Genomic DNA, 57,671 nt, shown 5'->3' on the forward strand with positions numbered 1-57,671 from the left:
CCGGCCTGCACCTGCAGGCCAGCGTCGCCGGCATCCGCGCGCGCGCCGAGGACACCGGCACGCCGGGCGACGAAGGCCACCAGGCGTTGAACGTGCCGCGCTTGCGCGCCAGCGCGCAGGCCACCTGGGATGTGCCCGGCATCAACGGCCTGGCGCTGCTGGGCGGCGCGCAGTACAGCGGCGCCAAGTACGCCGACCGCAGCGGCCAGGTCGCCGTCGGCGGCTACAGCGTCTACACCCTGGGCGCCCGCTACGCGACGCGGCTGGGCGCTGTGCCGACCACGCTGCGGCTGAGCGTGGACAACCTCACCGACAAGCGTTACTGGCGCGACGTCGGCGCCTACGAAGGCGACGACTACCTGTTCCTCGGTGCGCCGCGGACGGCGCGGTTGGCGGTGCAGTTCGATTTTTGAGGAGCTGGGAATGGGGAATCGGGGATTCGGGATTGGTAAAAGCCAAGAGCGGAACATGGCGCGTCACCTTTGTAGGAGCGGCTTCAGCCGCGACGCGCTATTGCTAACGGGTTGCGGCTGATCCCCACAGTGGGGCAAGCGCTGCTCCTTCAACGAACACTGTCTTCTTCGCTCGCAAAAACGCCTGACCCTGTTCTCCGGATCCACCATGACTTCATCCATTCGTGTCCCCTCTCGAACACAAGCCACGCGGATGACCAATGTGGGAGTCAACTGGCATGCAGCCGCGACGCGCGAAGTGGCATGCGTTCCGGTGGCGCAATGCGTCGGGACTGAAGTCCCTCCCACAGTGCACCCGGCGGGCTTGCCGCAAGCCCGTGTGGGAGCGGCTTCAGCCGCGACGGGCGTTCCTGGTAACGCTTGTCGCGGCTGAAGCCGCTCCTACAAACGCGCGCAATGCAACGCGCTCGCGCACCACACCCCATCCAGAATCCCCACTCCCCAATCCCGGCCACCCCACCATGTCTCCCCTCGAACTGCTCGCCGTGCTGGTCAACGTCGTGGGTGTGTGGCTGACCGCGCGGCGGGTGCGCTGGTGCTGGCCGGTCAACGTGGTGGCGGTCCTGCTGTACGCGTGGCTGTTCTATCAGTGGAAGCTGTACTCGGACATGCTGCTGCAGGGCCTCTACGTGGTGCTGCAGGTCTACGGCTGGTGGCGCTGGAGCAAAGGACTCGGCGACGACGGCAAGGTCCAGGTCGGACCGCTGCCGTGGGCCGAAGGGCTGCGCTCGGTGCTGGCCGGCGCCGCCGGCGCGGTGCTGCTGGGCTGGTGGATGCACCGGCACACCGATGCGGCGCTGCCGTGGCTGGATGCCGCGCTGTCGGCGTTCAGCGTGGTCGCCAGCGTCTGGGCCGCGCGCAAGCGCATCGCCAACTGGGTCCTGTGGATCGTGCTGGACTGCGTCTACGTCGGCGTGTTCCTGTACAAGGGGCTGTACCCCACCGCGGCGCTGTACGCCGGATTCGTGGTGCTGGCGGTGTACGGCTTGCGCCTGTGGCAGGCGGATCTGCGTCGCGCGCGTGCGATCAGCTGAGTGCGCCCAGATCCTTCCGTGCTTTCAGCGACACTGCACGCGCGAAGGTCGGGCAATCGGCACACCGGAAGCCCTCAACCGTCAGGCGCCCCACATCGCCCGCATGCCTGCCGGCAGCGTAGTCTTGTCAGCCACGCTGTGCCCCGCCCTGGACTTCGCATGAGCTTCGCCACCCCCGCCGGCTTCGCCCAGCGCATCGCCGATGCGCTGCTGGCGCGCATCGCCGCCGGCGAATGGCGGGCGGACCAGCGCCTGCCGGTGGAGCGGGAACTGGCCGCGCTGTTCGGCTGCACCCGCATCACCCTGCGCGAAGCCCTGCAGCAACTCGAATCGGACGGCCACATCTACCGCGAGAACCGCCGCGGCTGGTTCGTCAGCGCGCCGCGGGTGCGCCACGACCCCAACAGCATCGCCGGCTTCATGCAGTACGTGGCGGCACAGGGCGGCGTGCCGCGCACCGAACTGCTCGCCGCGCAGCGCCAGCCGGCCGGCCCGGTGCTCGCCCGGCACCTGCAATTGCACGATCCCACGACCGAGGTGTTCGTGCTGCGCCGCCGCCGCTGGATCGGGCGCCGCGCGGTGCTGCTGGAGACCAACGCGATCCTCGCCGCGTGGGCACCGCGCCTGCTCGACCACGACCTGGCCGGCTCGCTGAGCGCGGTGCTGACCCAACGCCTGGGCTTGCGGCAGGCGCGCAGCCGGCTGTCGATGTATCCGGCCACGCTCGACGCCGAGCAGGCCGCACTGCTGCAATCCACCACCGGCACGCCCTGCTTCCGCCTGCAGCGCGTCAGCTATGATCCCGCTGGACGCGCCGTGGAGTTCGACATTGAATCCTGGCGTCACGACGTGTTGGAAGTCTCGGTGGACGTGTTCGCGCCATCGGAGTAAGCCGATCTGCGGCGATGTCAACCAGGCACGGAGGTTGTGGGAGTCAACTGTCATGCAGCCGCGACGCGCAACGCGGTGCGTACTTTCCGATGGCGCAATGCGTCGGGACTGAAGTCCCTCCCACAGTGCATCCGGCGGGCTTGCCGCAAGCCGCTGTGAGAGTCAACTGTCCTGCAACCACGACGAACGGAGTAGGTGGACGACCGGACCTCGAAAGCCGTCGGGACTGATCCTACAAAGGGGAGGAGAGTCTCTCCCACATCGCACCCGGACACCGATCATCGCATGGTCGCTTGGCTTTGGCTGTTGCTCTTGCTTTTGACTTCCCGGGTTCCCTTCCGAAGCGGCGGCCATCGCGGGGAAACACCCGAAGGGCGGCGCACAGGGATGTGCGCCGTCCGCGGCAGGGGCAGGATGCCCCTTCCGCGGATCCCCGCGATGGACGCGGACCCGGAGCGCGCAGCGCGGAGGGCGCGAGGCAGGGCGCGCTTGACCAGCCTTCGGCTGTGGTAAAGCGTTTCTTTTGGTTACTTTTCTTTGCGCGAGCAAAGAAAAGTAACTCGCCGTAAGGCGAAAGCTTTGCTCTTGCACTTGTTGTCACATGGCTGAATTGTAGGAGCGACCTCGACACGAGACGCACTAGGCATCGAACAGCGCGCGCTGCGGATCCGGCGGCGGCAACGTGTCGTACAGGCGCTGCAACTCCTCGCGGCAGGCGCGTAGCGGATCGTGCATCAGGAAGCCGGCCAGGCGCGCGTGCCAGGCAGGCCAGCGCGTGGCCAGCGCATCCATGTCACCGTCGGCGGCGCGGCCTTCGCCGCTGCACGCGACATGCGCGGTCTCGCACAGCACGTTGCGCCAGCCGAGTCCGGCCATGCGCAGCGACAGGTCGGTCAGCGCCGCATACCAGGAGCCGTAGCTGCTGGCGTCCAGGCCGCCGGCGCGCTGCCGCGCCACCCCGCGCAACACCACCGCGTGGCACACCGCCGACGGCAGTTCCGGATGCAGCGGCGGCAGGGACGCGCAGGCGCGGGCCAGGCGCTCGGGATCCTCGGGCAGCGGATTGATCTCGCCCAGCCGCGGCCACGCGCAGGCTTCGCCGGCATTGCTCCACGGCGTGGCGCTGGCGATGGCCGCATCGCGCGCCAGGCAGGCGCTCAACTGCAGCAACCAGCCCGGCCCGGGCTGCGCGTCGGCGGCCAGCACCGCCACGTCGGCATCGCCGCAGGCACGCAGCATCTCGTCCACATGCGCGACCTCGCCGAGCATGCGCGGCCGCCGCGTGTAGTCGGCCTGCAAGCGCGTGCGCGCCAGCCAGGCCTCGATCACCCGGATGCCGCGCGGGCCGGCCTGCGCATCGTCGGCCAGCCACACGCGGGTGCCGGCCGGCGTGTTCGCCTCCAGCGCGCCCAGGCAGGCGTCCAGCGCGACGTCGTCGACGCCGACCGCCAGCAGCACGATGGGCAGGCTCACCCGTTTACTTCTTGCCGCGTGCCGGCAGCGGCTCCATGGCCTTGAACTTCTGCCCGTACTCGTCGGTGAGATTGCGCGCTTCCTGCGGGTTGCGCACGATCGACGGCGTGATCAGCACGATCACTTCCTGCCGAGTCTTGTCCTGGGTCTTCTGCCCGAACAGCGCGCCGACTACCGGCAGCTTGCTCAGGTACGGCACACCATTGCTGCCGTCGGTGGTGCTGTCGCTGATCAGGCCGGCCAGCATGATGGTGTCGCCGCTCTGCACCGCCGCCTCGGTCTTGACCCGGCGGGTGTTGATCGGCACGTTGCAGGCGGTGCTGGTGCCGGCGTTGGTGCTGCAGTTGGTCGGCGCCGCGCCGGGCGAGCTGACTTCCTGCACGATGTCCAGGAACACCATGCCATCCTTGGTCACGCGCGGACGCACCTTCAGGATCACGCCGGTATCGATGTAGTTCACCGACGAATAGGTGGTGCCGGTGCCCAGGCCGGTGTCGACGCTGACCGAATTGATCGGAATGCGCGTACCCACGTTGAGCGTGGCTTCGGCGTTATTGCGCACGAACACCGACGGCGTCTGCAGCAGCTTGACGTCGGTGACCTTGTCCAGCGCAGTGATTACCGCCGCGGCGTTTTTGCCGAGGAAGGTCCAGCCCAACCCGCTACTGCCGGTGATGGCACCGGCGATATCGCCCCAGATCTTGCGACCCGCCGCGCTGGGCAGATTGGCGCCACCGCCGCTGAAGCCAATGTTGTTGGCGGTGGACGACGCATTCACCGCCTGCTCGAAGTACCAGTTGACGCCGTACTGCAAATCGCCGCTCAGATTGACCTCCGCCACCTGCGCCTCGATGTGCACCTGCATCGGCATCACATCGAGCTTCTCGACCACGTCGCGGATCGAGCGCCAGGCCTGCGGGGTCGAGCGCACCAGCAGGGTGTTGGTTTCCTCCACCGCCGACACGCCGACCTTGTCGCCCTGCACTTCCAGGGTCACGCTGCCGTTGCCGGACGTGCGCGGCGACAGCTGCAGGCTGCCATTGCCCAGGCCGCCGCCGCTGCTGCCGGAGGAACTGCTGCTGCCCAGGCTGTCGCTGCTGCTGCCCAGGCTGCCGCCCAAGCTGCCGCCGCCCAGGCTGCTGTTGTCGCTGCCGTTGAAGCCGCCCAGGCCGCCGCCGTTCAACTGGCTCATCTGCGAGCCCGGCATCAGCGAGGCGTTGGAGTCGCCACGGTTGCCGCCGCCGGCGCCGAACACCTCGGCCAGGCGGTCGGCCAGGTCCTTGGCCTTGATGTACTTGAGTTCGTAGGAGAACAGCCGCGCGCCGCCGCCGGCGCTGTCGATGCGGTCCAGCCACTCCTGGATCTGGTCCAGGTAGCGCGCCTGCGGGGTGATCACCAGCACCGCGTTGGCATTCTCCAGCGGCATGAAGCGGAACATGCCGGCGCTGGGGGTCTTGCTGTTCTCGCCGAACACCTTCTCCAGGTCGGCCGCGACCTGCTCGGCCTTGCCCGACTGGATCGGGAACACGCCCACCGACATGCCCGACAGCCAGTCGACGTCGAAGATCTGCACCGTGCGCAGGTAGTTCTCCAGTTCGGCGCGGGTACCGCCCAGGGTGATGACGTTGCGCGAGCTGTCGATGCCGACGATGGCGTTCGGCCGCGCATACGGCTCCAGCACCTTCTTCATCTCGCTGGCGGAGATGTATTTCAGCGGCACCACGCGCACCTCGAAGCCGCGCGCGTTGGCCGGCGAGGCGGTGCTCGGCGCCACCGTGCCGGCCAGGGCCTGGTCGGCGGGGACGATGTTGTAGCGGCCGCCGCTGTAGACCATCCGCGCGTTGTTCCAGCCCAGCACCATCTCCAGCAGGTTCAGCGCCTGCGCCGGCGATACCGGCTTGGGCGTGGCCAGGGTCACCGTGCCCTGCACGCCCGGCGCGATCACGTAGTTCTGCCCGAGCATGTCGCCGAGGATGGCCTTGACCACCGCCTGCAGCGATTCGCCCTCGAAGTTGAAGGTGGCGCTGCCGCTGCTGGCGTTGCCCAGCGACGGCGCCGGCGCCGCGGCGGCCGCGGAATTGATCATGGTGCCGCTGCCGCGGCGGATCACCGGGGCGGCGCGCTCGGGCAAGGCATTGGGATCGGCCGGGCCGCCCTGGCCGTCGGTCTGGGTGCTGCCGGCCGCGCCGACCTGGGGGTTGATCGCGGCGCCGCGACGGATGTCCGGCGAGGGCGTGGTGGCGCAGCCGGCCACCAGGCCGATGGCGAGGAACAGGGAAAACAGACGCGGCGTCATGCGATCACTCTTCAAGGGTTCTGACCTGAGGGGTTGTTCTGGCGCTGTTGCTGCAATTGCCGGCGGCGCGCTTCGATCCGCTCGCGGATGGCCTGCAGTTGCTCCGACGACGGAGCCGGCGACGACGGCGGGGGGGCGCTCGGGGTCGGTGCCTGGTTCGGCACCGGGTTGGGGGCGGATTGGGGCGGCGGGCGCGACGCATTCGGGTTGGACTGGCCGTTGCTCGCAGCTCCCGGCATCTGCCCCTGCGCGGCGGCCGCGCGCCCGGCCTGGCCGAGCACGGTCGGCGGTTGCCCGCCCTTGCCGTCGAACACCTTCAACTCCAGGGTCTGGGTGCCGCCGGAACCGCTGACCGTGGCCTGGCGCGGCGCCAGCGACAGCAGCCGCCAGCCCTGCACGGCGTCACCACCTTCCTGCAGGCGCAGCGATTCGCCCTGCTCGGTGGTCAGCGTGGCCATCTTGAAGCGGTCGGTGAGCAGCACGCCGGTCAGGCGCACGTTGGGGGCGGCGGCCTGGCCGTTGTCGGCGCTGAGGAAGAACGGATGCGGGCGGCGATCCTCGGCGAACACCGGGCGCGCGGCGATCTCGCCGTACTGCGAGAAATCGCCCAGGCGATGCGCAGTGGCCGCGGGCAGGCCCGGCAGCCGCTGCAGCATCGACGGATCGTCGCGCAGCGGCGCCACGCGTTCGCCGAGCCCGCCCAGGCCCAGCGCCCAGACCAGCAGCCCCCACAGCGCCAGCGTGCCCAGCCACACGGTGCGCAGGCCCATCGCTTCAATTCGCATGGCGTCCCTCCACCTGTTGCGGCAGGTCCGCCGGCGCGGCATTCGCGGCGCCAGGCGTGCCCGGCAGGTTGGTCGCGCTGGGCGCGGCCTGCGGCGCCGGCGCGGCGGCCGGCTCGCTCGGCCCGGCGCCGGCGGAACCGCCGGCATTCATCACCGGCGTGGCCGCGGCAGGTGCCGCCGCTGCCGACGGATCCGGCGTGGCGGACGCCGCCGGCGGCGCCGGCATCGCGTTCGGGCGCAGGTAGCCGGCCAGTTCGAAGGCCACGTCCAGGCCGTTGCCGCTTTCGCCCGGCGAGAGCTGGTAGCGCTGCGCCATCACGTTGAGGTTGTCGATGAACAATGCCGGCGTGCCGCTCTCCAGCGCATGCAGCACGGCCGCCAGTTCCGGCGTGCCGCAGCGCAGGCGCACCTGCACCGCGACGCGGGTGAAGCGGTCGCTGCGGTTGTCGGCGGCCAGCGGCGAGCGGTTGCTGATCGCGCAGCTGCGGTTGCCGGGGCTGGCCGTGGCCACCGCGCTTTCCAGGCGCTGCACCAGGCCGGCCGAGGCCAGTTCGGCCGAGGTCTCGCGCAGGAAGCCCGGGCGCGTGGCCAGCTCGCGCTGCGCCTGCTGCAGCCGTTGCGCCACCTGCGGCGCCTGCTGCAACTGCATGCGCACGCGCAGTTCGCGCTGCTGCAGTTCCTGGATCTGCGTATCGACCTCGCGCATCGGCACGGTCCACCACGGATGCACCAGCACCAGGTAGCCCAGCGCCAGCGCCGCCAGCAGCAGGCCCAGCGCCAGCCAGCGGTCGCGCTTATCGACCTGCACTGGCATCGGCGGCCTCCTTGCGCTTGGTCCCGGCCAGTTCGGCGGTGAGGGTGAAACGGTCGCGGTGGCTGCCCGGGTCGGCCTGCAGCACGCCGGTCAGCGACGGCGTGCGCCACAGCGGCGAGCCTTCCAGGCGCCCGACCAGCGACGAGGCTTCGCTGCTGAGGCCGATCAACTGCAGCTGGTTGCCCTCGATCGAGAACTTCTCCAGATAGGTGCCCTCCGGCAGGCGCTTGCTCAGTTCGTTCCAGACCTCCACCGAGGCCGGGCGCTCGGCGCGCAACTGATCGAAGAAAGCGGCGCCTTCGACCAGGTCGACCAGTTGCTGGCGCTGCGCGGCGACCCCGCGCGCGCGCTGCGCGCCGCTGTCCACCTGCGCGCGCAGGTGCTCCAGCGCATCGCGGCGGTTGTCCAGCAACTGCCAGCCGGCCGCGCACAGCGCCAGCAGTGCGGTGGCGGCGAGAATCGCGTTCCAGCGCCGCATCGGGTCGGCGCGGCGGTGGCGCTGTTCCTGCGGCAGCAGGTTCACCCCCAGCGGCGCGCCATCGCTGCCGGCGACGTCGATGCCGGCCAGGGTCGGGCGCAGCGCACCGGCACTGGCCTGCAGATCGTCCAGCACGCGGCGCGGGGCCACCACCAGTTCGGCATCGAGCTGGGCGTCGTCGCGGCGGCCGTCGGCGCGCACGTCGTAGATCACCTGATCGGCCTGGAACGGGGTCTGCCGGTCGATCTCGAACTTCACCACCTCGCGCAGGTGCTCGGCCGCCGCCGCCGGCAGGCGCAGCCGGCGTTGCAGCGCCGCCTCGGCCGGCAGCAGCCAGACCCGCGGCAACGCCGCCAGGCGCGGCCCCAGCAGCGCCTCCAGTTCGGCGGGCAACAGCGGCCACGGCAGCGCCAGCGGCGCGCCCAGCTCGGACTCGACCTGCCGCGCCAGCATCAGCTGCTCGCCCTCGCGCCACAGCAGCAGCCGCGCCTGCGACCAGCCCAGCTGCAGTTGCCAGCGCGGCGGCAGCCACGCCATCAGCGAGCGCTGCCACCAGGCCAGCAGCCCGCCCGCACCGGGGGCGATGCGTACGCCAAGTTTGTCCATCGTGTCGCGCCACGCCGTCATCGCACCGTCGTTCCTTCTTCCCAACGCAACACAGTGTAGGCGGAGCCCGGCAGCGCCGACGAGCCTGGGCGCACTACCGCGCGCAACACGCCCTCGCGGCCATTGCCCAACCGTGCCCGGCTTTCGATGCTGTAGGTGCCGCCCCCGCCCATGCCGACCATGCCGAGCTGGGTCTGATCGGTGCGTTCGCGCTGCGCCAGCACCTGCTGCGCGTCCAGGCCGAGCGCGGTCAGCACCGGCCCCGGCGCGAAGTCCGGCGTCGGCCGCGACACGCCGCCGTACAGGGTCAGGTTGGGCAGCAGCTTGGCGTACAGCTCCGGGTCCATGCCCAGCACCAGCTGCAGCTCGGCCAGGCTCTCGAACGGGGCGTCCTTGGCGCCGTAAGGCAGGCCAGCCGCAGCGTAGTCCGGATCCTCGGCGCCGTTGGGCTGGGTCAGGTTGTCCGGATCGCGCCAGTCCACGATCGCCGCGGCGATGCGCTCGGCGCGCTGCGGATCCTCGCCGACCGCGCGCACCAGCGCCGCCAGCAGCGTCGCATCGGCCATGTTCAGATCGACCTTGCCGCTCTCGTCGGTGACGCGCAGGTCGACGGTGGCGCCTTCGTACTGCCAGCGGTAGCGCCGGCCGTCGGCACGCCAGCCCGGCTGCGTGGGCGTGCCGGCGAGCCGGGTCAGCGCGTATTCCAGGCCGGCGCGCGCGCGCTCCTGCGCCTCGGCGCCGTCGCCCAGCACCTTGCCCTGCAGGTTCTCGGTGCGCGCGGTCAGCGCGAACGCGCCGATCAACGCGGTCAGCAGCGCGATCAGCCACAGCACCAGCACCAGCGCGGCGCCGCGGTCGCGACGCGCCGCGCTCATTGCCGCATCTCCGCGCCGCCGGCCTGGCGCAGCGCCACCACCAGCGGCGGCCACGCCGTGCCATCGCCGCCGCGCAATTCGATCGAGACCAGCAGCGGCAGCGTGTCGGTGCGTTCCCAGCGTTCCTGCCAGGGGCCGATGGTGCCGCGCTCCGGGTCCAGGCCGCGGTAGCGGAAGCGCACCTCGCGCAGGTCGCGCGCCAGCGGCTCGGGCGGGCGCGGCGGGGTCTCGGCCAGTTGCTTGCCGGCCTGCACCTGCACCAGCGCAATCGCCAGTTGCCGATGGTCGCCCTCGCCGCTGACCCGCAGGTCGTGCAGGTAGGGACCGCCACGGCCGAGGTAGTCGGGCAGATCGGCCACGAACTGCATGCGCTGCGGTTCGCCGACGAAGCGCACCGGCTGCAGGGTCTGCGTGTCGATGTCCAGCGGCAGCGACTGCGCGCCGCTCAGGCGCCGGCGCAGGAAGCCCTCGACTGCGCGCATGCGTTCGCTGCGCCCGGCGATCGCCTCGCCACGGCCGCTGATCGCCATCGCCGAGCGCAGCGTGGCGAAGGCCAGGGTCAGGCCGCCGACCAGCAACACCGTGGCCAGCAGCACTTCGATCAGGGTGAAGCCGCGCGCAGTGGCGCGGCGCGGCGCACGCCGGGTCATTGCGGCACTCCGGCGGCCTGCGGCGCGACCAGGCGCAGCGTCTTCCACTGCAGCGCCTGCGCCGGCGCATCGCCCCAGCGCACCTGCAGGGTCAGTTGCAGCAGGGTCGGCGCGCCGGGTACCACCGCGGCATCGGGCGGCCGCCGCGGGTCCGCATAGGGCGCCACGTCCAGCGTCCAGCGGTAGTGGCCCTGGTCCAGGGTGCCCTGACTGCGTCCCGGCTGCAGCGGCTGCTCCACGCCCTGCGCGGCCAGCAGCGACTGCGCATACAGGGTGGCGCGGCTCAATTGGTCGGCACGCTGCACCTGCCGCGCCGCGCCGGACAGCGAGCCGAGCAGCAGGGTCAGCGCCAGCGCCAGCAAGGCGAACGCCACGATCACCTCGATCAGGGTGTAGCCGCGCTGACGGTTCATGGCGCCGCCTGCTCCGGCGCACGCCCCACCGTGACCTCGCCGGTCAGCCAGGTCACGTCGATGCGCCAGCGCGCCTGCCGCGCCTGCAGCTCGATGCGGCCGCCGGTGGACGCGCCGTCCTCGAAGAACTGGATCGCGCCCTCGCCGTCGCGGCGCTGCGCCTGGCGTGCGCCGGTGAAGCGGATCGTCAGCGACGGGGGGATCTCGCCGTGGCGGCCGTTGGGCGCCTGCCAGCGGTGCGCCTGCGGGTCGATCAGGAAGCGCTGCGGCTGGCCGCTGGCGATCGCCTGGGTGCGGGTGTAGCGCAGTTGCGACGCGATCTCCTTGGCCGCCGAGCGCAGGCGCATGCCGTCGATGCCGCCGGTCAGCACCGAGGCCGCCAGCAGCGCGGCGATCGCGATCAGGCCCACCACCAGCAGCATCTCCAGCAGCGACACGCCGCGCATGCGCGCACGCGCCGCCGGCACGCACGCCGGCGCGCCGAAGCGCAGCGCGCCGGCAGGGGCCCGGATCACGGCGCCGGATCACTCGTACTTGATGTCGGCGTCGTAACTGCTGCCGCCGGGCTGGCCATCCTTGCCCAGGCTGATCAGGTCGAACGGACGGCCTTCGCCGGGCACCTTGTACTCGATCGGGTGGCCCCAGGGGTCGTTCAGTTCGGCAGGCTTGGCGTACGGGCCGAGCCAGCCGCTGACGCCGCCCGGCGCGGTGACCAGGTCGTCGAGCTTGGACGGCAGCTTGCCGGTATCGAGCTGGTAGTTGTCGACCTTGCCGGCCAGGGTCTGGATCTGCGACTTGGCCAGGTTGGCCTTGCCGCGGTCGGCGCCGCCGAGCACGCGGCTGCCGACCAGGGTCAGCACCGCGCCGATCAGCACGATGACGATGATGATTTCCAGCAGGCTCATGCCCGCCTGGCGTGCGGCGGACGGGGAACGGGTGAGGGAGCGGCGGAGAGTGCGCATTGCATCGGATCCTTGCGGTGGAAGACCTATGTAGCCGAACACGGTGACGATGGCAGCCGGGGCCGGCCGGCGGTACAGCGGCGCGTCACGCACGCCGTCACACCTGCCGCCGGAGGATCCGTGCCGCGCGCACGCACGGCCGCGACCGGCGCGCACGGCGCCGCTGGCAATGGGACAGGGGCAGCGGCCGAAGGTTCCCGCGCGAGAAGGCGTGGCGTCACAGTCCGCGGCAGTCGCCCGAAGCCCGGCCGAGGCCGGGCGTTCGGCGCCACATGCGCCATGGCGCACCGCGCGGGCGTGTCAGGCGAGGCCGCGGCCATCCATGGCGTCGCATTGCCGGCGCCGGATAGACCGGCCCGGCCCTTCATGGCCGGGCGTTCGGCCATGCGCGAACCTGCGGTTCGCAAGCGCATGGCCTCCTTTGATTCATTCGTCCGCTGCGCCAGATGACTGCGCAGCCGTCCATGGCGTGACATCGCGAGCGCCGGAACCACCGGCCCGGCCGTCCCTGGCCGGGCGTTCGGCGCCACATGCGCCATGGCGCACCGCGCGGGCGTGTCAGGCGAGGCCGCGGCCATCCATGGCGTCGCATTGCCGGCTCCGGATAGACCGGCCCGGCCATCCATGGCCGGGCGTTCGGCCATGCGCGAACCTGCGGTTCGCAAGCGCATGGCCTCACCCAATCGCATTGGTGAGGTCGTAGAGGGGGACGAGGACGGAGATGATCACCAGGCCGACCACCGAGGCCAGGACCAGGGTGATCGCCGGCACCATCGCCGCCAGCAGGCGGTCGATGGCCTGTGCGGTCTCCTGTTCGAAGGTGTCGGCGGTCTTCAGCAGCATGATGTCGAGCGCGCCCGATTCCTCGCCGACCTGGATCATCTGCAGCGCCAGGCGCGGGAAGCGCTTGCCCTTGGACAGCGAGGCCGACAGGCCGTGGCCGTTCTTGACGTCGTCCGCGGCGGCGCCGACGTCGGCGGTCAGCGCCAGGTTCGACAGCACGTTGCGGGAGATGCCCAGCGCCGCCAGCAGTGGCACGCCGTTGCGCAGCAGGGTGCCGAGCGTGCGGGTCAGGCGCGCGGTCTCCAGCCGCGAAATCAGCACGCCGACGAAGCGCTGGCGCAGCAGCCAGGCGTCGAAGCGAGCACGGAAGGCGGGATCGCGGCGCTTGCGATCCACCGCCAGGATGGTCACGCCCGGCACCACCAGCAGCACGATCCACCAGTCGCGCACGAACAGGCCCACGCTCAGCACCGCCTGGGTGAACCACGGCAGGGCCACGTCCAGACTCTCGTACATCTGCGCGAACTGCGGCACCACGTAGCCGAGCAGGAACAGCAGCGCGCAGCCGACCACGCTGACCAGGATCGCCGGGTAGATCAGCGCATTGATCACCCGCCCGCGCAACTCGCGGCTGCGCTCCAGGTACTCGGCCAGGCGTTGCAGGGTGTCGTGCAGGCTGCCGCCGGCCTCGCCTGCGCGCACCATGTTGATGTACAGGCGCGAGAACAGCCCGTGCTGGCGCTCCAGCGCGGTGGACAGCGGCGCGCCGCCGCGCACCGCATCGCGGATGTCGCCGACGGTGCGCTTGGAGCGTTCGTCCTCGGGCAGTTCGAGCAGGATCGACAGCGCGCGATCCAGCGGCTGACCGGCGCCGAGCAGGGTCGCCAGTTGCTGGGTGAACTGCACCAGCGCCGCCCCGTCGAACGGCTTGGGCCGGAACAGTCCGCGCAGCGAGGTGCCGCCGCCCTCGGCGGCCAGCCTGGCCTGCATCGGCATGTGCCCCTGCTCCTGCAGGCGCAGCGCCACTTCCGCCTCGCTGGCGGCTTCCATCTGCCCTTCCAGGATCTCGCCGTGCGAGTCCAGGGCCTTGTAGCGGTACAGGGGCATCAGGGCTGGAGCTGGGACTGGAGAATGGAGAATCGGGAATGGGAACGCGCGTCGTGCGCGGTCCGTGCGTTCCCGAGCGCGGACCGCCGGCGCATGGCGCAGCGACACGTCGTCACCACCGGAGCGCACGCCGCGCGCATCAGGTTTCCTCCGTCACGCGCAGCACTTCCTCGATCGTGGTCTGGCCGCTGAGTGCCTTGGCCAGACCGTCCTCGTACATGGTGCGCATGCCGGCCTCGCGCGCCAGTTGCTCGATCTCGCCCATGCCCGCGTGGCGCATCACCGCACGCCGCAGCACGTCGTTCATCACCAGGAATTCCATGATGGTGGTGCGGCCCACGTAGCCGGTCGGCGCGATCGCCGAAGGCCGCGGGCGGTACAGGAAGATCTCGCCTTCCGGCTGCAGCCGGCGCAGTTCGAACTTCTCGATCTCCTCCGGCGAGGCCGCATAGCGCTCGGCATGGGTCGGCTCCAGCCGCCGCACCAGGCGCTGGGCGAGGATGCCGTTGATGGTGGAGGTCAGCAGGTAGTCTTCCACGCCCATGTCGAGCAGGCGGGTGATGCCGCCGGCGGCGTTGTTGGTGTGCAGGGTGGACAGCACCAGGTGGCCGGTCAGCGCGGACTGGATGGCGATGCGCGCCGTCTCCAGGTCGCGCATTTCGCCGATCATGATGATGTCCGGGTCCTGGCGCACGATGCTGCGCAGCGCATGCGAGAAATCCAGGCCGATCTGCGGCTTGGCCTGGATCTGGTTGATGCCCTCGATCTGGTATTCGACCGGGTCCTCGACGGTGATGATCTTGACGTCGGCGGTGTTGAGCTGGCTCAGCGCGGTGTACAGCGTGGTGGTCTTGCCCGAGCCGGTGGGACCGGTGACCAGCAGGATGCCGTGCGGCTGCTCGAGCACCTTGCGGAACTGCGGCAGGAACGCGTCGGTGAAGCCGAGCCGGTGGAAGTCGAACACCACGGTCTCGCGGTCGAGCAGGCGCATCACCACGCTCTCGCCGTGCGCGGTGGGCACGGTGCTCACGCGCAGGTCCAGTTCCTTGCCCTGCACCCGCAGCATGATGCGGCCGTCCTGCGGCAGGCGGCGCTCGGCGATGTTGAGCTTGGCCATGATCTTGACGCGGCTGATCACCGCCGCGGTCAAATTGGCCGGCGGACTCTCGCCGTCGATCAGCACGCCGTCGACGCGGTAGCGCACCTTCAGCCGGCTCTCGAACGGCTCGATGTGGATGTCCGAGGCGCGCAGTTCCACCGCGCGCTGGATCACCAGGTTGACCAGGCGGATCACCGGCGCCTCGGAAGCCAGGTCGCGCAGGTGCTCGATGTCGTCGGCGGCGACGCTGTCGCCGTCGGCGGTTTCCACGATCGCGCCCATCGCGCTGCGGCCCTGGCCGAACCAGCGCTCGATCAGGTCGTCGATCTCCGAGCGCAGGCCGACCCGCGGCAGCACCTGCAGGCCGGTGGCCAGGCGCACCGCGTCGGCGGCATAGGCATCGTGCGGATCGGCCATCCACAGTTCCAGCACGCCATCATGTTCGCCCAGCGGGCACACATGGAATTGCTTGAGGAAGCGCAGCGACAGCGGTTGCGCCTCGGGCAGGCTCTCCGGCGCGGTGGCCGGCAACTGCTTGGCGTCGAGCAGCGGCAGACCCAGGACCTCGGCGCTGAGCTCGGCATGGTCGCGCTCGGAGACCAGGCCCAGGCGCGCCAGCAGCGCCAGCAGGCCGCCGCCGGACTCGCGCTGCAGCTGCCGCGCGCGCGCCAGGTCGCCGTCCTTGAGCCGGCCCTTGGCCAGCAATGCCGCGATGATGCGGCTTTCGGGCGTCTCCACGGCGACGGCAGTGTCCTTCACGAGCGCATTCACGCGATCCCTCCCAGATGACCGTGCGACTTTAGCAGTTCGGCATGACCCGACGCCGAATCCGGCGCGCTCCCCTGTCGCTGTCTACCGGGAGGCAGGGATGCCGGCTCCGGCAGGCCGGCGGCGGTCATCGGCCTGACATCCGCGCAGGCGATGCTGGCCGGTCGCGCCGCGCCTTGGCCAGCCGCACGGCGCTGTCCCCAGACGCAGGAAACCCGGCCGAAGCCGGGTTTCCTGGGACGACATGGCGCCTCCCTGCGCCGCGTGCGCTTACTGGCGCGCGACCAGGCTGACGCCGGTGTAGGTGCTCTCGCCGACCAGCTTGATGTAGTACGTGCCGGCCTGCGGCGCGGTGAAGCGCACCGTTTCGTTGTTGCCCGGGCGGGTCGACTTGGCGTCGGCGTTGCCGGCACTCGGCTCCTTGCCGAAGCTCACGTACAACGACACGTTGCCGCTGCCGCCGTAGGTGAGGAAGCTCAGCACCGCACCGGCCTTGGCCTCGAAGCTGTACAGCGCCTCGTTGCCGGCGGCGCCGGCCAGGCCGGCCACCGCCACCTTGTTGGTCAGCGCGGTGGCCGTCGGCGCGCACTGCTCGGTGGCCGGATCGCACGGCTCTTCCAGCGCCTTGGCCAGCGCGGCCTTGGCATCGACGATACCGGTGCCGATCGGGGTGCTGGACGGGATCGACACCGGGAACGGACGCGCGGTCTGCTTGAGCAGGGTCTCCAGCGCCGCCGGGGTCAACGGCGCCTTGTCCGCGGCGATCAGGGCGCTCTGCACCAGCGCCGCCACCGCGGCCACGTGCGGCGAGGCCATCGAGGTGCCACCCAGGCCCATATAGGTGTAGTTGCCGGAGGTCGGCGTGGTCGCACCGCTGTAGCCGTTCTGCCAGATGTAGCCGCCCGGGTTGCCGTCGACGCTGCCGCCGCCGCCGGGACCGGACAGGTCCACCTTGGCGCCATAGTTGGAGTAGTAGGTGATGCCGCCGGTGATGCGGGTGGCGCCGACCGCGATCACGTTGTCGCAGCTGGCCGGGCTGAAGTTGGCGGCGTTGGCGGTGTTGTTGCCGGCGGCCACCACCACCGTGGTGCCGCGCGACACCGCGCCGTTGATCGCGTCCTGGGTGACGCTGTCGCAGGCGCCGCCGCCGCCCAGGCTCATGTTGATGATCTCGGCCGGGTTCTGGTTGGCCGGCACGCCGGACACGGTGCCGCCCGAGGCCCAGATGATGGCGTCGGCGATGTCGGAGGTGTAGCCGCCGCACTTGCCGAGCACGCGCACCGGCAGCACGGTGGCGTTGGGCGCCACGCCGGCCATGCCGATGCCGTTGTTGGTCGCTTCGGCGACGGTGCCGGCGACGTGGCTGCCGTGCCAGGAACTGTCGTCGGCGACGGAACCGGCGTAGCACTCGTTGTCGTTCTCGACCCAGTCGCCGTAGTCCAGCGCGCCCGGCACGCGGGCGTCGGTCGGACGCCGCGAGGTCGCCGCGTCGGAAATGAAGTCGTAGCCCTGCAGCAGGTTCACCGCCACGTCCGGATGGTTCGGCAGGATGCCGGTATCGAGCACCGCCACCACCACGCCGTCGCCCTTGGACACGTCCCACGCGGCCGGCGCGTTGATGCCGCCGGTGGTGTTGCTGTAGTGCCACTGGTACTGCGCGTACAGCGGATCGTTGGGCACGAACTGCGGCTGCACCTGCGCCTTGGCGCGCAGCACCTCGACCGGCCGCAGCTTGGCGTCGACCTGCGCGTACTTCACCGCCGGGTCGGCGGCGATCTCGGCCACCACCTTGTCCAGGTCGGCCTTGCTCAGCTTGCCGGTCAGGCGGATCAGGTCCGCGCCGATGCCCAGGGTGCGCACGTACTCGGCGCGCACGCTGGCCGCGGCCGCGCGCGAGATGCCGTTGCCGCCGCCGAGGCTGGCGCGGCCCACCGCCGACTGCACCGCCGACAGCTTGGCGCTGCGGTCGCTGGCCGCGGCGGTACCGGCGTTGTAGCGCACCAGGATGCGGTTGGAGGTCACCGCATCGGCCGGCGCGGACCTGCCCGGTTCCTTGACCGGCAGCGGCGCAGAAGCGCCGGCCGCGATCGCGCTCGAGGCTCCCAGCGACATCGCCAGCATGGCGGCGGCGATGGCATTGATACGAAGGTTTTGCTTGTCGATCACGTTGACGTCCTCTTCAAAGTTTCGTGGATCAGGCGACAGTTGCGGCCGTAAAACTCCCTTTTTCGAATCCGTTGGCCGGCCCAGCCAAGGTCCTGTGGTCTGCCCCCTCAGGCCATTGCGTGGCGGACGGCGGCACGCGCCGCCGTCCGCGATGGATCACCAGCCGAAACCGGCACCGATGCCGATGGAGCTGTCGTCGCTGCTGAAGGCACCACCGATGGTCACCGTGGCGCGGTCGCTGAAGGCGCGCTGGTAGCCCACCGACAGCGCCGATTCGCCGTTCTGGAAGCCGATGCCAGCGCCGACCCGGTTCTGGGTGCGGATGCCGGCGGCGCTGGTGGCCATGTTGAGCATGGCCGCACTCATCGCGCCCTGGCGGTCGATGCGACGGTCCTGGTCGCGCAACCGCGCATCGACGTCGCCGCGCAGCACCTCGAAGCTGTCGGCCATCGTGCCGAAGCGCGCATCGGTGTACGACTTGGCCGTGGCCACGCCGTTGTCGAGCTGGCTCTTGTTGACCGCATCGGTGGCCTGGGTGCCAGCGGCAACGTTGGCGAGCTGGCGCTCGTTGCCGGCGCTGCCGATCGAGACCGTCTGCGCGCGATCGGCCACCGAACCCTGCCCCAGTGCGACCGCGCCTTGCGCCGTGGCGCTGGCGCCCTGGCCGAGGGCGGTGCCCGAGGCCGCGCTGACGCTGGCGCCCTCGCCCATCGCCACCGCGTTGGTCGCCACCGCCGCGATGTGGCTGTTGGCGCCCACCGCGGTGCTGCCGTCGGCATTGACCTTGGCGTTGCTGCCGATCGCGGTGTCGTTGGGCCCGTGCGCATAGGCGCTGCCGCCGATCGCGGTGCCGGTGACGTCGTTGGCGCGTGCGGCGGTGCCGACTGCGGTGGCGCTGGAGGCCACCGCCGTGCTTTCGCCGACCTGCGCGGTGTCGATGCTGCCGGACACCGGCGTCGTCGCCGCCGCGGTTGCAGCGGTCGCCGCTGTCTCGGTCGCAGTCGCCGGCGCCGCTTCGGTAGCCTGCGCCGCCACCGCACTGGTGCCGACCATGCGCGCGCTGCGTGCCGCGGTGGCGCTGCCGCCGCTGCGCGCATCCAGTTCGCTGACCTTGCCGTCCAGCGCCGCCAGCGCCGCGCCGACGTTGTTGTAGCTGGCACCCTGGATCACGTAGGTCGGCGCCACGAACACCCCTTGCGCACCCAGGCCGGCACCGCCGCCCAGGAACGTCGCCATGTTGCTCAGCGACTGATACAGCTGGCCGCCGTTGATCGCCTCGGTGCTGCCGGCGGCAAGGCTGCCGGCGGTCAGGTTGACGATGCGCCGGGTGGCCGGACCGCCGCGGCCGTTGCCGCTGCCCAGCGACACGGTGTCGGCCTCGTACACCCGCGAACCGGCACCGAGCGCGACCGCGTTGTCCGCGGAGACGCCGGCATTGGCGCCGAGCGCGACGCCGTTGCTGCCGCTGTTGCGGACGAAGCTGTTGTAGCCCATCGCCACGCCGTTCTCGCCGATCGCATTGGTCTGCAGGCCGATCGCGGTGCTGCGCGCACCGGTCGCCGAGCTGCCGGCACCGCTGGCGGTGGCCCCGGCGCCGGCGGCGACGGCACCCACGCCCAGCGCGGAACTGCGCAGGCCGCTGGCGGTGGCGCCGGCACCGGCCGCAGTGCTGTCCACGCCGCTGGCGCTGGCCACCGCGGTGCCGGAACTCTGGAAGCGCGCGCTGGTGTCGCCGGCGGCGGTGGCCACCGCGTCCAGCTGCGCCTTGTTCACCGCATCGGTGGCGTTGACCGCGGCCCCGACATTGGTGATGCGGCGCGTGGCCGGCGCGGTGACGCCGTTGCCGCCGCCCACCGACACCACGTTGGCTTCGCTGGTGCGCGCGCCCGAGCCCAGGGCGACGCTGCCGGCGCCGCTGGCCGAGGCGTTGATGCCCAGCGCCGTGGCATTGGTGCCGCCGTAGGCGAAGGCGTTCTGGCCGATCGCGGTGCCGCCCTGCGCGGTGGCCCAGGCGAACTGGCCGACCGAGGTGGTCTGCGCCGCGGTGGCCCAGGCCGAGGCGCCGAGCGCGGTCGCGTCCTCGCCGGTGGCGCGGGCGCTGTAGCCCAGCGCCGCGGCATACGCGCCGGACGCGGTGCTGCCCCAGCCCAGCGCCGAGGCGTAGTTGCCCGCCGCCGCCGCGCCGTAGCCGAACGCGCTGGTGCGGGTGCCGCTGGCGGTACTGAAGGCACCCACCGCGGTGCTGTAGTCGCTGCCGGCGGTGGCCTTGTAGCCGTCGGCGGTGGCCTGCAGCCCGCTGGCGATGGCGCCGGCACCGCTGGCGCTGCTGAACGTGCCGCTGGCCTGCGCACCCGCGCCCAGCGCGGTGGCGCCGGCGGCGCTGGCGGTGGTGGTGCCGTCGAGCAGCACATTGCCGTTCGCATCGGTGTAGTACAGCGAGCCGCCGATCGCGGTGCTGGATTCGCCGGTGGCGGTGGCGTTGTAGCCGGACGCGGTGGCATAGCGGGCGCCGGCCAGCGCGCCGCTGCCGAACGCCGAGGCACCGGTGCCGTAGGCGTTGCTGGCCTCGCCGGCGGCGGTGGCGTAGGTGCCTTCCACGTAGCTGCCGACATCGTCGGCCGGATCGCTGCCGCCGCTGGCCTTGAACTGCTTGCCGGTGGCATCGGCGGACTGCTTCACCGCCTCCAGCTGGGCGACGTTGACCGCGTCGGTGGCCTCGGTCCCGGCGGCGACGCTGGTGATCTGCCGCTCCTTGCCGGCGCTGCCCACCGAGACGGTGTTGTCGCGCGCCGCCTCGGAGTTGGCACCCAGGGCCACGCTGTTGACGCCGGACGCATACGCGCCGTAGCCGAACGCGCTGGCGCTGTCGGCGCTGGCATAGCTGAGGCTGCCGAGCGCGCTGCTGAAGTCGGCCGTGGCGCCGGCACCCGCACCGAACGCGGCGCTGTTGGCGCCCGAGGCCTCGGCCGGGATCAGGCCGAAGAACGAGGTGCCGCCGACCGCCACGCTTTCCTCGCCGGAGGCCACGCTGTACTCGCCCACCGCGACGCTGCCGCTGCCGGAGGCGGTGGAGGACACGCCGACCGCGGTGCCGTAGCTGCCGGAGGCCAGCGCGCCATAGCCCAGTGCCGAGGACAGGTAGCCGGTCGCCTCGCTGTAGCCGCCCAGCGCGGTGGCGCCGGTGCCCGAGGCGGCGCTGCGGAAGCCGGTGGCCGTGGCCTGGTTGTCCGAGGCCACCGCTTCGTTGCCGGTGGCGGTGGAATAGGTGCCGCTGGCCTGCGCGCCGGCACCGCTGGCGGTGGCGCCGATCTCACTGGCCTGGGCATTGCTGCCGATGGCGATGCTGTTCTCGCCCGCCGCCTGGCTGGCATTGCCCAGCGCGATCGCATCGACGCCGCTGGAGACGGCGTTGAAGCCGATCGCGGTCGCCCCGGCGGCCACCGCATTGGCGCCGCCGCCGAGTGCGGTGGCGCCGTCGGCGGTGGCGTTGGCCGCCTCGCCGGCGGCCAGCGCATTGTCGCCGTCGACCAGTGCGCCGGCATCGCTGTCGGCGCTGCCGCTGGCCTGGAAGTACTTGCTGGTGGTCGCCGCCGCCTGCTTCACCGCGTCCAGCTGGGCGACGTTGACCGCATCGGTGGCCTCGGTGCCGGCAGCGACGTTGGTGATCTGCCGCTCCTGGCCGGCACTGCCCACCGACACGCTGTAGGCGCGGTCGGCGACCGCGCCGGCGCCCAGCGCCACCGCGTTCGCGGCGGTGGCTTCGCTGCCGGCGCCGAGGCTGATCGCGCTTTCCGCGTCGGCCACGGTGTTGGTGCCGATGGCGATGGTATTGACCTGGTTGCCCAGCGCCTGGAAGCCCAGCGCCACGCTGTAGTTGCCGTAGCCGAAGGCGCCACGGCCGACCGCGGTGGCGCTCAGCCCCGGCGCCCAGCTGTTGAAGCCGATCGAGGTGGCGCCGCTGCCGCTGGCCCACGCCCCGGTGCCGAACGCCGAAGCATTGGTGCCGGTGGCCCAGGCCGAGGTGCCGAACGCCGAGGCGCCGTCCGCGGTGGCCCAGGCGTAGGCGCCGACCGCACTGGCGTCCTCGCCGCTGGCCCAGGCGTTGTCGCCCTGCGCCAGGCTGTAGTTGCCGGTGGCACGAGCCTTGTAACCGCCGGCGGTGCTGTGGTCGCCGCTAGCCTGCGCACCGTAGCCGGTGGCGGTGGCGACGCTGCCGGTGGCCTGCGCGCCCGCGCCGAGCGCGGTGGCGTTCTCGCCGGCATTGGCGCCGACCAGCACCGGCTTGCCGTCGGCATCGACGATCGGCTGGTTGTACTGGTCGTAGGCCTGGCCGCGGCCGCCGATGGCGGTGCCGCCGGTGCCGCTGGCACTGCTGCCGTTGCCCAGCGCCACCGCGTCATCGCCCATCGCCGCCGCGCCGCTGCCGAACGCCGCCGCGCCGGCGCCGTAGGCATTGGCCGCATCCCCGGCGGCCAGCGCGCCCTCGCCGTCGGCATAGGCGCCGACCGCGCCGCTGCCGCCATGGGCGAAGAACTTGGAGGTGCCTTCGGCGGTGGCGCGCACCGCATCCAACTGCGCGAGATTGACCGCATCGGTGGACTGCGTGCCCGCGGCGACGTTGACGACCTGCCGCTCGCTGCCGGCATCGCCGACCGAGACCGTGTTGGCGCGGCGCGCCACCGAGTTGGCGCCCAGCGCCACGCTGTCGGCCGCAAACGCGGTGCTGTAGTAGCCGAGCGCGGTGCTGTTGGCGCCGCTGGCCCAGGCCTGCGCGCCCACCGCGCTGGCGAAGTCGCCCGGCGCGTAGGCGAAGTAGCCCAGCGCCGTGCTCTGCAGGCCGGAGGCCTCGGTCATGCTGCCGTTGGCGGTGGACTCGTCGCCCGAAGCGATCGCGCCGGCGCCGAACGCGGCGGCATTGGCCCCGCTGGCCTGGGTCTGCACGAACAGGCCCAGGCCCGGGATCAGGTCGGCCGGACCGCCGACCGCGACGCTGCTGGTACCGGTGGCCACGCTCTGCGTGCCGACCGCGGTGGCGTAGTCGCCGGTGGCATTGGCCACCGCACCGAAGGCCGATGCCTGCGCGCCGCCGGCGTAGGCGCCCACGCCCACCGCCGAGGCAGCGAACCCGCCGGCATCGGCGCTGGCGCCCAGCGCGGTGCCGCCGACCCCGGCGCTGGTGGCGCCGGTATCCACCGCCACCCCGCTCTTGGTGATCAGCGGCTCGCCATTGGCGTCCACCGCCACGCCACCGACCGCCACCGCCGCCGGCCCGGTGGCCTGCGCGTTGGTGCCGAAGGCGGCGCTGTTCTGCCCGGCCGCGACCGCGCCGCTGCCCACCGCGGTGGCGCCGCTGTTGAGCGCGTCGGCACCCGCGCCGAGCGCGGTGCTGCCGTTGCCGATGGCATTGGCGGCCTCGCCGGCGGCCAGTGCGTCGTCGCCTTCGACGTAGGCGCCGGCATCGCTGTTGGCGCTGCCGCTGGCCTGGAAGTACTTGCCGGTGGTGGCCGCGACCTGCTTCACCTCATCCAGTTGCGTCACGTTGACCGCATCGGTGCCCTCGGTGCCGGCGGCGACGTTGGCGATCTGCCGCTCCTTGCCGGCGCTGCCCACCGAGACGGTGTCGGCGCGATCGGCGACCGATCCCTGGCCGAGCGCGACGCTGCCGCTGGCCGCGGCCTTGGCGCCATAGCCCAGCGCGGTGGAGTCGTCGGCCTGCGCCCAGGACGCGGCACCGAACGCGGCGCTGGACGCGCCGTCGGCCGAACTCAACCAGCCGACCGATGTGGAGAAGTCGCCGTTGGCCCAGGCGCCGGCGCCGAACGCGCTGCCGCCTTCGCCCTGCGCCTCGGTGGTGAACAGGCCGAGCACGCTGCCGCCGACGGCGGTGCTGGAAACGCCGCTGGCGAGGCTGGAAAAGCCCACCGCCACGGCATCGCCGCCGCTGGCGTTGGCGCCGTAGCCGAACGCGGAGGCGAAATCGCCGCCGGCCTGGCTGAAGCCGCCGGTAGCGGTCGCGGCCAGCCCGGTGGCGGCGGCGGAGAAGCCGGTGGCGGTGCTCTGCGTGCCGTCGGCGCGCGCCGCGGTACCCAGCGCGGTGGAGAACGCGCCATTGGCCTGCGCGCCGGCGCCGAACGCGCTGGCGCCCTGTTCGGCGGCGGTGGTGGTGCCTTCCAGCAGCACCTCGCCGTTCTCGTCGACGATCGACAGCGCACCGCCGACCGCGGTCGCCGAGGCGCCGACGGCCGTGGCGTTGCTGCCGACCGCGGTGGCATTGCCGCCCAGGGTGGTGGCGCCGCTGCCCAGCGCGCTGGCGCCATCGCCGATGGCGTTGGCGCCTTCGCCGGCGGCCACCGCATTGGCGCCCTCGACGTAGGCGCCGGCATCGCTGGCATCGCTGCCGCTGGACTGGAAGTACCTGGCGGTGGTATCGGCGGTCTGCCTGACCGCGTCGAGCTGCGCCACGTTGACCGCATCGGTGGCCTCGGTGCCGGCGGCCACGTTGGTGACCTGGCGTTCGCCGCCGGCCTTGCCGACCGAGACGCTGTCATCGCGGTCGGCCACCGCGTCGGCGCCCAGCGCCACGCTGTTGCGGCCCTGCGCGACCGCGCTATTGCCCAGTGCGGTGCTGTTGAAGCCGCTGGCGCTGGAGAAGCCGCCGACCGCGGTGGCGTACGCACCGGTCGCGTCGGCCGCCACGCCGACCGCGGCGCTGGCGGCGCCGGAGGCGATGCTCTCGGCGCCCAGCGCGGTCGCGCCATCGCCACTGGCGGTGCTGTAGTAGCCGAGCGCGCTGGCCTCCACGCCGCTGGCTTCGCTGAGCGTGCCGCTGGCCACGCTGCCGTCGCCGCTGGCCACGCTGCCGTCGCCGCTGGCATTGCTGGCCGCGCCGGTCGCGGTGCTCTGCGCGCCGCTGGCGTCGCTCTCCGCGCCGACCGCGGTGGCGTAGTCGCCGCTGGCGCTGGCGTTGTCGCCGATCTGCAGGGCCTGCGCCTGGGCGCTGGTGGGCAGCGCCACGGCGCCGGCGCCCAAGGCCAGGGCGATCGCGCCGGCCAGGGCCAGGCCGTGTGCGCGTGCGGCACGGCGGTCGCGGACGACGGCCCCGCGCGCATCGCCGCTGGCCAGTTCCGATGCCACCACCCACATCCCCAACGCGTTGTTCCAGACCTTGCGATAAATCCGATTCATCGACGACTGCTCCTCAATTCGGCTGGTTTCGGTCAAAAAGCCACCCTCGCCCGGCGTTCCGGCCGGCCGACCCCCTGTCGGTTTTTTGGTGCCGCACGTCCCGACCGGGACGCGAGAGGCTCACGCCTGTCGCTGCTCGGAGCTGTAGATGAACCGAGGTGGAATGCGGAACTGAGCCGAGTGTTAACTCGGCCTCTCGAATACGTCAAGTTTTTGACTTAGTGCAACACACGGCGTGACAAAGACCGCGAATTCGGCGTCTATTCGTTAAGTTTTCGATAAATACCAATGAAAACAACCGAGTTCCGCCAATTTTTCGGCACGCACCTTGCCATTCTTGACACGCCGCGCGTCGAGCGATTTCGTTTTCTGTCAAGGACTTGACGCAAACAGCTGGTAGGGACGCCAAAGCGCGCCAAGGCAGGGCGGGCGACGGCGCCAGACGGATGCGGATCGCGCCGATTGCGCGAAATGGAGCGAGCGGTCGCGTGGCGGAGCGACCCGGGTGCCGGGCGACGGATGGGTGCTGCCGGGTTGCGGCGACACAGTGCAGAGCGCCGCGAGGGGGCGCGCGCCGCGCGCCTGGGTGCGACGGCGGATCCAGCACACCGACGCAATGACGCCAGCGCGCGACGCACCGCGACGTTGCGTGGGAGCGGCTTCAGCCGCGACCGGGCGCGGTCAGATCATCCGAAGGCGGGATGCCCGAGGAAACCCACTCGAAACACAGGAAAAATCACGGCATCGGCCCGTCAGACCGTCGGCTCGGCCGGCCTGTACACGGTCCTGCGTCGGGACTGAAGTCCCTCCCACATGGGACACAGCGACGCGCGATTCGGCGCATGCCACGCCACGAATTTCGGCACTGCAGTCTGCATCCCACAGCGATGGCAGCGCGGCACAGACCCTCGATCAACGCAGCCGGCAGCGCCGGCCCCAACATCGCGGCGGGCGCTGCCGACGGCGCCCTGGCGGGCGCCATCGTCTGGTCGCGATCAGGTCGCAGAACACGTCACCGTCGGCGCCGACCGAGCAAGCGCGTCGCCATTGCGGCGAGCGCGCCAGGGGGCGGGTCAGCCCACCCACACCCGTGCGTTGCGGAACATGCGCAGCCACGGCGCCTCGTCCGGCCACTCGGCCGGATGCCAGCTGAGGTTGAGCGAACGCAGGGTGCGTTCCGGATGCGGCATCAGGATGGTCACCCGGCCGTCGTCGCTGGTCAGGCCGGTGATGCCGTCGGGCGAGCCGTTCGGGTTCAGCGGGTACTGCGTGGCGACGGCGCCATGGCCGTCGACGAAACGCAGTGCCACGCGCGCGGCGGCCTGGTCCACGGCACTGTCGAATTCGGCGCGGCCTTCGCCGTGCGCCACCGCCACCGGGATCCGCGAGCCGGCCATGCCGCGCAGGAAGATCGACGGCGATTCCACCACCTCCAGCAGGCTGGTGCGCGCCTCGAACTGCTCGCTGCGGTTGCGCAGGAAGCGCGGCCAGTGCTCGGCACCGGGAATGATGTCCTTGAGCTGGCTGAGCATCTGGCAGCCGTTGCACACGCCCAGGGCGAAGCTGTCGCTGCGCGCGAAGAACGCAGCGAAGGCATCGCGCAGCGCCGCCCGCTCCAGGATCGAGGTGGCCCAGCCGCGGCCGGCGCCGAGCACGTCGCCGTAGCTGAAGCCGCCGCAGGCGGCCAGGCCGACGAAGTCGGCCAGGTTCACACGGCCGGCGATCAGGTCGCTCATGTGCACGTCGAAGGCGCGGAAACCGGCGCGCTCGAACGCATTGGCCATCTCGATCTGGCCGTTGACGCCCTGCTCGCGCAGGATCGCCACCTTCGGCCGCTGGCCGCTGACGACGAACGGCGCAGCGATGTCCTCGGCCGGGTCGAAGGCCAGCTTCGGCTTCAGTCCGGGCGCGGCGAAGTCGCGCGCCAACGCGCGCTCCTCGGCGGCGCTGTCGGGGTTGTCGCGCAGCGTCTGCATGGCGTGGGTGACCGACCACCAGGCATCGAACAGCTCGTCCCAGCGCCATTCGGCCAGGGTCTTGCCGCCCAGGCCCACGCGCACCGCGGCGGCGGTGCTGGGGCGGGCGATGCGCTGCGCGCATTCGGTCAGCGCATGGCGCTCGATCAGGTCGGCGAACGCGGCGCGATCTTCCTTGGCGACCTGCACCACCGCGCCCAGTTCCTCGTTGAACAGGCTGCGGAACGGATCGTCGCCCCAGGCATCGAGGGTGATGTCCAGGCCCTGCCGCGAGGCGAACGCCATCTCGCACAGCGCGGCGAACGCGCCGCCGTCGCTGCGGTCGTGATAGGCCAGCAGCAAGCCGGCCTCGCGCGCATCGCGGATCAGTTCGAAGAACGCACGCAGCCGCTGCGGATCGTCCAGGTCGGGCACCGCGCCACCGAACGCCGGCAGCGCGCCATCGCCATGCACCTGCGCCAGCACCGAACCGCCCAGGCGCTGCTTGCCGCCGCCCAGCCCGATCAGCCACACCTCGCTCTCGGCCTCGCGCGCCAGCAACGGCGTCAGCTGCGCCCGCGCATCGGCGACGGGCGCGAAGGCGGAGACGATGAGGGAGACGGGCGAGACGCTTTTGTGCGTGGCGCCGGGACTGGAGAATGGGGAATCGGGAATCGAAGAAGCGGCGGCATCGGCGGCGGAAGCATCGCGCTTTTCCCCATTCCCGATTCCCGATTCCCGATTCACGGCCGTAACACCCCACTGCGCCTGCATCGACAGCGAGTCCTTGCCCACCGGGATGCTCAGGTCCAGCTGCGGACACAGTTCCATGCCCACCGCCTTGACCGCGGCGTACAGGCGCGCGTCCTCGCCGTCGTGGTTGGCCGCGGCCATCCAGTTCGCCGACAGCTTGACCTGGTCCAGCGCCTGCACCGGCGCCGCGCACAGGTTGGTGATCGCTTCGCCCACCGCCATCCGCGCGGCCGCGGCGGCGTCGAGAAGGGCCAGCGGGGTGCGCTCGCCGATCGCCATCGCTTCGCCGGCGTGGGTGTCGAAGCCGGCCAGGGTGATCGCGCAATCGGCCAGCGGCAGCTGCCAGGGACCGATCATCTGCTCGCGCGCGGTCAGGCCGCCGACGCTGCGATCGCCGATGGTGACCAGGAAACTCTTCGCCGCCACCGTCGGATGCGCCAACACCCGCAGCCCGGCCTCGCGCAGGTCCAGCGCATCGGTGTCCAGCTCCGGCCAACGCGGCGCGGGCGGCTGGCGGGCGTCGCGGTGCATCTTCGGCGGCTTGCCGAACAGCACGTCCATCGGCAGGTCGATCGGATGCTGGGAATGGGGAGTGGGGAATGGGGAATGGGCAACAGCGGAGTCTGCCTGCTTTTCACCATTCCCGATTCCCGATTCTCCATTCCCACCGCCGAGGACACCGTAGCCCACAACGAGCCGTTCCTCGGCGGTCGCCACGCCCACCGCGGCAAACGGACAGCGCTCGCGCTCGCACAGGGCGGCGAATTCGGCCAGGCGCGCCTGCGGCACGCCGAGCACGTAGCGTTCCTGCGATTCGTTGCACCACAGCTGCATCGGCGACAGCGACGGGTCGTCGCTGGGCACGCGGTCCAGGTCGATGATCCCGCCCACGCCGGAGTCGTGCAGCAGTTCGGGAATGGCGTTGGACAGGCCGCCGGCGCCGACGTCGTGGAACCAGCGGATCGGGTTGTCCGCGCCCAGCGCCACGCAGCGGTCGATGACCTCCTGCACGCGCCGCTCCATCTCCGGGTTGTCGCGCTGCACGCTGGCGAAATCCAGGTCCTCGGCGCTGTCGCCGGAGGCCACCGAACTGGCCGCGCCGCCGCCCAGGCCGATCAGCATCGCCGGGCCGCCGAGCACGATCACCGCATCGCCGGGCTGCAGCGGGATCTTCTCCACCTGCACGCGGTCGATCGCACCCAGGCCGCCGGCCAGCATGATCGGCTTGTCGTAGGCGCGGGTCAGGTCCTGCGTCTCCGGCAGCTCGAAGCTGCGGAAATAGCCGAGCAGGTTGGGCCGGCCGAATTCGTTGTTGAACGCGGCGCCGCCGAGCGGGCCGTCCAGCATGATTTCCAGCGCCGGGGCCATGCGCGGGTTGAGCGGACGCGCGCCCTCCCACGGCTGCGGCAGGCTGGGAATGCGCAGGTGCGAGACGCTGAAGCCGGTCAGGCCGGCCTTGGGCTTGCCGCCGCGGCCGGTGGCGCCCTCGTCGCGGATCTCGCCGCCGGCGCCGGTGGAGGCGCCCGGGAACGGCGCGATCGCGGTCGGGTGGTTGTGGGTCTCGACCTTGATGCAGAACGCCGACGGCGTCACCGCCTCGCTGCGGTACTCGCCGCTGGCCGGATCCGGGCGGTAGCGCGCGGCCGGATGCCCTTCCACCACCGCCGCGTTGTCGCTGTACGCGCTGAGCGTGTGCTGCGGCGTCTGCTGGTGGGTGTGCTTGATCATCCGGAACAGCGAGCGGTCCTGCTCCTTGCCGTCGATGGTCCAGCTGGCGTTGAAGATCTTGTGCCGGCAGTGCTCGGAATTGGCCTGCGCGAACATCATCAGTTCCACGTCGGCCGGATCGCGGCCGAGCTCGCCGAAGCGCTGGCGCAGGTAGTCGATCTCGTCCTGGGCCAGGGCCAGGCCCAGGCGCGCATTGGCCGCGTCCAACTGGTCCAGCGGGATGCGCTCGACCTCGCCCCGCACCGGCGCCTGGAACAGCGCCTGCGCCTGCGCGGCGCTGTCCAGCAGCGATTGGGTCATCGGATCGTGCAGCAGCTTGGCCAGCGCAGCCTGATCGGCCGCCGCCGCGGGCCAACCGGCCAGGTCCAGGCGGGTGCCGCGCTCGACCCGGCGGATCGCCAACCCGGCGCCGCGCACCAGTTCGGTGGCCTTGCTCGACCACGGCGAGCGCGTGCCCAGCCGCGGCACCACGTAGCGCGAGCAGGTCCCGGCTTCAGCCGGCGCCGGTGCGTCCTGCGCCTGCAGGATGCGCCGCGCCGCGACCAGGTCGAGCGATGCGGCGTTCTCGCCGTCGATGAAGTAGACGTGCCAGGCGCCGGCGATGCGCACACCGGGAACCAGGGACTGCAGGCGGGTTTCGAGCCGAGCGCGACGGAACGGCGAAAGGGCGGAAGCGCCCTCGAGGACGATCATGTCCGGGGAACCGTGTGAGGAAACGGGCTGGCTATTGTAGCGGAGAGCTGGGAACGGGGATTCGGGAATGGGGAATCGGCACAGCCAGCCGCCGAGCGGGGTCGGCGCACGCGGACGTACTACCGGTGGTTGGACGCCCGTTGCACTGGCGCTCTGGACACAAAATGCGGTGTGACGCCCGCGATAACGCAGCGACAAAGACCGCGCCGATGCCCCCAAGGGGAGACACCGGCGTTAAACGCCGTGCCTGGGGGAAAACGAGCGCAGTCGCGCCCATTCCCGATTCCCGTTTCCCCATTCCCGGCCGCTCAGCGGCTTCCGCCAGCCTTGGTCGCTTCCGCCGCGCGCTGGTCCAGGGCTTCGCGCAGCTTGGCCGGGGGCAGGTAGCCGCCGAGCTGGGTGCCGTCCGGGGCGAAGATCGCCGGGGTGCCGTTGACGCCCAGGCGCTGGCCCAGGTTGTACTGCATGGTCACCGGGTTCTTGCAGTTGGCCGCGCTCGGCACCTTGCCGCTGGCCTTGGCGTCGGTCAGCGCCTGCTTCTTGTCCGCCGCGCACCACACCGCGACCATGTCCTTGTAGTCCTGGCTGCCCAGGCCCATGCGCGGGAACGCCAGGTATTCCACGGCGATGCCCTGCTTGTTGAGTTCGCCGATCTCGCTGTGCAGCTTGCGGCAATAGCCGCATTCGATGTCGGTGAACACGCTGATGGTGTACTTGGGATTGGCCGGGGCGAACACGATGCGGTCGGCGCGCGGCGCCGATTCCAGCAGCTTGCGGCGGTAGCTCAGCAGGCCCTCGCTGGAGGCGAACTGCTTTTCCTGGATGTCGAACGGCTGCGCCTGGAACAGGTAGCGGCCGTCGTCGGAGACGTACAGCACCTGGCCGCCGACCACCACCTCGCGGAAGCCGGGGAACGGCGCGGCGCCGATGTAGTCGGGCTTGAAGTTCGGATCCAGCTGCAGCAGCGCCGCACGCACGCGCTGCTCGCCCGGGGCGCCGCTGGCGGCGGGGCTGGCCTTGGCCGCGGCGGCGCCGGGCGCCGGGGAGGTGGACTGTGCGCAGGCGGAGAGCGAAGCTGCGCCCAGCAGCGCGCAAAGAGCAAAACGGAGCATTGGCGATCCATGAGGGCTGCGAATCGCCCGATTGTCGCATACCCCCCACCGCGGTCCATGTAGACAGGCTGAGCGGCCATCGCGCGCCGCGACCGCGCTCACCCGCGCGGATGATGCTTGCGGTGCAGGCTCTGCAGGTGCTCGCGCGCGACCAGGGTGTAGATCTGGGTGGTGGACAGCGAACTGTGGCCGAGCAGCATCTGCAGCGCGCGCAGGTCGGCGCCGCGGTTGAGCAGATGCGTGGCGAAGCTGTGACGCAGGCCGTGCGGACTGATCCGCGCCGGGTCGATCCCGGCCACCGCGGCATAACGCTTGACCAGGCCCCAGAACTGCTGGCGGGTCAGCGCGCGCCGGGCGGCATCGATGAACAGCGGCACCACGCCGTCGCTGGCCGGCACCGCCTGCCCGGCCGCCAGCGCCGGCCGTGCGCTGTCCAGGTAGCACTGCAGCCAGTGCTGCGATTCCTCGCCCAGCGGCACCAGCCGCTCCTTGCTGCCCTTGCCGGTGACCCGCAGCACGCCCTGGCGCAGGTTCACCGCATTGGCCGGCAGATTCACCAACTCACTGACGCGCAGGCCGGCGGCATACATCAACTCAAGCATGGCGCGGTCGCGCAGCCCGGCCGGCGCGGTCGCGTCCGGCGCCGCCAGCAACGCATCGATCTGGCTCTCGGCCAGCGCCTTGGGCAGCGAACGCGGCAGCCGTGGCGGTTCCAGCAGCGCGGTCGGGTCGTCGCTGCGCTCGCCGCGGCGCACGCGCAGCGCGAAGAACGCGCGCAGCGACGACAGCCAGCGCGCATTGCTGCGCGGCGAATAGCCCATTTCGGTGCGCCAGGCCAGGTAGTCGAACAGCGCCTGCCGATCGGCGCCGGCCAGGCCACCGCCCGCACCGTCGCGCCAGCGCGCGAAACCCTCAAGGTCGCGGCGGTAGCTGTCCAGGCTCTGCCGCGCCAAACCCTGCTCGGCCCAGGCCGCATCCAGGAACTGCTGGATCGCGACCGCATCGGCCTCGCGCAGCGGCGCGAGCCGTTGCGTCTGCTGGCGGCGTTCGGCGGGGGAATGCAGGGAGGGCATGCTGGGCGGGATTGGGGATTGGGGATTGGGGATTGGGGATTGGGGATTGGGGATTGGGGATTGGAAGAGCCTAGCCGCTTTGCCTGGGGGCGCAAGGTCGACGTGGCCGGGCAGCGCACCGGGATGGCATGCGTGAGCAGTTCGACAGCGGCGCATCCCGTCCACCGCAAAGCGCGCGGCTGGCTCTAAGCTGTGCCGATGAGCGCATCGCCTCCCGCTTCCGCCCCCCGTCCGCGCACGCTGCTGCTGTGGCGGCTGCTGGCGCTGTTCTACGACGCCTGGCCGGTGCTGGCGCTGTGGTTCGTGGTCTCGGCGCTGTTCACCCTCGGCTACACGCTGGAGGGCCATGCCCCGCGCGAGAACATCGCACCCTTCAGCGCCCTGCAGTGGCTGCTGTGGCTGTGCTGCTGGGTGGTGGCCGGGCTGTACGCCACGCTGAGCTGGCGCCGCGGCGGCCAGACCCTGGGCATGCGCCCGTGGCGGCTGCGCCTGCACGGAACCGACGGCCACACGCCGAGCTGGAGCGCGCTGTGGCGGCGCTATCTGGTGGGCAGCGTGTCGTTGCTGCTGGGCGGGCTGGGGTTCTGGTGGGCGCTTTTTGATCGCGAACGGTTGACCTGGCACGACAGGGCCAGCGGCACCTATCTGACACGATTGCCGAAAGCCAAGCCCTGACCGCAGGACATGGGCGCGCGGCGGCACAACCGCTCTTGCCTTATTGGATCAAGGCTGCAAACGACCTCGGGATTGCTTCGCCGCCGAGCCGCGCACGGCATGCACCAGGCGCATGATCGTGCACTGCCCCAGCGCTTGCAGCGCACATCCCATCAAGTACAGCAGCAACAGAAACGGCGGTACCAGCAACAGATAGCTGGCAACCCAGGACAGTCCGTGCAGCGCGTGGTCCACGCCCAACGCTTCCAATGCCAGCATCTGCGGTGTCAACGGCAACTGCAAAAATACGAAGCGACCCTTTTCATCGGCGCCAAGCGCCATCCACACGCATGACGCCACCAGCGCCGCGTACAGCATGCACAGACCGAAGCCGAGCAGGCCGCGCCGGCGCATGACTAACTGCTGCGTTTTCGGAACAGCAACCAGGACACGGTGAGCATCACCAGCGGCGGCAAGGCGTAGGCGATGCGGTAGTCGAACTTCAGCGCGCCGGCCATGCGTCCGAAGAACAGCTGCAGCAGCCAGAACACCAGGGCGAACAGGATGCCCAGGAACAGGCGCTTGCCCATGCCGCCGCTGCGCAGCGCGCCGAACGCGAACGGGATCGCGGCGAAGCACAGCGCCAGCACGTTCAACGGATAGAACCAGCGGCTCCAGTACTGGTCCTCGTAGTCGCGCGCGTCCAGGCCGTTGCGGCGGCGGTACTCGATGCTGGTGTGCAGGTCGCGCGCCGACAGGTTGCGCGGCTTGGCCAGGCCCGAGGCCAGCGCCGCCGCATCCAGCCGCGATTGCCACGGCAGGCTGTCGAACTTCTCGCGCTGCACCGAGCGCTCGGCGAAGGTGTCGCGGTAGGCCTGCTTGAGGGTCCAGCCGCTGTGCCGGTGCTCGGCGATGGCGGCATGGGTCAGCGAGGCCAGCCGGCCGTTCTCGTCCAGCGTGTACAGGCGCACGTCGCGCAATTCCAGCCAGGTGCCGCCGTCGTCTTCCAGGTGCTCTTCGCCGGCCTGCGCGTTGAGGAAGGTGTTGCCCTCGCGCGCCCACAGCCCGGAGTAGCGGGCCATGCTCATGTCGCCGTTGTACTTGGCGTTGGCCTTGATCGCATCGGCCTGGTTCTGCGCCCACGGCGCCAGGGTCTCGCCGTTGACCACCATGGCCACGGTCAGCACCGCCATGGTCGCCGCCGCGGCCAGGCTCAGCCGGCGCCGCGACAGGCCCAGCGCGCGCAGCGCGGTCAGCTCGGAGGTGGCGGCGAGCTGGCCCAGGCCCATCAGCACGCCGATCACCGCGCCGGTGGGGAACAGGGTGTAGGCGCGGCGCGGCACCGTGTAGGCCACGAACGCGGCCGCATGGCCCAGGCTGTAGCTGCCAGTGCCGATCGTCTTGAACTCGTTGGACAGGGCCATGATCACGTCCAGGCCCAGCAGCACCGCCCAGGTCAGCAGCACCGTGCCGAGCACGGCGCGGCCCACGTACACATCGTGCAGGTTCGGACGCAGCCTCATGCCGGCTGCCTCCGCGGCCGCGACAGCCGGCCATCGCGCAGGTACATCCACACCGACAACGCCAGCAGCGGCAGGGTCAGCCACCACAGGCCGAGCGCGCGCGGCAGCTTCTCGGTGCTCAGCCACTGCGTGCCGAGGAACATCAGGTTGGTGCCGACCAGGTAGGCCAGGAACGCCAGCATGATCCGGCCATAGCGCTGCTGCCGCGGCGAGCTGCGCGACAGCGGCAGGGTCAGCAGGGCGAAGGCCAGCGCCAGCAGCGGCGGCGCCAGGCGCGCATGCAACTGCGCGTTGGCCTGCGGCCGCGGATCGCCGATCAGCTTGGCGGTGGGCAGCAGTTCCGGATCGTCGTCCTTGCGCGCGGCGTCACGGTCCGGCAACGCCACGTCGTTGCTGACGAAGCGCATCATCCGGTAGTCCAGCCCGTCGCCGGCCAGCGGCCCCTCGACCCGGTAGCCGTCCTCCAGGCGCAGGTAGCGGTCGGCCTTGCCCTCGAAGAACATGGCGCCGCGCTGCGCGGTGACCACGTCCAGGCGGCCGTCCTTCTGCCGCTGCATGAACACCTTGCTGAGCTTGGTGCCGTCCCCGGACAGGGTGCTGATGTAGACGATGCCGCCGTCGGACAGCGGGGTGAAGCGCCCGGCCTCCAGCCCGGCCATCAGCAGGCTATGGTTGGCCTCGTCGATCAGCCGGTCGGAGGTGCGGTCGGCCCAGGGGCCCAGCCACAGCGAGCACATGCCGACCAGGGTCACCACCGGGATCACCAGCATCAGGATCGGCCGCAGCAGGCGCCGCGGGCCCACGCCGATGGCGGTGATCACCGCCATTTCCGAATCCCGGTACAGCCGCGCCAGCGCCAGCAGCAGGCCCAGCATCAGCGCCAGCGGCAGAATCAGCGGCAGGTACACCACGAACTGCAGGCCCAGCTGTGAAAACAACAACTTGGCCGGGATGCGGCCATCGGCGATGTTGCCCAGGATGTCCACCAGCACACCACCGACGCTGACCACCAGCAGCACGATCAGGGTGGCCGAGAAGCTCTGGACGAAATCGCGCAGCAGGTATCGATCGAGCTTCGGCATGGGGGTGGGTTGATTTAAACTCTCGGATTCGTTCGCGGCGGACCCAGCCTATCCGACTGGGGGTAAAGAGTCCGCGATTGTACGGATTTGCCAACGGAATCTGATCAATGGCCCTGGAATTCACCCTGAACCACGACGCCCCGGCCACCGCGGCGTTCGACTGCATCGTCGTCGGCGTGTTCGCCGACAAGCGCCTGTCCCCGGCCGCCCAGGCCCTGGACGCGGCCAGCGGCGGACGCCTGACCGCGCTGGCCGAACGCGGCGACGTCAGCGGCAAGACCGGCGCCACCGCCCTGCTCCACGACCTGCCCGGCGTGAAGGCGCCGCGCGTGCTCGCGGTGGGCCTGGGCGACGCCGCCAAGTTCGGCGTGCCGCAATACCTGAAGGCGGTCGGCGACGCCGCGCGCGCCCTCAAGAGCGGGCCGGCGACCAGCGCGCTGCTGACCCTGAGCGAGCTGGAGGTCAAAGGTCGCGACCAGGCCTGGGCGATCCGCCAGGCGGTGATCGCCAGCGACCACGCCTGCTACCGCTACACCGCCACCCTCGGCAAGAAGAAGCCCGACGACAGCGGCCTGGCGCAGTTGGCCGTGCACGGCGACGACGCCACCGCGCTGGCCCAGGGCGAGGCGATCGCCGCCGGCGTGAAATTCGCCCGCGAACTGGGCAACCTGCCGCCGAACCTGTGCACCCCGGCCTACCTGGCCGAGACCGCCGCCGCCTTCGCCCAGGGCGTGGACGGCGCCGAGGCCGAGATCCTCGACGAGACGCAGATGCAGGAGCTGGGCATGGGCTCGCTGCTGGCGGTGGCGCGCGGCTCGGCCAACCGGCCGCGGTTGCTGGTGCTGAAGTGGAACGGCGGCGGCGATGCCCAGCCCTACGTGCTGGTCGGCAAGGGCATCACCTTCGACACCGGCGGCGTCAACCTGAAGACGCAGGGCGGCATCGAGGAGATGAAGTACGACATGTGCGGCGGCGCCAACGTCATCGGCACCTTCGTCGCCGCGGCCACTGCGCGCCTGCCGCTGAACCTGGTGGTGGTGGTGCCGGCGGTGGAGAACGCCATCGACGGCAATGCCTACCGCCCGTCGGACGTGATCACCAGCATGTCCGGCAAGACCATCGAGGTCGGCAACACCGACGCCGAGGGCCGCCTGATCCTGTGCGACGCGCTGACCTACGCCGAGCGCTTCAAGCCGGCGGCGCTGATCGACGTGGCCACCCTCACCGGCGCCTGCATGGTCGCCCTCGGCCACCAGACCGCCGGCCTGATGAGCAAGCACGACGACCTGGCCGCCGAACTGCTGGCCGCCGGCGAGCACGTGTTCGACCGCGCCTGGCGCCTGCCGCTGTGGGACGAGTACCAGGGCCTGCTGGATTCCAGCTTCGCCGACGTCTACAACATCGGCGGCCGCTGGGCCGGCGCGATCACCGCCGGCTGCTTCCTGTCGCGCTTCACCGAAGGCCAGCGCTGGGCGCACCTGGACATCGCCGGCGTGGCCAGCGACGAAGGCAAGCGCGGCATGGCCACCGGCCGCCCGGTGGGGTTGTTGTCGCAGTGGTTGCTCGACCGCGTTGCGGCCGGGAATTGAGAAACGGGAATCGGGAATCGTGAAAAGCGCCTTGTCTGACCCAACCGGAGGCGGCGCGCGCGCCGCCCGCTGTTCCCATTCCCCATTCCCCATTCCCCACTCCCAGCCCTGATGCGCGCCGACTTCTATCTGATCGCCAAGCCGCGGTTCCTCAACGAACCGCTGCGGCTGGTGTGCGAGCTGGCGCGCAAGGCCAACGACGCCAACCTATGGACCCTGGTGCTGGCGCGCGACATGGCCCAGGCCGAGGAGCTGGACGAACTGCTGTGGGCGTTCGATGCCGACGCCTACATCCCGCACCAGATCGCCGACGCCGATGCCGACGAAGAAGAGGCGCAGGTGCTGATCGTGCCGCCCGGCGTCGACGCGCCGGAGCGCCCGCTGGTGATCAACCTGCGCGATGCGCCCTACCTCGGCGCCTGCGAGCGCGTCCTGGAAGTGGTCCCGGCCGACCCATCCGCGCGCGAACCGCTGCGCGAGCGCTGGAAGCAGTACAAGGCGCAGGGCTACGCGGTCACCAAGCACGATATGTGATGAAGCGGAGAATCGGGAATGGAGAATCGGGAATCGTTTCTCCAAGCGCCGCATTGAGGCGGCTCCCGCTCTGCGCTCCATCGATTCCCCATTCCCGATCCCCGATTCCCAGCCCATGACCACCCTCGCCTCCAGCTACGATCCCAAGTCCTTCGAATCGCGCCTGTACGCGCAATGGGAAGCGTCCGGTTACTTCACGCCGTCCGGGCAGGGCACGCCGTACACGGTGCTGCTGCCGCCGCCGAACGTGACCGGCACGCTGCACATGGGCCACGCCTTCCAGCAGACGCTGATGGATGCGCTGGTGCGCTACCACCGCATGCGCGGCTTCGACACGCTGTGGCAGGTCGGCAGTGACCATGCCGGCATCGCCACCGAGATGGTGGTGTCGCGCAACCTGACGCTGGAAGGCAAGGGCGAGACCCGCGATTCGCTGGGCCGCGACGGCTTCATCGCCAAGGTCTGGGAGTGGAAGCAGCACTCCGGCGACACCATCGAGCGGCAGATGCGCCGCCTCGGCACCTCCGCCGACTGGTCGCGCAGCACCTTCACCATGGATCCGCAGCCGTCGGCGGCGGTGGTCGAGGCCTTCGTGCGCTGGCACGAACAGGGCCTGATCTACCGCGGCCAGCGCCTGGTCAACTGGGACCCGGTGCTGAAGACCGCGATCTCCGACCTGGAAGTGGAGAACGTCGAGGAAGACGGCTTCCTGTGGTCGATCGCCTACAAACTGGACGACGGCGCCAGCTACGAACACGTCGAGCACGACGCCGACGGCAACGAGACCCTGCGCGAGACCCGCGACTACCTGGTGGTCGCCACCACCCGCCCGGAAACCCTGCTCGGCGATACCGCGGTGATGGTGCACCCGGAGGACGCGCGCTATGCGCACCTGATCGGCAAGACGGTGACGCTGCCGCTGACCGGCCGCCGCGTGCCGGTGATCGGCGACGACTACGTCGATCGCGCGTTCGGCACCGGCGTGGTCAAGGTCACCCCGGCGCACGACTTCAACGACTACCAGGTCGGCGTGCGGCATGGGTTGCCGATGATCAACCTGTTCACCCCGACCGCCGCGCTCAACGACAGCGTCCCGGAAAAATACCGCGGCCTGGACCGCTTCGACGCGCGCAAGGCGGTGCTGGCCGATCTGGAAGACCTCGGCATCCTGGTCGAGACCAAGCCGCACAAGCTGCAGGTGCCGCGCGGCGATCGCACCGGCCAGGTGATCGAGCCGTATCTCACCGACCAGTGGTTCGTGAAGATGGACGCGCTGGCCAAGCGCGGCCTGGAGCTGGTCGAGTCCGGGCAGATCCAGTTCGTGCCGCCGAACTGGATCAACACCTACCGCCACTGGATGGAGAACATCCAGGACTGGTGCATCAGCCGCCAGCTGTGGTGGGGCCATCGCATCCCGGCCTGGTTCGACGACGCCGGCAACTGCTACGTCGGCCGCGACGAGGCCGACGCACGCGCCAAGGGCGGCCTGGCTGCCGATGTCGCCCTGCACCAGGACAGCGATGTGCTGGAGACCTGGTTCTCCTCGCAGCTGTGGCCGTTCGCGACCATGGGCTGGCCGGATCCGCAGGCGATGGCCGAGCGCGGCTTCGACCGCTACCTGCCGTCGAGCGTGCTGGTCACCGGCTTCGACATCATCTTCTTCTGGGTGGCGCGCATGATCATGGCCACCGATAGCTTCACCGGCAAGGTGCCGTTCCGCGACGTCTACATCACCGGCCTGATCCGCGACAAGGACGGGCAGAAGATGTCCAAGTCCAAGGGCAACGTGCTTGATCCGCTGGACATCATCGACGGCATCGACATCGAGGACCTGGTCGCCAAGCGCACCACCGGCCTGATGCAGCCGCGCATGGCCGAGAAGATCGAGAAGGCCACGCGCAAGGAATTCCCGAACGGCATCGTCGCCCACGGCGCCGACGCGCTGCGTTTCACCATCGCCGCGCTGGCCGGCCACGGCCGCGACATCAAGTTCGACCTGGGCCGCGCCGAGGGCTACAAGAACTTCTGCAACAAGTTGTGGAACGCCAGCCGCTTTGTGCTCATGAACACGCCGGGCGGGGATTCGGGAGTGGGGATTCGGGAGTCCCAAGAGCCGGTCACCGATGCCGAGAAATGGATCCTGCTGCGGCTGCAGGCGGTGACCGCCGAGGCGCAGGCGCAGTTCGCCGCATACCGCTTCGATCTGCTGGCGCAGTGCCTGTACGAATTCGCCTGGAACGAGTTCTGCGACTGGTTCCTGGAACTGGCCAAGCCGGCGCTGAGCGGCGACGACGCGGCCGCCGCCGACAGCACCCGCCACACCCTGCTGCACGTGCTGGAGACCCTGCTGCGCCTGCTGCACCCGCTGACCCCGTTCGTCACCGAGGAACTATGGCAGCAGGTGGCGCCGCGCCTGGGTATCGCCGCGCCGACCATCTCGCTGCAGCCGTACCCGGACGCGGCGGCGATGGACGTGGCCGCCTACGCCGGCGCCGCGGCCGACGTGGAATGGCTGAAGGCGATGGTGTCGGCGCTGCGCCGCGTGCGCAGCGAATTGCAGGTAGCGCCGTCGCGGCAGGTGCCGCTGCTGCTGCAGGGCGGCCAGGCACAGGATCGTGCGCAGATTGATAACCCCACGGTGGTTTCCGAAAAGTCCGCTCCCTCTTACTGGACGCAAGACCGTGCCCGCGTAGAACGGTTCACGCCGCAGCTGCGCTTCCTACTCAAGCTCGACGATATTGAGTGGCTGCAGGATGGTGCCGCGGCGCCGGCCGCGGCCACCGCGATCGTCGGCGAGCTGAAGCTGCTGGTGCCGCTGGAAGGGCTGGTCGACCTGGATGCCGAACGCCTGCGCCTGGACAAGGAGATCGCGCGCGTCGCGTCCGAGAAGGACAAGAGCGAGGCCAAGCTGGGCAAGTTCACCGACAAGGTGCCGGCCGCGGTGGTCGAGCAGGAACGCCAGCGCCTGATCGACTGGAGCGCGCAGCTCGACGGCCTGCGCGCGCAGCGCGCCAAGCTGTAGGAGCAGCGCGATCACGCCACCGTAGGAGCGGCTTCAGCCGCGACCTGGTTTTCATGGGAACGCCCGGTCGCGGCTGAAGCCGCTCCTACGACGCGCTGCCGAAATTGCCGCACCACCACACCGCCGCCCGGTCTTCCAGGCGGCGGCGCAGCGATCCTTCAGAGCTTGCCGGCGCCGGCCTTGGCCTTGACGTCGGCGGCCACCTTGTTCGCCGGCAGCAGCGAGTAGGTGTACGGCGGGGTCCAGCCGATGCTGTTGTTCCAGGAGCAGGTCAGCGCCTTGCCGTTGAGCAACGAGCCGAAATCGCGGTAGACGCTGCCGCCGTAGTCGGCCGCGATCTTGTCGCAGCTGCTCACACCACTGATGTCGAAGACGTTGTTCTCGGAGAAGATCTTCGACTCCTTGCCGACGCCGTGCGCGTAGGAGAACGGATACACCGCGTGGCTGGTGCTGCCCACGTGGTAGTTGTTGTACAGGTGCACCTGGCCGAAGCGCACACGCGGCGCGCGCGCGGAGATGTTCTCGAACAGGGTGTTATGGATGGTCACCTTGAGCTTGCCGCTGTCGGTGCTGGAGGCGCTGTCGCTGGAGCCGATCAGGTTATTCTTCTCGTGCGACTTGAACGCCGAGTAGGACACGGTGACGTAGTTGGCGCCCTTCTTGATGTCCAGCGCGCCGTCGTGGTGCTGCTTGGGCCGGCCGTTGGCGGTGCCGTTCTGGTCGTCGGTGCGGCGGCCGTCGGTGAAGGTCACATGGTCTACCCACACGTTGCTGGCGCCCTCGATGGTCATGCCGTCGTATTCGGAATTCCAGTTGCCGGCGCTGCCGTCGTCCGGATCCCACACCGGCTGCGGATCCCAGGGGTTCTCGATGGTCAGGTTGCGCACGATCACGTCGTTGGCCTTGACGTAGAAGTAGCCCTCGCGGATCTCGGCGTTGCTGCCCACGCCGATCAGCGTGGTCTTGGTCGGGATGTCCAGGCGTGCGCGGCTCTTCATGTCCGCGGTGGTGCTGTACGGGGTGCCTTCGCTGATGTCGATGATGCCGTTGACCTTGATGATGCGGCCATTGCTGCCGGCGCTGGCCTTCAGCGCAGCCTTCAGCTGCGCCGCCGTGCTGACGCTGTAGACGTCGGCCGCGGCGGCCTTGGAACCGCCCTTGGTGCCGCCGTTCTGCGTGGCCCAGCCGGTGCTGGCGACCTCCAGGCTGGCGTCGGCCTGGGCGGCGCCAGCGATGCCGGCCAGGCACAGGGCCAGGCCGAACGTGCGCAGCGGCGAGCGCGGCGATGGAGCGATGCGGGACTGCGTGGTCATCCTGGAAACCTCGTGAGCATGCGTGGTTTGGACGCAGGCGCGCGCGCTCCGCCACAGCGGCATGCACGGCGACGCCTGCGCGATCGCTGTCCCCTCGGACAACTGCGGGTCATGCCTTCGTGGGAGGCAGGCGCCGAAGAGGCGCGCACTGTAGGGAGCGCGTAGCCCGTGTAAAGAGACGATGGAGAAACGCACGATCCAACCGCACGATATGTGAGCCGCATCGAACGAATCGCCCGCGCGCGACAGTGCGCCGCGACGCCATCGCTGCGGGACAACAACGCTGTCCCACCGACAGCAGGCGACATTCCGCGGCTCGCCTGCAACCGCGCAAAAACACCGGAAAAAGCCGCCAAGGCGATTGGGCGCGCGCCGGGCCTTGCACAGCGGCGCGCGGCACGCAGGCGCGATCACCGCAGCGAACGTGCTGCCGGCACCACCCCCGACCGCCTGCAGCGGGATCGCTCAGCTCATGCGGTGTCGCGCGCGGCGCAGTGCCGTTGCGCCGCCCGGGCACAGGCCAGCGCCATCCACCATCCCCTCATCGGCCGCGTGCGCCGACGCTGTCCGCACACAAGTGACGGCAGCGCACGAAGGACCGCACGTCGCCCGCGGCGGACGCGCAGGGATCTCAGGACATGCCGTCGAAGAACAGCTCGATCGCCATTACCAGCGCGTCCTCGCGACCGTTCGCGGCCGGGTAGTAGCGCGGGCGCCGGCCGATCTCGTTGAAGCCTTCGCTGTGGTACAGGGCGATCGCGTTGGGATTGGACGGGCGCACTTCCAGGAACACCCGGCGCGCACCGAGGTCGACGCCGTACTTGATCAGCGCGCGCAGCAGCAGCCGGCCGTAGCCGCGCGACTGCCGCTCCGGCGCCACGCAGACGTTGAGGATGTGCGCCTCGTCGGCGGCGACGCTGATCACCCCGTAGCCGACGATCGTGCCCTCCTCCACCAGCACCCAGCCCGGATAGCCGGCCTGCAGGCAGTCGCGGAAGATGCCGCGGGTCCAGGGGAACGGATAGGCGCGGCGCTCGATCTCCATCACCGCGTCCAGATCGGCCTCGCGCAAGGCACGCAGCGTGGCCGTCGGCGCCGGTGCCGAGCCGAGCGCGCTCATCGCGGCACCCGCTTGCGCAGCGCGCGCAGCTGCGGCCACAGCGCGCGCTTGGCCGCGGCATTGCCACGCAGTTCGTCCAGCGGCCAGGTCGCCATCAGCGCCTGCGTGGCCGGATCGTTGGGATTGAGGCCGGAGGCGCGCAGCAGGGCGATCTGCAGGCGGTCGGGCAGGCGCAACCCGACCCGGCGCGCCCCTGCCGTGGGCGCCGCTCGCACCGCGTCCGGCTGCACCGTCGGTGCCGGCGGCGCGGATGCCCGCCGCCGCTCCGGTGCGTCGCCGGCCGGCATGTCGGCGGCGAGGCCGCCACGTGGCGGCGCCGATGCCGATGGCGCGCGCTGCACCGGCGCCGCCGGCTCGATCGCCGGCGACGCGGCGGGCTCGGGCTCGACCACGGCCGCGGCGTCCACGTAGACGGTGTGGCCGAGCGCCTGCAGCCAGCCGACCTGCTCGGCCGACCACAACGGCGCATGTCCGGACGCGTGCTCGCTCATGCCGCGTCCGGCACCCTGCGCCAGCGCCGCCACAGCCACAGGCACGGCCCGGACAGCGCGTACAGCACGCCGATCGCCAGCAGCGCCCGCGCCAGGTCGATGACCAGCACCGCCAGCACGATCGGCGCCAGCACCAGCATCAGGAACGGCACCCGGTCGGTGCGCGGGTCCTTCTCGCCGCTGCCCTTGAAGCTCCAGAAGCGGATGCGGCTGACCATCAGCAGTGCCGCGGTCACGGTCAGGCCCAGGGCCACGTAGCGCAGCTGTTCGCCGTCCCAGCCCAGCGAGCCGTCGGCGAAGGACCACACGAAGGCCATCATCAGCCCCGCCGCGGCCGGGCTGGCCAGGCCCACGAACCAGCGCTTGTCGACCGTGCCGACCTGGGTATTGAAGCGGGCCAGGCGTAGCGCGGCGCAGGCCGCGTACAGGAACGCCGCCGACCAGCCGACCCGACCCAGCATGCTGCCGTCGAACTTCAGCGCCGACAGCGACCAGTGGTACATCACCAGCGCCGGCGCCATGCCGAAGCTGACCAGGTCGGCCAGCGAGTCGTACTGCACGCCGAATTCGCTGCTGGTGCCGGTCAGCCGCGCCACGCGCCCGTCCAGCCCGTCCATCACCGCGGCCACGAACACCGCCACGCTGGCGTGCACGAACTGGCCGTTGGCGGCGGCGATGATGGCGTAGAAACCGGAGAACAGGCCGGCGGTGGTGAACAGGTTCGGCAGCAGGTAGATGGTGCGCGAACGGGGGGGCGGTCGGGATGGGTCCATCCCGTCAGTCTAATCGACTTGCCAGGCCCGTCGGCGGGTGCTGCAATCGGCGCTCCCGCCGCGCCCTGGAGACCGAGATGCGCGTCCTGCCCCGGCTTTGCTGCCTGCCCCTGCTCGCCGTCAGCGGCATGCTCGGCGCCACCACCCTGTACCAATGGAAGGACGCGCAGGGCGTCACCCACTATGCCGAGACCCCGCCCGCCGGCGGCAAGTACCAGGTCCGCAAGGTCGACACCCGCGGCGACGCCCCGGCCGAGACGCCCGCGGCGGCCCCGGCCGAGAACGGCCAGTGCCTGACCGCGCGCAAGAACCTGGACATCCTCAACAAGCCCGGCAAGATCACCACCGACAGCGATGGCGACGGCAAGCCGGACGGGGAACTGGACGAATCCCAGCGCGCCTCGCAGAAGGCCCTGGCCGAGGCCGCGATCAAGGCCTACTGCACCCCGGCGGCCGCACCCGCCAAGTAACCCGCACGCACCCCGAACGCGCCGGGCCGGCCGCGGGCGATGCCCGCAGCGCCGGCAATGACTGGCAAAATGGGCGACCCGCCGTCTGCGAAGCCCCTCGATGCGCCTTTCCCAGTTCCACCTGCACACCACCAAGGAAACCCCGGCCGACGCCGAACTGGTCAGCCACCAGCTGATGCTGCGCGCGGGCATGATCCGCAAGCTCGCCTCCGGCCTGTACACCTGGTCGCCGCTGGGCCTGCGCGTGCTGCGCAAGGTGGAAACGGTGGTGCGCGAGGAAATGAACCGCGCCGGCGCGGTGGAAGTGCTGTTCCCGACCATCCAGCCGCGCGAGCTGTGGGATGCCACCGGACGCTGGAGCAAGTTCGGCGGGCTGATGCTGCGCATGCAGGACCGCAAGGAACAGGACTACTGCTACAGCCCAACCGCCGAAGAGGCCGCCGCCGATTTCGCGCGGCAGGAGCTGAGCAGCTACAAGCAGCTGCCGGTCAACTTCTACCAGATCCAGACCAAGTTCCGCGACGAGATCCGCCCGCGCTTCGGGGTGATGCGTGCGCGCGAGTTCCTGATGAAGGACGCCTATTCGTTCCACCTCAGCGACGAGGACCTGGCGCGCGAATACGAGAACATGAAGGCGGCCTACACCCGCATCTTCACCCGCCTGGGCCTGCAGTTCCGCGCGGTGCAGGCCGATTCGGGCGACATCGGCGGCGACGCCTCGCAGGAATTCCACGTGCTGGCCGCCTCCGGCGAGGATTCGCTGGCGTTCTCCACCGGCTCGGACTACGCGGCCAACGTCGAGGCGGCGATCGCCGCAGCGCCGGCGCCGCGCGCGGCGGCAGGCGAGGACCTGCGCAAGGTCGCCACGCCCACCCAGAAGACCTGCGAGGCGGTAGCCGAGCTGCTCGGCATCCCGCTGCAGCGCACGGTCAAGTCGGTGGCGGTGATGGCCGGCGAGACCTTCGTGCTGGCGCTGGTGCGCGGCGATCACACGATCAACGAGATCAAGCTGGGCAAGGTCGCCGGCCTGGCCGGTTACCGCATGGCCAACGAGGCCGAGATCCGCGCGCACCTGGGCAGCGAACCGGGCTTCCTCGGCCCGCTCGGCCCGCGCCAGCCGATCCGCGTGGTCGCCGACCGCGACGTGGCGGCGCTGGCCGACTTCGTGGTCGGCGCCAACGAGTCCGGCTTCCACCTGGCCGGGGTCAACTGGGGCCGCGACCTGCCGGAACCGGACGCCGTCGCCGACCTGCGCAACGTGGTCGAAGGCGAACGCGCCCACGACGGCGGCGAGATCCGCCTGGCGCGCGGCATCGAGGTCGGCCATGTGTTCCAGCTCGGCCGCCAGTATGCGCAGGCGCTGGACGCCACCGTGGTGGACGAGAACGGCAAGACCGTGACGCTGGCGATGGGCTGCTACGGCATCGGCATTTCCCGCATCGTCGCCGCGGCGATCGAGCAGAACCACGACGACGTCGGCATTCGCTGGCCGCAGCCGATGGCGCCGTGGACGGTGGCGGTGTGCGTGATCAATCCCAAGCGCGACGCGGCGGTGGACGCCGCCGGCGAAGCGTTGCTGGCGGAACTGCAGCAGGCCGGGCTGGACGCGGTGCTGGACGACCGCGGCCTGCGCCCCGGCGCGATGTTCGCCGATATCGAACTGATCGGCGTGCCGCACCGGGTGGTGGTCTCGGAACGGGGCTTGGCCGCCGGCACCTTCGAATATCGCGCGCGCAGCGGCGGCGATGCCGAACACCTGGATCGTGCCACCTTGCTGGCCCGATTGCAGGCATGACCAAAGGGCCGGGACGATATCCCGGCCCTTTTTCTTTACGCCACCATCACGCCACATGGGCGAAACCGACAGGGTATCGCCGCAATTGAATACGTCCGGCATGAATCCATAAGGACATATTCCAGGGGATTGCGTTCGCAGATACCCGGACGCGAATAAGCCGGATATTTGTCAAGCCGATTCGGCATCATTATGATTCTGCGCTGCCAGGGAATGGCGGAAGGCCACCACCCATTTTCCGGAGTAAAGATGACCATCGATCTCAGCGGCCTGTCGGCCAAGCAATTGGGCGCCCTCATCAAGACCGCCAAGAAGCAGCAGTCCATCGTCGCCAAGCGCACTCCCATCGCCAAGGTCCGCACCCAGTTGACCCGTCTGGCCAAGAGCCACGGCTACAGCATCGAGGAAGTCTTCGGCGGCGCTCCCGCCGCACGCGGCCGCAAGGCCGGCAAGCCGGGCCCGAAGCCGGGCCGCAAACTGGGCAAGGTACCGCCGAAATACCGCAATCCCGCCAATGCCGCCGAAACCTGGACCGGCCGCGGCAAGCAGCCGCGCTGGCTGGCCGACCTGGTCGCCAAGGGCAAGAAGGTCGAGGATTTCCTGATCGCCGGTGGCGCTGCCAAGTCCGCCGCACCGGCCAAGAAAACCGCCAAGAAGGCGGTCAAGCGCGTCGCCAAGAAGGCCAGCAAGAGCACCGCGCCGAAAGCCTGATCCGGCAACGGAAATACCGACGAAAAGCGCCGGCGCATGCCGGCGTTTTTTATTACCGGATTCAAAGATTCTTGCGCGCCGGCACCAGAAGATTGCCGAACAACAGGCCGGCGACCAGCGCCATCACGATATTGGTCACCGTCAGCAGCGCCGATTGTCCGCCGAGCACGTCCTGCTGCTGGACCAGGGTCAGCAACCCGCGCAGGCTGGCGCTGCCGGGCACCAGCATGATGATGCCCGGCAGCCGCACCAGCGCCCCCGGCCGCTGCACGATGCGCCCGAACAGATTGCCGGCCGCGGTCAGCACCATCGCCGACAGGAAGATGCCGACCGGGCTGCCCCAGGCGTCGCCGGCGAAGCGCGCGATCGTATAGCCGGCCACCGAAGCGGCCATCACGAACGGATAATCGCGACCGCTGGCCTTGAACAGCAGCGCGAACGCGTAGGCGGCCACCAGCAGCGAGGCCCATTCCACCCAGCCGTGTTGCGGCCGCGACGCGCGCACCATCGGCTCCAGGCCGAGCAGTTGCGCCAGGGTCACCGCGATCACCGCGCCGACGGTCAGCTTGACGATGGTGGTGACCGCACCGGCGAAGCGCGCCGTGCCCGAGACCCAGTGCTGGCTGGTCAGTTCGTTGACCGCATTGGTCAGCGCCATACCCGGCAGCAGCACCACCAGCGAGGCGATGATCACCGTATTGAGATTCAGCGGCGCGACGAAACTGGCCACCAGGGTCGCGACGAAACCGGCCAGCAGCGCCGCCAGCGCGTCGTTGGCTTCCTTGGTCGCCGGGCGCTTGTCGGTGAGCTGGGTGAGCACGCCGATCAGCAGGCCGATCGCGGTGGCGGTGGCGATGTCCAGCCACGGCAGGCGCCACAGCCCGGCCACGCCGGCCGCGGCCAGACCGAAGCCGAGCACCTGCATCGCGATCCAGCGCGGTCCCGGCGGCTGGTCCAACTGGCGCAGCGCGGTGTGGCCCTGGGCCACGCTCATGCGCCCGCTGGCCACGTCGTCGGCGATGCGGTCGGCGACGCTGAGCTTGTGCAGGTCGTTGTCGCCCGGCGCCAGCCGCACCACGCGGGTGATGTCGCTGGAGCCGATCGCCTTGGTCGGGTCGCTGAAGCTGAGGATCAGCCCGGTCGGGTTGGACCAGGGTTCGCAGTCCAGGTCCAGTTGCTGCGCCAGTGCCACCACCGCCGCCTCCAGCCGCTGCGCGGTGGTGCCATAGGTGTGCAGTCGCCCGGCGATGTCGGAGACGAAGGCGATGCGCTGCGCGTAGGTCGCGGTGGCGGAGGGGCTGACGGTGGGAGCGGCGGGCATGTCGGCTAGTATGGCGCGAACGCCGCGCCCGGCCACCCGTCGCGATCACCACATCTGCAACACGGGCGAAACAGGTATGCTCGCGCACCGGACGCCCCCATGATCGAACCGCAACCGCCCAAACTCAGCCAGGACGACCGAGACCCCTCGCGGGTGCGGCTGACCGGCAGTTGGACCCTGGCCACGGCCCTGGCCTCCTCGGAAGTGCTGCGCGGCATGCCGGCCGGCACCACCGGCATCGACGCCAGCGGCATCGCCCAGCTGGATTCGGCCGGGGTGCTGCAGTTGATGCGCTACGCCACGCGCAACGGCATCGCCCACGAGGCGCTGGATTTCCGCCAGGATCACCGCGCGCTGGTCTCCACCATCGAGGACGTGGCCGACGACCGCCCCAAGCACAAGCGCGACTACGGCTTCGCCGCGGCGCTGGAGCGCCTGGGCTACGCGGTCCACCGCAACGGCAAGGAAATCGTCGCCCTGGTCGGCTTCCTTGGCGAGACCCTGGTCAAGTTGCTGCGGCTGCTGCACGCGCCGCGCCGGTTCCGCCTGACCGCCACCGTGCACCACATGGAGCAGGTCGGCCTGGACGCGGTGCCGCTGGTGGCGCTGCTGTCCTACCTGGTCGGCGCGGTGATCGCCTTCCTCGGCTCCACCATCCTGCGCGACTTCGGCGCCGAGATCTATGTGGTGGAACTGGTCAGCATCGCCTTCCTGCGCGAGTTCGCGGTGCTGCTGACCGCGATCGTGCTGGCCGGACGCACCGCCAGCGCCTTCACCGCGCAGATCGGCGCGATGAAGGCGCGCGAAGAGGTCGACGCGATCCAGACCCTGGGCCTGGATCCGATGGACCTGCTGGTGATCCCGCGGCTGGTGGCGCTGCTGCTGATGCTGCCGCTGCTGACCTTCGTGGCGATGATCGCCGGCCTGGCCGGTGGCGTCACCGTCGGCGCCTTCGACCTGGGCATCCCGCCGCAGATGTACCTGGCGCGCATGCACGACACCATCCAGATCCGGCACATGCTGGTGGGCCTGTCCAAGGCGCCGATCTTCGCCATCGTGATCGGCCTGATCGGCTGCCTGGAAGGGCTGCGCGTGGAAGGCACCGCCCAGTCCGTCGGCGAGCGCACCACCTCCAGCGTGGTGCAGACGATCTCGCTGGTGATCATCATCGACGCGATCGCCGCGCTGTGGTTCATGAACATGGGGTGGTGAGTTGAAGCCGGGAATCGAACATCGAGAATCGGGAATGGGGAACGCCGGCTGCGTCAGCGACGTCGGCCGGGAGTGCGCGCCTTGACCATTCCCGATTCCCCACTCCCGACTCCCGACCAGGAACTGGCCATCTCCGTCCGCGGCCTGGTCAATCGCTTCGGCAGCCAGACCGTGCACGAGGACCTGGACCTGGACGTGCGCCGCGGCGAGATCCTCGGCGTGGTCGGCGGCTCGGGTACCGGCAAGTCGGTGCTGATGCGCACCATCCTCGGCCTGCGCGACCCCGATGCCGGCAAGATCCAGGTGCTCGGCGTGGATACCGATTCCGGGCGCCGCGCCGATCGCCTGCACGTGGAGCGCAACACCGGCGTGCTGTTCCAGGACGGCGCGCTGTTCTCTTCGCTGACCGTCGGCGAGAACGTGCAGGTGCCGCTGAAGGAGCATTTCGGTGAACTGCCCGACAGCTGGCATTACGAACTGGCGCTGCTCAAGGTGAAGCTGGCCGGCCTGCCCGCCGATGCATTGAACAAGCTGCCCTCGCAGCTGTCCGGCGGCATGCGCAAGCGCGCCGGGCTGGCGCGCGCGCTGGCGCTGGACCCGCCGCTGCTGTTCCTGGACGAACCCACCGCCGGCCTGGACCCGATCGGCGCGGCCGCCTTCGACCGGCTGATCCGCACCCTGCAGGAAGCGCTGGGCCTGACCGTGTTCCTCATCACCCACGATCTGGACACCTTGTACGCTATCTGCGACCGCGTGGCGGTGCTGGCCGACCGCAAGGTCATCGCCAACGCGCCGCTGGCCGAGATCGAGCAAGTGGACCATCCGTGGATCCAAGAGTATTTCCACGGCCCGCGCGCCCGCGCCGCACGCGATGCCAAGACCGCCTGGACCGAGACCCCCTGAGCCCATGGAAACCAAAGCCAATTACGTGCTGATCGGCGCCTTCACCATCGTGGTGGGAATCGCGCTGCTGCTGTTCGGACTCTGGGCCGCCAAGTACTCCTCCGACCGCACCTGGCAGGAATACCGCGTGGTGTTCCGCGAGGCGGTGACCGGCCTGTCGGTCGGCAGCCCGGTGCAGTACAACGGCATCGCGGTGGGGTCGATCACCGAGCTGACCCTGGCGCCGAACGACCCGCGCCAGGTGGTGGCGCGGATCCGGGTCAACTCGACCACGCCGATCAAGAGCGACACCCGCGCCAAGCTGGGCATCACCAGCCTGACCGGCCCGTCGATCATCCAGCTCTCCGGCGGCACGCCGGAAGCGCCGACGCTGACCTCGATCGACAACAGCGACGCGCCGATCATCCAGACCACGCCCTCGGCGCTGCAGAACATCACCGACACCGCCAACCGCATCGTCGAGCGCCTGGACGAGGTGCTCAGCGACCGCAACGTGGCCAGCATCACCGCCACCCTGCACAACCTGGAGACGATCAGCGGCGGCCTGGCCGACCGCGACCAGGGCATGCAGTCGCTGATCGTCAGCGCGCGCGACGCCGCGCGCAACCTGGACACCACGCTCAAGACCACCAACGGCACCATCCAGCGCCTGGACCAGAATCTGGTGCAGCAGCTGCCGCCGATCCTGAACAAGCTGGAGGACACGCTGAGCAAGCTGGATTCGGCCGCAGGCAATGCCGACAAGATCCTTGGCGAGAACCGCTCGGCGATCAACAGCTTCGCCAACGACGGCCTCGGCCAGCTCGGCCCGACCCTGACCGAACTGCGCGGCCTGATCCGCGACCTGCGCCGGGTCAGCGACCGCCTGGACAACAACCCCGCGCGCTACCTGCTCGGCCGCGACGCCCCGAAGGAGTTCAAACCCAAATGAAGCCGATGCGCGCCTTCCTCCTGCTCGCCGTGCCGGCCCTGCTGCTGGCCGGCTGTTCGCTGACCGGCGGCAACAAGGAGCCGGTGACGATCTACGCGCCGGACGTGCGGGTGACCGCGGACCCGGCCTGGCCGCAGGTGCGCTGGCAACTGGCGCTGACCAAGCCCAGCGCCGCGCGCGTGGTCGACAGTGCGCGCATCGCGGTGCGCCCGACGCCGGACGAACTGCAGGTGTACGGCGGCGTCAGCTGGGCGCAGCCGGCCACCGACATGCTCGAGGACATGCTGCTGCGCGCGTTCGAGGATTCCGGGCGCATTCCGGGCGTGGCCCGGCTCGGCACCGGCATTCGCGCCGACTACAAGCTGCTGCTGGACCTGCGCCGCTTCGAATCGGACTACGCCGGGCGCACGGTGCCGTCGGCGACCATCGAACTCAATGCCAAATTGCTGTACAGCGCCGACCAGCGCGTGGTCGCCTCGCGCACGTTCCTGGTGACCCAGCCTGCCGCCGGCACCGCCGAATCGCAGGTGGTCGACGCCTTCGGCCAGGCCATGTCGCAACTCGGCCACGACGTGGTCGGCTGGACCCTGCAGCAGGGCCAGGCCGACGCCGCCACCGCGTTGGCGCCCACCGTGCCGCCGCCGGCGAGCACGAAGCCGCCGCGGCGCTGAATGGCTCCCCTCTCCCTTCGGGAGAGGGGTCGGGGGTGAGGGTACGGCGGCCGCGGAGTCATTTCCCCAGATACCTCCCTAGCCACCCGCCCCTCATCCGCCCCTTCGGGGCACCTTCTCCCGGTGGGAGAAGGAGTCAAGGCATCCGACGGCAACGGTGCCGCTTTGCTCCCCTCTCCCACCGGGAGAGGGTCGGGGGTGAGGGTGCGGCGGCCGCGGAGTCATCCCCCCAGATACCGCCCTAGCCACCCGACCCTCATCCGCCCCTACGGGGCACCTTCTCCCAGTGGGAGAAGGGTGGGCGCTAGACGATCCGGCGAAACGTCAGGTTGATCCGCTCCCCCACCGGCCTGGCGGTGCGTGGCAGCGCGTGCCGGTACAGGCGCTGGGTCTCGCCCGCCATCAGCAGCAGCCCGCCGGAGGTCAGTTCCAGCGCCTGGCGCAGCGCCGGCTGCTGGCGATGGCGCAGCACGAAGCGGCGCGTGGCACCCAGGCTCAGCGAGGCGATCACCGGCGCCGGGCCGAGTTCGCGCTCGTCGTCGCTGTGCCAGCCCATGGCGTCGCGGCCGTCACGGTAGCGGTTGGCGAGCACGCTGTTGAATTCCACCCCGGTCTCGGCCGCCAGCCGCGCACGCAACGGCCGCAGCGCCGCCGGCCACGGATGCGGCGCGAAACGGGTGCCGGAGTAGCGGTAGCTGGCGTCGGCATCGCCGATCCAGCAGCTCAGCCGCGGCGAGTCGACCAGCTTGCCGAACAGGCGGATGCGATGCACCTCCCACGGCACCTCGTGCAGCAACTGCGCGCACAGCGCTGCCGCCGCGGCCGGGTCCAGCCATTCGGGGTACCAGCGCACATCGGCGCCGGGCAGGTCCAGTTCCATCGGGCCACGCTAGCATGCCGGGCGCCACCATACGCCTGCGTGCGGAATTTGCCCCTTCACGCGCAAACCCTGAAAATGCAGGCAGCCAGAACGAGCCAACGGGAGCGGAGCAGATGACGGGAACCGAGGGCGGCGCCAACGCGCCGGAGCCAGTGGAGCGCGACGTCATGGAGTACGACGTCGTCACCGTCGGCGCGGGCCCGGCCGGGTTGGCGTTCGCGATCCGGCTCAAGCAGCTCAACCCCGACATCTCGGTCTGCGTGATCGAGAAGGCCAGCACCATCGGCGCGCACATCCTGTCCGGCGCGGTGATCGAACCGGCGCCGCTGGATGCGCTGCTGCCGGGCTGGCGCGACAACCCGCCGCCGATCTGCGTACCCGCGGCCGAGGACGAGTTCTGGTACCTCAGCAAGGACGGCGGACACAAGTTCCCGATGGTGCCGCCGGGCATGCGCAACCACGGCAATTTCATCGTCAGCCTCGGCGCGATGTGCGCCTGGCTGGCGCCGCAGGCCGAAGCGCTGGGCGTGGAAATCTACCCCGGCTTCGCCGCCGCCGAGACCCTGCACGCCGAAGACGGCACGGTGCTGGGCGTGCGCATCGGCGACATGGGCGTGGCCAAGGACGGATCGCACAAGCCGGGCTACACCGCCGGCATCGACATCCGCGCCAAGGTCACGGTGCTGGCCGAGGGCGCGCGCGGGCATCTGACCAAGCGCCTGATCGCGCGCTTCGCGCTCGACGCCGGCCACGATCCGCAGGCGTTCTCGATCGGCATCAAGGAGCTGTGGCAGCTGCCCGAGGGCCGCGTCAGCCCCGGCAAGATCGTGCACACCCTCGGTTGGCCGGCCGACAGCAAGACCTATGGCGGCAGCTTCCTGTACCACCTGGAGAACAACCAGGTGGCGCTGGGCTATGTCAGCGGCCTGGACTATCGCGATCCCGAGTACCGCCCGTGGGAAGCCTTCCAGCAGTGGAAGAACCACCCGATGATGAAGTCGCTGCTGGAAGGCGGCAGCATCCTCTCGGCCGGCGCCCGCGCCATCGCCAGCGGCGGCTGGCAGTCGCTGCCCAAGGTGGAGATGCCCGGGGCGCTGCTGATCGGCGACACCGCCGGCCTGCTCAACGTGCCCAAGATCAAGGGCACCCACCAGGCGATCCGCAGCGGCATGCTCGCCGCCGAACACCTCGCCGCCGGCGCCGCGCTCGACCCGGCCGGCTTCGACGCGCGCCTGCGCGACTCGGAGGTGATGGCCGAGCTGCGCCAGGTGCGCAACATCAAGCCCGGCTTCAAGAAGGGCCTATGGTTCGGCCTGCTCAACGGCGCGTGGGAGACCCTGGTCAAGGGCGCCTCGCCGTGGACGCTGAAGGTCGGCGCCGACTGGAAGAGCCTGGACCGGCTGGGCGAGCACGAGCAGCCCAAGCGCGACTACGCGCAGCGCGAGCTGGCCCCGCGCGACCGCCTGCAGGGCGTGTACTTCGCCGCCACCGAGCACGACGAGGATCAGCCGGTGCACCTGCACGTGCTCGATCCGCAGATCTGCGTGACCCGCTGCACCGAGGAATACGGCAACCCCTGCACGCGCTTCTGCCCGGCGGCGGTGTACGAGATCGTCGACGACGCGGCCGGCAAGCGCCTGCAGATCAATGCCGCCAACTGCGTGCACTGCAAGACCTGCGACATCAAGGATCCCTACGCGATCATCGACTGGGTGACACCGGAAGGCGGCTCCGGGCCGAATTACCAGAACCTGTGAGCGCAGGCCTGCCCACGCGCCTGAAGACCGCGCTGTACCTCGCCCTGCGCGCCGGCTTCCGCGCCCTGCCGCTGGCGCCGGCGCAGCGCGACCGCCTGCGCGCGCGCTTCCTCGATCGCCATGCTGACCTGGTGCCGCCACCGCCGCGTGGCCGCGCCGCCGCCGGACACGGCGAACGCCGGCCGCGCGCGCGCGCCGACGAACCTGCGATCGGGTACGTGCCTTCGCAGCAGATCCCGTTGCCCTCGCCGCTGCCGGCCACCGTGGTGGCGTTCTACCTGCCGCAGTTCCATCCGATTCCGGAGAACGATGCCTGGTGGGGCACCGGCTTCACCGAATGGCGCAACGTCACCCGCGCGCTGCCGCAATTCGAAGGACACGTGCAGCCACGCCTGCCGGCCGACCTGGGCTTCTACGACCTGCGCAATCCGCACAGCATGCGGCAGCAGGTCGCCCTGGCGAATCAGTACGGCGTCGGCGCGTTCTGCTTCTACTTCTACTGGTTCGGCGGCAAGACCCTGCTGGAGACACCGCTGCGGCAGTGGCTGGACGATCCCACGCTGGAGCTGCCGTTCTGCCTGTGCTGGGCCAACGAGCAGTGGTCGCGGCGCTGGGACGGCCGCGGCGACGACGTGCTGATGGCGCAGGCGCACAGCGCGCAGGACGACCTGGACTTCATCGCGCACGTCGCCGACTACCTGCGCGACCCGCGTTGCCTGCGCGTGGACGGCCGGCCGATGCTGCTGGTGTACCGCCCGCACCTGCTGCCGGATCCGCGGGCCACCGCCACGCGCTGGCGCGACTGGTGCCGGGCGCACGCCATCGGCGAACTGCACCTGGCCTACGTGCAGGGCTTCGAGCGGCCGGACCCGCGCGACATCGGCTTCGACGCGGCGGTCGAGTTCCCGCCGAACATGAGCAATCCGCGTTCGCTGGCCGCCGACCAGCAACTGCTCAATCCCGACTACAGCGGCGCCGTGCTGGATTGGCGCGCCCTGGCCGCGGAGATCGCCGCACGCCCGCTGCCCGACTATCTGCTGTATCCGGGCGTCAACCCGGGCTGGGACAACGAAGCGCGCCGCCCGGGCGCCGGCCGCGTCTATCTGCACGCCTCACCGCGCGGCTATGAGGACTGGCTGCGCACCACCATCCATACCCGACTGCAGGGCCGGCGCGCCGAGCAGCGCCTGGTGTTCGTCAACGCCTGGAACGAGTGGGCCGAAGGTGCCGTGCTGGAACCGGATGCGCGGCTGGGCCACGCCTATCTCGACGCCACCCGGCGCGCGCTGACGCCGCTGCCGGCACGCGACACGACACCGCACGCGATCATCCACGCCTTTTATCCCGAGGTGCTGCCCGAACTGCTGGCGCAACTGGCGGCGAGCGCCCTGTCGTGGCGCCTGCTGGTCACCACCTCGCCCGAGCAGGCCGATGCGGTGCGCGCGCACCTGCGCGCCTGTGCGTTCCCGCACGACGTGATGGTGCTGGAGAACCGCGGCCGCGACATCCTGCCGTTCCTGCACGCGGCCGAGCGGCTGCTGCGCGACGGCGTGGACGTGGTACTGAAGCTGCACACCAAGCGCAGCACCCATCTGCACAACGGCGATGCCTGGCGCTCCGAGCTGCTGCAACGTCTGGCCGGCGCCGACCGCACCGCGCGCGTGCTCGAAGCCTTCGCGCAGGATCCTGCGCTCGGCCTGGTCGCGCCCGAAGGCCACCTGCTGCCGTTGACCGAATTCTGGGGCGGCAACCGCGCGGCCGCCGACTATCTGCTACGCCGCACCGGCCACAGCGACGCGCGCCTGGCGCAGGCGCAGTTCATCTCGGGCAGCATGTTCTGGGCGCGCCTGGACGCGTTGCGGCCGCTGCTGGACAGCGGCCTGTGCCCGTCGGAATTCGAGGCGGAGCAAGGGCAACTCGACGCCACCCTGGCGCACGCGGTGGAGCGACTGGCGGCGCCATTGGCCGAGCGTGCCGGCTACCGGGTGGCCACCGTGGCCGAGCTGCTCGGCCAGCCACCACCAGCAGCCACCGGCTACGCCTACGCGCAGCGCAGCGCCTGAACGGCGCCGACGCAGCGCTTACGCGCGCCGGAACGGCACGCCGGTCTTGGCGACCAGCTCCGCCTCGTCCACGCCCTCGGCGGTTTCCACCAGCACCAGGCCGCTGTCGGTGACGTCGAACACGGCCAGGTCGGTGATGATGCGGTCGACCACACCCACGCCGGTCAGCGGCAGGTCGCAGGCCGGCAGGATCTTGTGGCTGCCGTCCTTGGCCACGTGTTCCATCAGCACGACCACGCGCTTGACCCCGGCCACCAGGTCCATCGCCCCGCCCATGCCCTTGACCATCTTGCCGGGCACCATCCAGTTGGCCAGGTCGCCCTGCGCGCTGACCTGCATCGCGCCGAGGATGGCCAGGTCGATGTGGCCGCCACGGATCATCGCGAAGGAGTCGTGGCTGCCGAAGTAGCTGGCGCCGGCGCGGGCGGTGACGGTCTGCTTGCCGGCGTTGATCAGGTCGGCATCAACCTCGTCCTCGCTCGGGAACGGGCCGATGCCGAGCAGGCCGTTCTCCGACTGCAGCCACACGTCCACGCCGTCGGGAATATGGTTGGCGACCAGGGTCGGCAGGCCGATGCCCAGGTTCACGTAGGCGCCGTCGGTGAGTTCGCGGGCGGCGCGCTGCGCCATGTCGTCGCGGGTCCAGGCCATGTCAGGCGTCCTTCTGGCGCAGGGTGCGCTGTT

At 70.6% G+C, this 57,671-nt stretch carries 43 protein-coding genes and 1 pseudogene (2 of these 44 running past the window's edge); 16 read left to right on the forward strand and 28 right to left on the reverse strand.

What is annotated here, in order from left to right; translation table 11 throughout:
• The 3 genes from M3U25_RS13960 to M3U25_RS13970 all read left to right on the forward strand — a co-directional run.
• A protein-coding gene (locus tag M3U25_RS13960) for a TonB-dependent siderophore receptor (protein ID WP_355501871.1) crosses the window boundary here: on the forward strand, positions 1-413 show its final stretch. 1,768 nt of this gene lie to the left of the window's left edge; the window shows 413 of its 2,181 coding nt (coding positions 1,769-2,181); its start codon lies off the left edge, out of view; it ends in the stop codon at positions 411-413.
• Between the two features lie 521 nt (positions 414-934).
• The gene (pnuC, locus tag M3U25_RS13965; RefSeq protein WP_355501868.1) at positions 935-1,507 is read left to right on the forward strand and encodes a nicotinamide riboside transporter PnuC; all 573 of its coding nucleotides are present in this window, start codon (positions 935-937) and stop codon (positions 1,505-1,507) included.
• A 159-nt stretch (positions 1,508-1,666) separates the two neighbouring features.
• The gene (locus M3U25_RS13970) at positions 1,667-2,398 is read left to right on the forward strand and encodes a UTRA domain-containing protein (RefSeq protein ID WP_355501865.1); all 732 of its coding nucleotides are present in this window, start codon (positions 1,667-1,669) and stop codon (positions 2,396-2,398) included.
• A 639-nt stretch (positions 2,399-3,037) separates the two neighbouring features.
• Here the strand turns inward: M3U25_RS13970 and M3U25_RS13975 are convergent.
• The 17 genes and pseudogenes from M3U25_RS13975 to xerD form a co-directional block, all read right to left on the reverse strand.
• Positions 3,038-3,871, reverse strand: coding sequence for a glycosyltransferase (locus M3U25_RS13975; RefSeq protein ID WP_355501861.1), 834 nt, complete (start codon positions 3,869-3,871; stop codon positions 3,038-3,040).
• 4 nt (positions 3,872-3,875) lie between these two features.
• Complete coding sequence (gene gspD, locus M3U25_RS13980) at positions 3,876-6,167, reverse strand: type II secretion system secretin GspD (protein WP_355501858.1); 2,292 nt, start codon at positions 6,165-6,167, stop codon at positions 3,876-3,878.
• An 11-nt stretch (positions 6,168-6,178) separates the two neighbouring features.
• Positions 6,179-6,952 carry a type II secretion system protein XpsN gene (gene xpsN / locus M3U25_RS13985; RefSeq protein ID WP_355501855.1) on the reverse strand — a complete coding sequence of 258 codons (774 nt, stop codon included), beginning with the start codon at positions 6,950-6,952 and terminating at the stop codon, positions 6,179-6,181.
• Between the two features lie 169 nt (positions 6,953-7,121).
• A pseudogene (gspM, locus tag M3U25_RS13990) lies at positions 7,122-7,766 on the reverse strand (type II secretion system protein GspM); the annotation flags it as partial.
• Complete coding sequence (locus M3U25_RS13995; protein WP_355501852.1) at positions 7,747-8,871, reverse strand: PilN domain-containing protein; 1,125 nt, start codon at positions 8,869-8,871, stop codon at positions 7,747-7,749. The pseudogene gspM and the gene M3U25_RS13995, both read right to left, overlap by 20 nt.
• Complete coding sequence (locus tag M3U25_RS14000; protein WP_242081800.1) at positions 8,868-9,725, reverse strand: type II secretion system protein GspK; 858 nt, start codon at positions 9,723-9,725, stop codon at positions 8,868-8,870. Before M3U25_RS14000 ends, M3U25_RS13995 begins: the two co-directional genes overlap by 4 nt.
• On the reverse strand, positions 9,722-10,375 hold the full coding sequence (locus M3U25_RS14005; RefSeq protein ID WP_355501848.1) for a type II secretion system protein J: 654 nt from the start codon (positions 10,373-10,375) through the stop codon (positions 9,722-9,724). The genes M3U25_RS14000 and M3U25_RS14005 overlap by 4 nt, the downstream gene beginning before the upstream one ends.
• On the reverse strand, positions 10,372-10,788 hold the full coding sequence (locus M3U25_RS14010) for a prepilin-type N-terminal cleavage/methylation domain-containing protein (RefSeq protein ID WP_242081802.1): 417 nt from the start codon (positions 10,786-10,788) through the stop codon (positions 10,372-10,374). Before M3U25_RS14010 ends, M3U25_RS14005 begins: the two co-directional genes overlap by 4 nt.
• A complete protein-coding gene (locus M3U25_RS14015) occupies positions 10,785-11,234 on the reverse strand; it encodes a GspH/FimT family pseudopilin (RefSeq protein ID WP_237473368.1) in 450 nt (149 codons plus the stop codon). The genes M3U25_RS14010 and M3U25_RS14015 overlap by 4 nt, the downstream gene beginning before the upstream one ends.
• A gap of 78 nt (positions 11,235-11,312) precedes the next feature.
• Positions 11,313-11,750, reverse strand: coding sequence for a type II secretion system major pseudopilin GspG (gene gspG / locus M3U25_RS14020; protein WP_026143220.1), 438 nt, complete (start codon positions 11,748-11,750; stop codon positions 11,313-11,315).
• A gap of 675 nt (positions 11,751-12,425) precedes the next feature.
• The gene (locus M3U25_RS14025; RefSeq protein WP_019798209.1) at positions 12,426-13,640 is read right to left on the reverse strand and encodes a type II secretion system F family protein; all 1,215 of its coding nucleotides are present in this window, start codon (positions 13,638-13,640) and stop codon (positions 12,426-12,428) included.
• Between the two features lie 139 nt (positions 13,641-13,779).
• Positions 13,780-15,510, reverse strand: a complete 1,731-nt coding sequence (gene gspE, locus M3U25_RS14030) for a type II secretion system ATPase GspE (protein WP_160948310.1) — start codon at positions 15,508-15,510, stop codon at positions 13,780-13,782.
• A 267-nt stretch (positions 15,511-15,777) separates the two neighbouring features.
• On the reverse strand, positions 15,778-17,673 hold the full coding sequence (locus tag M3U25_RS14035; RefSeq protein WP_355503100.1) for a S8 family peptidase: 1,896 nt from the start codon (positions 17,671-17,673) through the stop codon (positions 15,778-15,780).
• A gap of 156 nt (positions 17,674-17,829) precedes the next feature.
• On the reverse strand, positions 17,830-24,858 hold the full coding sequence (locus M3U25_RS14040) for an ESPR-type extended signal peptide-containing protein (RefSeq protein WP_355503098.1): 7,029 nt from the start codon (positions 24,856-24,858) through the stop codon (positions 17,830-17,832).
• A gap of 1,073 nt (positions 24,859-25,931) precedes the next feature.
• The gene (gene purL, locus M3U25_RS14045) at positions 25,932-29,987 is read right to left on the reverse strand and encodes a phosphoribosylformylglycinamidine synthase (RefSeq protein WP_355503096.1); all 4,056 of its coding nucleotides are present in this window, start codon (positions 29,985-29,987) and stop codon (positions 25,932-25,934) included.
• Between the two features lie 308 nt (positions 29,988-30,295).
• Entirely contained in the window at positions 30,296-31,099 is an 804-nt protein-coding gene (locus tag M3U25_RS14050) for a DsbC family protein (RefSeq protein ID WP_242159746.1), read from the reverse strand.
• Between the two features lie 98 nt (positions 31,100-31,197).
• Positions 31,198-32,172 (reverse strand): site-specific tyrosine recombinase XerD, encoded by a 975-nt coding sequence (xerD, locus tag M3U25_RS14055; RefSeq protein WP_355503093.1) that lies wholly within the window; start codon positions 32,170-32,172, stop codon positions 31,198-31,200.
• A gap of 198 nt (positions 32,173-32,370) precedes the next feature.
• Here xerD and M3U25_RS14060 point away from each other — a divergent pair, with 198 nt between their 5' ends.
• Positions 32,371-32,847 carry an RDD family protein gene (locus M3U25_RS14060; RefSeq protein ID WP_355503091.1) on the forward strand — a complete coding sequence of 159 codons (477 nt, stop codon included), beginning with the start codon at positions 32,371-32,373 and terminating at the stop codon, positions 32,845-32,847.
• Positions 32,848-32,895: 48 nt separating this feature from the next.
• Here the strand turns inward: M3U25_RS14060 and M3U25_RS14065 are convergent, their stop codons facing one another.
• From M3U25_RS14065 to lptF, 3 genes are read right to left on the reverse strand one after another with little or no spacing between them, the layout of a single operon-like run.
• Positions 32,896-33,240 carry a hypothetical protein gene (locus M3U25_RS14065; protein ID WP_242159743.1) on the reverse strand — a complete coding sequence of 115 codons (345 nt, stop codon included), beginning with the start codon at positions 33,238-33,240 and terminating at the stop codon, positions 32,896-32,898.
• A 2-nt stretch (positions 33,241-33,242) separates the two neighbouring features.
• A complete protein-coding gene (lptG, locus tag M3U25_RS14070; protein WP_242159742.1) occupies positions 33,243-34,349 on the reverse strand; it encodes an LPS export ABC transporter permease LptG in 1,107 nt (368 codons plus the stop codon).
• Positions 34,346-35,431, reverse strand: coding sequence for an LPS export ABC transporter permease LptF (gene lptF, locus M3U25_RS14075; protein ID WP_160948123.1), 1,086 nt, complete (start codon positions 35,429-35,431; stop codon positions 34,346-34,348). The genes lptG and lptF overlap by 4 nt, the downstream gene beginning before the upstream one ends.
• A 107-nt stretch (positions 35,432-35,538) precedes the next feature.
• On the opposite strand from lptF, the gene M3U25_RS14080 reads away from it, so the two are divergent.
• The 3 genes from M3U25_RS14080 to M3U25_RS14090 all read left to right on the forward strand — a co-directional run bounded on the left by M3U25_RS14080 (position 35,539) and on the right by M3U25_RS14090 (position 40,576).
• Positions 35,539-37,020 (forward strand): leucyl aminopeptidase, encoded by a 1,482-nt coding sequence (locus M3U25_RS14080; protein ID WP_355503088.1) that lies wholly within the window; start codon positions 35,539-35,541, stop codon positions 37,018-37,020.
• Between the two features lie 108 nt (positions 37,021-37,128).
• Positions 37,129-37,554, forward strand: coding sequence for a DNA polymerase III subunit chi (locus M3U25_RS14085; RefSeq protein ID WP_242081849.1), 426 nt, complete (start codon positions 37,129-37,131; stop codon positions 37,552-37,554).
• 115 nt (positions 37,555-37,669) lie between these two features.
• Complete coding sequence (locus M3U25_RS14090) at positions 37,670-40,576, forward strand: valine--tRNA ligase (RefSeq protein ID WP_355503086.1); 2,907 nt, start codon at positions 37,670-37,672, stop codon at positions 40,574-40,576.
• Between the two features lie 158 nt (positions 40,577-40,734).
• Here M3U25_RS14090 and M3U25_RS14095 read toward each other — a convergent pair whose 3' ends face one another.
• From M3U25_RS14095 to pssA, 4 genes are all read right to left on the reverse strand, one after another.
• The gene (locus M3U25_RS14095; protein WP_242159740.1) at positions 40,735-41,889 is read right to left on the reverse strand and encodes a pectate lyase; all 1,155 of its coding nucleotides are present in this window, start codon (positions 41,887-41,889) and stop codon (positions 40,735-40,737) included.
• A gap of 631 nt (positions 41,890-42,520) precedes the next feature.
• Positions 42,521-43,009: a ribosomal protein S18-alanine N-acetyltransferase gene (rimI, locus tag M3U25_RS14100; RefSeq protein WP_242159739.1), complete on the reverse strand. Its 489-nt coding sequence runs from the start codon at positions 43,007-43,009 to the stop codon at positions 42,521-42,523.
• Positions 43,006-43,500, reverse strand: a complete 495-nt coding sequence (locus tag M3U25_RS14105; RefSeq protein ID WP_355503083.1) for a hypothetical protein — start codon at positions 43,498-43,500, stop codon at positions 43,006-43,008. The genes rimI and M3U25_RS14105 overlap by 4 nt, the downstream gene beginning before the upstream one ends.
• Entirely contained in the window at positions 43,497-44,273 is a 777-nt protein-coding gene (gene pssA, locus M3U25_RS14110; protein WP_355503081.1) for a CDP-diacylglycerol--serine O-phosphatidyltransferase, read from the reverse strand. The genes M3U25_RS14105 and pssA overlap by 4 nt, the downstream gene beginning before the upstream one ends.
• A gap of 77 nt (positions 44,274-44,350) precedes the next feature.
• On the opposite strand from pssA, the gene M3U25_RS14115 reads away from it, so the two are divergent.
• From M3U25_RS14115 to M3U25_RS14125, 3 genes are all read left to right on the forward strand, one after another.
• A complete protein-coding gene (locus M3U25_RS14115; RefSeq protein WP_355503079.1) occupies positions 44,351-44,743 on the forward strand; it encodes a DUF4124 domain-containing protein in 393 nt (130 codons plus the stop codon).
• Positions 44,744-44,843: 100 nt separating this feature from the next.
• Complete coding sequence (locus M3U25_RS14120; RefSeq protein WP_355503077.1) at positions 44,844-46,538, forward strand: proline--tRNA ligase; 1,695 nt, start codon at positions 44,844-44,846, stop codon at positions 46,536-46,538.
• Between the two features lie 249 nt (positions 46,539-46,787).
• Positions 46,788-47,249 (forward strand): H-NS histone family protein, encoded by a 462-nt coding sequence (locus M3U25_RS14125; RefSeq protein ID WP_242159734.1) that lies wholly within the window; start codon positions 46,788-46,790, stop codon positions 47,247-47,249.
• A 61-nt stretch (positions 47,250-47,310) separates the two neighbouring features.
• Here the strand turns inward: M3U25_RS14125 and M3U25_RS14130 are convergent, their stop codons facing one another.
• Positions 47,311-48,570, reverse strand: coding sequence for a threonine/serine exporter family protein (locus M3U25_RS14130; protein ID WP_160948130.1), 1,260 nt, complete (start codon positions 48,568-48,570; stop codon positions 47,311-47,313).
• 99 nt (positions 48,571-48,669) lie between these two features.
• On the opposite strand from M3U25_RS14130, the gene M3U25_RS14135 reads away from it, so the two are divergent.
• The 4 genes from M3U25_RS14135 (at position 48,670) to M3U25_RS14150 (ending at position 52,287) form a co-directional block, all read left to right on the forward strand.
• Positions 48,670-49,782, forward strand: a complete 1,113-nt coding sequence (locus M3U25_RS14135; RefSeq protein WP_355503074.1) for an ABC transporter permease — start codon at positions 48,670-48,672, stop codon at positions 49,780-49,782.
• An 81-nt stretch (positions 49,783-49,863) separates the two neighbouring features.
• Positions 49,864-50,685: an ABC transporter ATP-binding protein gene (locus M3U25_RS14140; protein WP_355503072.1), complete on the forward strand. Its 822-nt coding sequence runs from the start codon at positions 49,864-49,866 to the stop codon at positions 50,683-50,685.
• 4 nt (positions 50,686-50,689) lie between these two features.
• Complete coding sequence (locus M3U25_RS14145) at positions 50,690-51,616, forward strand: MlaD family protein (protein ID WP_242081818.1); 927 nt, start codon at positions 50,690-50,692, stop codon at positions 51,614-51,616.
• Positions 51,613-52,287, forward strand: a complete 675-nt coding sequence (locus M3U25_RS14150; RefSeq protein WP_355503069.1) for an ABC-type transport auxiliary lipoprotein family protein — start codon at positions 51,613-51,615, stop codon at positions 52,285-52,287. Before M3U25_RS14145 ends, M3U25_RS14150 begins: the two co-directional genes overlap by 4 nt.
• Before the next feature lie 304 nt (positions 52,288-52,591).
• Here M3U25_RS14150 and M3U25_RS14155 read toward each other — a convergent pair whose 3' ends face one another.
• On the reverse strand, positions 52,592-53,167 hold the full coding sequence (locus M3U25_RS14155) for an alpha-ketoglutarate-dependent dioxygenase AlkB (protein ID WP_355503067.1): 576 nt from the start codon (positions 53,165-53,167) through the stop codon (positions 52,592-52,594).
• 113 nt (positions 53,168-53,280) lie between these two features.
• Between M3U25_RS14155 and M3U25_RS14160 the strand changes: the two genes are divergently transcribed.
• A complete protein-coding gene (locus tag M3U25_RS14160) occupies positions 53,281-54,924 on the forward strand; it encodes an electron transfer flavoprotein-ubiquinone oxidoreductase (RefSeq protein WP_355503065.1) in 1,644 nt (547 codons plus the stop codon).
• On the forward strand, positions 54,921-56,987 hold the full coding sequence (locus M3U25_RS14165; protein ID WP_355503063.1) for a glycoside hydrolase family 99-like domain-containing protein: 2,067 nt from the start codon (positions 54,921-54,923) through the stop codon (positions 56,985-56,987). Before M3U25_RS14160 ends, M3U25_RS14165 begins: the two co-directional genes overlap by 4 nt.
• Positions 56,988-57,005: 18 nt before the next feature.
• On the opposite strand, the gene M3U25_RS14170 is transcribed toward M3U25_RS14165, so the two are convergent.
• Together M3U25_RS14170 and M3U25_RS14175 are read right to left on the reverse strand one after the other, a co-directional pair.
• Positions 57,006-57,638: a CoA transferase subunit B gene (locus M3U25_RS14170; RefSeq protein WP_355503061.1), complete on the reverse strand. Its 633-nt coding sequence runs from the start codon at positions 57,636-57,638 to the stop codon at positions 57,006-57,008.
• Between the two features lies 1 nt (position 57,639).
• Positions 57,640-57,671 carry the final stretch of a CoA transferase subunit A gene (locus tag M3U25_RS14175; protein WP_160948137.1) on the reverse strand. It continues 706 nt past the right edge of the window, so the window shows 32 of its 738 coding nt (coding positions 707-738); its start codon lies beyond the right edge, outside the window — the gene reads right to left on this strand; it ends in the stop codon at positions 57,640-57,642.

The organism is Xanthomonas sp. PPL134 (assembly GCF_040595915.1).
Taxonomy (GTDB): Bacteria; Pseudomonadota; Gammaproteobacteria; order Xanthomonadales; family Xanthomonadaceae; genus Xanthomonas_A; species Xanthomonas_A indica.

Coding starts and splice junctions, on each gene's coding strand:
- lptG (WP_242159742.1), bottom strand. CDS start 34,349: ATGAGGCTGCGTCCGAACCTGCACGATGTGTACGTGGGCCGCGCCGTG.
- M3U25_RS14025 (WP_019798209.1), bottom strand. CDS start 13,640: ATGCCCCTGTACCGCTACAAGGCCCTGGACTCGCACGGCGAGATCCTG.
- M3U25_RS14125 (WP_242159734.1), top strand. CDS start 46,788: ATGACCATCGATCTCAGCGGCCTGTCGGCCAAGCAATTGGGCGCCCTC.
- xerD (WP_355503093.1), bottom strand. CDS start 32,172: ATGCCCTCCCTGCATTCCCCCGCCGAACGCCGCCAGCAGACGCAACGG.
- M3U25_RS14005 (WP_355501848.1), bottom strand. CDS start 10,375: ATGACCCGGCGTGCGCCGCGCCGCGCCACTGCGCGCGGCTTCACCCTG.
- M3U25_RS14120 (WP_355503077.1), top strand. CDS start 44,844: ATGCGCCTTTCCCAGTTCCACCTGCACACCACCAAGGAAACCCCGGCC.
- M3U25_RS14135 (WP_355503074.1), top strand. CDS start 48,670: ATGATCGAACCGCAACCGCCCAAACTCAGCCAGGACGACCGAGACCCC.
- M3U25_RS14145 (WP_242081818.1), top strand. CDS start 50,690: ATGGAAACCAAAGCCAATTACGTGCTGATCGGCGCCTTCACCATCGTG.
- M3U25_RS13995 (WP_355501852.1), bottom strand. CDS start 8,871: ATGACGGCGTGGCGCGACACGATGGACAAACTTGGCGTACGCATCGCC.
- M3U25_RS14065 (WP_242159743.1), bottom strand. CDS start 33,240: ATGCGCCGGCGCGGCCTGCTCGGCTTCGGTCTGTGCATGCTGTACGCG.
- xpsN (WP_355501855.1), bottom strand. CDS start 6,952: ATGCGAATTGAAGCGATGGGCCTGCGCACCGTGTGGCTGGGCACGCTG.
- M3U25_RS13970 (WP_355501865.1), top strand. CDS start 1,667: ATGAGCTTCGCCACCCCCGCCGGCTTCGCCCAGCGCATCGCCGATGCG.
- M3U25_RS14160 (WP_355503065.1), top strand. CDS start 53,281: ATGACGGGAACCGAGGGCGGCGCCAACGCGCCGGAGCCAGTGGAGCGC.
- M3U25_RS14000 (WP_242081800.1), bottom strand. CDS start 9,725: ATGAGCGCGGCGCGTCGCGACCGCGGCGCCGCGCTGGTGCTGGTGCTG.
- M3U25_RS14095 (WP_242159740.1), bottom strand. CDS start 41,889: ATGACCACGCAGTCCCGCATCGCTCCATCGCCGCGCTCGCCGCTGCGC.
- M3U25_RS14105 (WP_355503083.1), bottom strand. CDS start 43,500: ATGAGCGAGCACGCGTCCGGACATGCGCCGTTGTGGTCGGCCGAGCAG.
- M3U25_RS14115 (WP_355503079.1), top strand. CDS start 44,351: ATGCGCGTCCTGCCCCGGCTTTGCTGCCTGCCCCTGCTCGCCGTCAGC.
- lptF (WP_160948123.1), bottom strand. CDS start 35,431: ATGCCGAAGCTCGATCGATACCTGCTGCGCGATTTCGTCCAGAGCTTC.
- M3U25_RS14155 (WP_355503067.1), bottom strand. CDS start 53,167: ATGGAACTGGACCTGCCCGGCGCCGATGTGCGCTGGTACCCCGAATGG.
- M3U25_RS14090 (WP_355503086.1), top strand. CDS start 37,670: ATGACCACCCTCGCCTCCAGCTACGATCCCAAGTCCTTCGAATCGCGC.
- M3U25_RS14150 (WP_355503069.1), top strand. CDS start 51,613: ATGAAGCCGATGCGCGCCTTCCTCCTGCTCGCCGTGCCGGCCCTGCTG.
- M3U25_RS14050 (WP_242159746.1), bottom strand. CDS start 31,099: ATGCTCCGTTTTGCTCTTTGCGCGCTGCTGGGCGCAGCTTCGCTCTCC.
- M3U25_RS14080 (WP_355503088.1), top strand. CDS start 35,539: ATGGCCCTGGAATTCACCCTGAACCACGACGCCCCGGCCACCGCGGCG.
- M3U25_RS14130 (WP_160948130.1), bottom strand. CDS start 48,570: ATGCCCGCCGCTCCCACCGTCAGCCCCTCCGCCACCGCGACCTACGCG.
- rimI (WP_242159739.1), bottom strand. CDS start 43,009: ATGAGCGCGCTCGGCTCGGCACCGGCGCCGACGGCCACGCTGCGTGCC.
- M3U25_RS14040 (WP_355503098.1), bottom strand. CDS start 24,858: ATGAATCGGATTTATCGCAAGGTCTGGAACAACGCGTTGGGGATGTGG.
- gspG (WP_026143220.1), bottom strand. CDS start 11,750: ATGCGCACTCTCCGCCGCTCCCTCACCCGTTCCCCGTCCGCCGCACGC.
- M3U25_RS14010 (WP_242081802.1), bottom strand. CDS start 10,788: ATGAACCGTCAGCGCGGCTACACCCTGATCGAGGTGATCGTGGCGTTC.
- pnuC (WP_355501868.1), top strand. CDS start 935: ATGTCTCCCCTCGAACTGCTCGCCGTGCTGGTCAACGTCGTGGGTGTG.
- pssA (WP_355503081.1), bottom strand. CDS start 44,273: ATGGACCCATCCCGACCGCCCCCCCGTTCGCGCACCATCTACCTGCTG.
- M3U25_RS14170 (WP_355503061.1), bottom strand. CDS start 57,638: ATGGCCTGGACCCGCGACGACATGGCGCAGCGCGCCGCCCGCGAACTC.
- gspD (WP_355501858.1), bottom strand. CDS start 6,167: ATGACGCCGCGTCTGTTTTCCCTGTTCCTCGCCATCGGCCTGGTGGCC.
- purL (WP_355503096.1), bottom strand. CDS start 29,987: ATGATCGTCCTCGAGGGCGCTTCCGCCCTTTCGCCGTTCCGTCGCGCT.
- M3U25_RS14015 (WP_237473368.1), bottom strand. CDS start 11,234: ATGCGCGGCGTGTCGCTGCTGGAGATGCTGCTGGTGGTGGGCCTGATC.
- M3U25_RS14060 (WP_355503091.1), top strand. CDS start 32,371: ATGAGCGCATCGCCTCCCGCTTCCGCCCCCCGTCCGCGCACGCTGCTG.